The following is a 56,063-nucleotide window of genomic DNA, read 5'->3' as shown; positions in this document are numbered from 1 at the left end:
AGGTTTGACCACCCACGAGTTGTACCCCAACGGGATATCCACTTCCCTGCCGTTCGACGTGCAACTGCAGATCGTGCAATCGATCCGCGGCATGGAAAACGCGCACATCGTTCGCCCGGGATACGCGATCGAATACGACTACTTCGACCCGCGTGACCTGAAATACAGCCTGGAAACCAAAGTGATCGGCGGTTTGTTCTTCGCCGGGCAAATCAACGGCACCACCGGTTACGAAGAAGCCGGCGCCCAAGGTTTGCTGGCCGGAGCCAACGCCGCACTGCGTGCTCAGGGCAAAGATGCCTGGTGCCCGCGTCGCGACGAGGCGTACATCGGCGTTTTGGTCGACGACCTGATTACCCTGGGTACCCAGGAACCGTATCGGATGTTCACGTCCCGCGCCGAATACCGTTTGATCCTGCGCGAAGACAACGCCGACCTGCGCTTGACCGAAAAAGGTCGCGAACTGGGTCTGGTGGATGACGTGCGTTGGGCGGCGTTCTGCAAGAAACGCGAAAGTATCGATCTGGAAGAGCAACGCCTGAAAAGTACCTGGGTTCGCCCGGGCACCGAGCAGGGCGATGCGATTTCCGAGAAGTTCGGTACGCCGCTGACCCACGAATACAATTTGCTCAACCTACTGAGCCGTCCGGAAATCGACTACGCGGGTCTGATCGCCGTGACCGGTGGGGGCGCAGAAGATCCACAGGTCGCCGAGCAGGTCGAAATCAAGACCAAATACGCCGGTTACATCGATCGTCAACAGGATGAAATCGCGCGTCTGCGGGCCAGCGAAGACACCAAACTGCCTGTGGATATCGATTACACCAACATCTCCGGTCTCTCGAAAGAGATCCAGAGCAAGCTCGGCGCGACCCGTCCAGAAACCTTGGGCCAGGCGTCGCGTATTCCGGGCGTGACCCCGGCAGCGATTTCGCTGTTGATGATTCATTTGAAAAAACGCGGCGCGGGCCGTCAGTTGGAGCAAAGCGCTTGAGTTCGTTGGTCACCTCGCAACACGCCGAAGAGTTATCCACAGGTGCTCGTCAGCTCGGTGTCAACCTGACGGAAGCCCAGCATGCACAGCTGCTGGGTTATCTGGCCCTGTTGATAAAATGGAACAAGGCCTACAACCTCACGGCAGTGCGTGATCCGGACGAAATGGTTTCACGGCATTTGCTCGACAGCCTGAGCGTTATGTCCTTCATCGAAAACGGCCGTTGGCTGGATGTGGGCAGTGGCGGCGGCATGCCAGGGATTCCCCTGGCGATCCTGTTTCCCGAGTCGCAAGTGACCTGCCTGGACAGCAACGGCAAGAAAACCCGCTTCCTGACCCAGGTCAAACTCGAACTCAAACTCGATAACCTGCAAGTTATCCACAGTCGCGTCGAAGCCTTTCTGCCGGAACTGCCATTCAACGGGATCATTTCCCGGGCATTCAGCAGCATGGAGAACTTCAGCAACTGGACTCGCCATTTGGGCGACGCCGATACACGTTGGCTGGCAATGAAGGGCGTTCATCCCGCCGATGAGCTGGTAGCATTGCCGGCAGACTTCCACCTCGATAGCGAACACGCCCTGGCCGTACCCGGTTGCCAAGGCCAACGCCATCTGCTGATACTGCGCCGCACGGCATGATTGGGAACACAAGCAAGAATGGCTAAGGTATTCGCGATAGCGAACCAAAAGGGTGGTGTGGGCAAGACCACCACTTGCATCAACCTCGCAGCTTCCCTGGTCGCTACCAAGCGTCGGGTGTTGTTGATCGATCTTGATCCACAGGGCAACGCCACCATGGGTAGCGGTGTGGATAAACACGGCCTGGAAAATTCGGTCTACGACCTTCTGATCGGTGAATGCGATCTGGCCCAGGCCATGCACTATTCCGAACACGGTGGTTACCAGTTGCTGCCAGCCAACCGCGACCTGACCGCGGCCGAAGTTGTTTTGCTGGAAATGCAGATGAAGGAAAGCCGTCTGCGCAGTGCGTTGGCGCCGATCCGTGAAAACTACGATTACATTTTGATCGACTGCCCGCCGTCGCTGTCGATGTTGACGCTCAACGCGCTGGTGGCCGCCGATGGGGTGATTATCCCCATGCAGTGCGAGTACTTCGCGCTAGAAGGGTTGAGCGACCTTGTGGATAACATCAAGCGCATTGCCGAACTGCTGAACCCGAACCTGAAAGTCGAAGGCCTGTTGCGGACCATGTACGACCCGCGTCTGAGCTTGATGAACGACGTCTCGGCGCAGCTCAAGGAACACTTCGGCGATCAACTCTACGACACCGTGATTCCGCGCAACATCCGTCTGGCCGAAGCGCCAAGCTATGGCATGCCGGCACTGGCGTACGACAAATCATCGCGGGGCGCGATTGCCTATCTGGCATTGGCGGGCGAGATGGTTCGCCGTCAGCGCAAAAACTCACGCACCGCCGCTGCTCAGGCAACTTAAGGAATCCCCATGGCCGTCAAGAAACGAGGTCTCGGACGTGGACTGGATGCACTGCTGAGTGGTCCGACTGTCAGCTCGCTAGAAGAGCAAGCGGTGCAGGCCGATCAGCGTGAACTGCAGCACCTGCCTCTGGACCTGATCCAGCGCGGCAAGTACCAGCCCCGTCGGGACATGGATCCTCAAGCGCTGGAAGAGCTGGCGCAGTCGATCAAGGTCCAGGGCGTGATGCAACCGATCGTGGTTCGCCCGATCGGTAGCGGGCGCTTCGAAATCATCGCCGGCGAACGCCGCTGGCGCGCGAGTCAGCAGGCTGGCCAGGAAACCATCCCGGCGATGGTTCGCGATGTGCCGGATGAAACCGCCATCGCCATGGCACTGATCGAGAACATCCAGCGCGAAGACCTCAATCCGATCGAAGAAGCGGTGGCCTTGCAGCGTTTGCAGCAGGAATTCCAGCTGACTCAACAACAAGTGGCCGAGGCTGTGGGTAAGTCCCGCGTTACCGTGGCCAACCTGTTACGCCTGATCGCCTTGCCGGAAGTCATCAAGACCATGTTGTCTCACGGCGACCTGGAAATGGGTCATGCCCGTGCCTTGCTCGGTTTGCCGGAAAACCAACAAGTCGAAGGGGCGCGACATGTTGTCGCACGGGGGCTGACGGTGCGCCAGACTGAAGCACTGGTTCGCCAGTGGTTGAGTGGCAAACCGGAGCCTGTGGAACCTGCAAAACCGGACCCGGATATCGCCCGACTCGAGCAGCGTCTGGCCGAGCGCCTAGGCTCTGCGGTGCAGATCCGCCACGGAAAGAAGGGTAAAGGGCAGCTGGTGATCGGCTACAACTCTCTTGATGAGCTTCAAGGTGTGCTTGCACACATCCGCTGAAACAATTCCTCATGTAGCGTGAAGTCGGAAATCACTACCTGACAGTTGAATAGGGGCAGAACCGCCCCTATACTCTGCGCGCATTTTGTCGGCACAAATTATGCCAAGTTATTGAATTCTGGCAGCCGACCATTGGGGAGCAAAAGAGATGGAAAACCGCACGCCAGACCGCTTGCCGTTCCATCGCCTGGCAGTTTTTCCGGTGTTAATGGCTCAATTTGTCGTTTTGCTGATTGCCGCTTTGACGCTCTGGCAATCGCATGGAGTCGTTGCCGGGTACTCAGGACTCTGCGGAGGCCTGATAGCCTTGCTTCCCAATATTTATTTCGCTCACAGGGCATTTCGGTTTTCCGGCGCTCGAGCAGCTCAAGCCATCGTCCGGTCTTTTTATGCCGGCGAGGCGGGCAAACTGATTTTGACGGCAGTGCTGTTTGCATTGACGTTTGCAGGTGTGAAGCCATTGGCGCCGTTAGCAGTATTCGGCGTCTTCGTGCTGACCCAACTGGTTAGCTGGTTCGCTCCCCTGCTAATGAGAACAAGACTTTCGAGACCTTAGGGCGTTTGAGGCAACCATGGCAGAGACAACCGCTTCGGGCTATATCCAGCACCACTTGCAGAACCTGACCTTCGGTCAGCACCCAACTGGCGGGTGGGGTTTTGCCCACACCGCAGCAGAAGCCAAAGAAATGGGCTTTTGGGCTTTCCACGTCGATACTCTCGGCTGGTCGGTCGCGTTGGGTCTGATTTTCGTTCTTCTTTTCCGCATGGCGGCGAAAAAGGCGACTTCTGGTCAACCAGGCGCCCTGCAGAACTTCGTTGAAGTTCTGATCGAGTTCGTCGACGGCAGCGTGAAAGATACTTTCCACGGTCGTAATCCATTGATCGCGCCGTTGGCCCTGACGATTTTTGTCTGGGTATTCCTGATGAACGCCGTCGACCTGGTCCCGGTTGACTGGATTCCGAAGCTGGCTGCCATCATTTCCGGCGACCCGCATCTGGTTTTCCGTGCTGTTCCTACCACTGACCCGAATGCGACCCTGGGTATGTCCCTGTCGGTATTCGCGTTGATCATTTTCTACAGCATCAAGGTCAAGGGCATCAGCGGCTTCATTGGCGAACTGACCCTGCACCCGTTCGGCAGCAAGAACATCTTCGTTCAAGCCCTGCTGATTCCGGTGAACTTCCTGCTGGAGTTCGTGACGCTGGTGGCCAAGCCGATTTCCCTGGCACTGCGTCTGTTCGGCAACATGTACGCCGGCGAGCTGGTCTTCATTCTGATTGCTGTGATGTTCGGCAGCGGTCTGCTCTGGCTTAGCGGCCTGGGTGTAGTTCTGCAGTGGGCGTGGGCTGTGTTCCACATCCTGATCATCACCCTGCAGGCGTTTATCTTCATGATGCTGACCATCGTCTACCTGTCGATGGCGCACGAAGAGAACCATTAAGACCAGTCTCGACTAGTCTGATGTCCCTCTCGGTCAAACGAGAGGGGGCCCGAACAGGGCTATGAAACGATTTGTTTTACCGCTTTAAAATCTAAAAAACCTAAACCATACGACGTAAAAGTCGGGAGGAAAGATGGAAACTGTAGTTGGTCTAACCGCTATCGCTGTTGCACTGTTGATCGGCCTGGGCGCACTGGGTACCGCAATTGGTTTCGGCCTGTTGGGCGGCAAGTTCCTGGAAGGCGCAGCGCGTCAGCCAGAAATGGTTCCAATGCTGCAAGTCAAAATGTTCATCGTTGCCGGTCTGCTCGACGCCGTAACCATGATCGGTGTTGGTATCGCTTTGTTCTTCACCTTCGCGAACCCATTCGTTGGTCAACTCGCTGGCTAATCACTCGAACCTTCGAGTTGATTGGTGTGATGTGCAACGAACGAGCGAGGTGTTGGCGTGAACATTAATGCAACCCTGATTGGCCAGTCCGTTGCGTTCTTCATTTTTGTACTGTTTTGCATGAAGTTCGTGTGGCCTCCGGTCATCGCGGCTTTGCACGAACGTCAGAAGAAGATCGCGGATGGACTGGACGCTGCCAGCCGAGCAGCTCGCGACCTGGAGTTGGCCCATGAGAAAGTGGGTCAGCAACTGCGCGAAGCGAAAGCTCAGGCAGCTGAAATCATTGAGCAAGCCAAGAAACGCGGTAATCAGATCGTCGAAGAGGCCGTTGAAAAGGCCCGTATCGACGCTGACCGTGTGAAGGTTCAGGCTCAGGCCGAGATCGAGCAGGAACTGAACAGTGTCAAAGACGCGCTGCGTGCCCAACTGGGTGCACTGGCTGTCGGCGGCGCCGAGAAGATCCTGGGTGCCACAATCGATCAAAACGCGCACGCGGAGCTGGTAAACAAACTGGCTGCTGAAATTTAAGCGAGGGCGATCATGGCAGAATTGACCACGTTGGCCCGACCTTACGCTAAGGCAGCCTTCGAGCACGCCCAGGCCCACCAGCAACTGGCCTCTTGGTCAGCCATGCTCGGCCTGGCTGCAGCAGTGTCGCAAGACGACACCATGCAGCGCGTGCTCAAGGCCCCGCGACTGACGAGCGCAAACAAGGCCGCCACGTTTATTGACGTGTGCGGCGACAAGTTTGATGCCAAGGCACAGAACTTCATTAACGTCGTTGCCGAAAACGACCGTCTCCCGCTGTTGCCGGAGATCGCCGCTCTGTTTGACCTGTACAAGGCCGAACAAGAGAAGTCGGTAGACGTTGAAGTCACCAGTGCTTTTGCATTGAACCAAGAACAGCAAGACAAACTCGCCAAGGTTCTCAGTGCACGACTCAACCGGGAAGTGCGCCTGCAAGTTGCGGAGGATGCCGCCCTGATTGGTGGTGTCATCATTCGCGCCGGCGACCTGGTAATCGATGGCTCGATTCGCGGCAAACTCGCGAATCTTGCCGAAGCATTGAAATCTTGAGTTTGAAGGGGCAGCAGAGCAATGCAGCAACTCAATCCTTCCGAAATAAGTGAAATTATCAAGGGCCGCATCGACAAGCTCGATGTGACCTCCCAAGCCCGTAACGAAGGCACTGTCGTCAGCGTATCTGACGGTATCGTGCGGATTCACGGTCTGGCCGACGTCATGTACGGCGAGATGATCGAGTTTCCGGGCGGCGTCTTCGGTATGGCTCTCAACCTCGAGCAAGACTCTGTAGGTGCCGTTGTATTGGGCGCTTACCAGTCTCTGGCTGAAGGCATGAGCGCCAAGTGCACCGGCCGCATCCTCGAAGTTCCGGTGGGTAAGGAACTGCTGGGTCGCGTAGTCGACGCACTGGGTAACCCGGTTGACGGCAAAGGTCCGCTGAACAACACCTTGACCGATGCGGTCGAGAAAGTTGCTCCAGGCGTGATCTGGCGTAAGTCGGTAGACCAGCCTGTACAGACTGGCTACAAGGCTGTCGATGCCATGATTCCTGTCGGCCGTGGCCAGCGTGAGCTGATCATCGGTGACCGTCAGATCGGTAAAACCGCTCTGGCGATCGACGCGATCATCAACCAGAAAAACAGCGGCATTTTCTGCGTCTACGTAGCGATCGGTCAGAAACAATCGACCATCGCCAACGTGGTTCGCAAGCTGGAAGAAAACGGCGCTCTGGCGAACACGATCATCGTGGCTGCCAGTGCTTCGGAATCTCCTGCGCTGCAATTCCTGGCACCGTACTCCGGTTGCACCATGGGTGAATTCTTCCGCGACCGCGGTGAAGACGCGCTGATCGTTTATGACGATCTGTCCAAGCAAGCAGTGGCTTACCGCCAGATTTCCCTGCTGCTGCGCCGTCCACCAGGCCGTGAAGCTTACCCAGGCGACGTGTTCTATCTCCACTCCCGTCTGCTGGAGCGCGCATCCCGCGTTTCGGAAGAATACGTAGAGAAGTTCACCAATGGCGCAGTGACCGGCAAAACCGGTTCCCTGACCGCACTGCCGATCATCGAAACCCAGGCTGGCGACGTTTCCGCGTTCGTTCCGACCAACGTGATTTCCATCACCGACGGTCAGATCTTCCTGGAATCGGCCATGTTCAACTCCGGGATCCGTCCTGCTGTGAACGCCGGTGTTTCGGTATCCCGTGTGGGTGGTGCCGCTCAGACCAAGATCATCAAGAAGCTCTCCGGTGGTATCCGTACCGCTCTGGCTCAGTACCGTGAACTGGCGGCATTCGCCCAGTTCGCTTCTGACCTGGACGAAGCGACCCGTAAGCAACTTGAGCATGGTCAGCGCGTTACCGAGCTGATGAAGCAGAAGCAATACGCACCAATGTCGATCGCTGACATGGCGCTGTCGCTGTATGCCGCTGAGCGTGGGTTCCTGACTGACGTCGAAATCGCCAAGATCGGCAGCTTTGAACAAGCGCTGATTGCTTTCTTCAACCGCGATCACGCCGATTTGATGGCGAAGATCAACGTGAAGGGTGACTTCAATGACGAAATCGACGCTGGCATGAAAGCCGGTATCGAGAAGTTCAAGGCCACCCAAACCTGGTAAGCCGCAGCGGGAGCCGCAAGGCTCCCGCTTGCTAACCTGATAGGTGTTACATGGCAGGCGCAAAAGAGATTCGCAGTAAGATTGCGAGCATCAAAAGCACGCAAAAGATTACCAGCGCCATGGAAAAAGTGGCGGTCAGCAAAATGCGCAAGGCACAAATGCGCATGGCTGCTAGCCGTCCTTACGCGGAGCGCATCCGCCAGGTTATTGGCCATCTGGCCAACGCCAACCCGGAATATCGCCACCCATTCATGATCGACCGTGAAGTAAAGCGCGTCGGTTACGTCGTGGTGAGCAGTGACCGTGGTCTGTGTGGTGGCTTGAACACCAACCTGTTCAAGGCCCTGGTCAAGGACATGGCGGTAAACCGCGAAAACGGCGTCGAGATCGATCTGTGTGTTGTTGGTAGCAAGGGTGCGGCTTTCTTCCGCAACTTCGGCGGTAACGTCGTTGCAGCTATCAGCCACCTGGGTGAAGAGCCGTCGATCAATGACTTGATCGGCAGCGTCAAGGTGATGCTGGATGCCTACCTGGACGGCCGTATTGACCGCCTGTCCGTGGTGTCTAACAAGTTCATCAACACCATGACGCAACAGCCTACCGTGGAGCAGTTGATTCCACTGGTGGCAACCCCGGATCAAGAACTCAAGCACCACTGGGATTATCTGTACGAACCGGACGCCAAAGAGCTGCTTGACGGCTTGATGGTCCGCTACGTGGAGTCGCAGGTCTACCAGGCGGTGGTCGAGAACAACGCGGCTGAACAAGCTGCGCGGATGATCGCGATGAAGAACGCTACCGACAACGCCGGTGATTTGATCAGCGATTTGCAGCTGGTCTACAACAAGGCGCGTCAGGCTGCGATCACCCAAGAGATCTCGGAAATCGTCGGCGGCGCTGCCGCGGTTTAACGGTTCAAATATTCAGAGGATCCAGCTATGAGTAGCGGACGTATCGTTCAAATCATCGGCGCCGTTATCGACGTGGAATTTCCACGCGACAGCGTACCGAGCATCTACAACGCGCTGACAGTTCAGAGCGCGGCCGGGACCACCCTGGAAGTTCAGCAGCAGCTGGGCGACGGCGTGGTTCGTACCATTGCGATGGGTTCCACCGAAGGCTTGAAGCGCGGTCTGGACGTCATCGACTCCGGCGCAGCCATCTCCGTACCCGTCGGTAAAGCGACCCTGGGCCGGATCATGGACGTTCTGGGTAACCCGATCGACGAAGCTGGCCCGATCGACACCGAAGAGCGCTGGGGCATTCACCGTCCTGCACCATCCTTTGCTGAACAAGCAGGCGGCAACGACCTGCTGGAAACCGGCATCAAGGTTATCGACCTGGTTTGCCCGTTCGCCAAGGGCGGTAAAGTCGGTCTGTTCGGTGGTGCCGGTGTAGGCAAAACCGTAAACATGATGGAACTGATCCGTAACATCGCCATCGAGCACAGCGGTTATTCCGTGTTCGCCGGTGTGGGTGAGCGTACTCGTGAGGGTAACGACTTCTACCACGAGATGAAGGATTCCAACGTACTGGACAAAGTGGCACTGGTTTACGGTCAGATGAACGAGCCGCCGGGTAACCGTCTGCGCGTAGCACTGACCGGCCTGACCATGGCCGAGAAGTTCCGTGACGAAGGTAACGACGTTCTGCTGTTCGTCGACAACATCTATCGTTACACCCTGGCCGGTACTGAAGTATCCGCACTGCTGGGCCGTATGCCTTCGGCAGTAGGTTACCAGCCGACCCTGGCTGAAGAGATGGGCGTTCTGCAAGAACGTATCACTTCGACCAAGGAAGGTTCGATCACTTCGATCCAGGCGGTATACGTACCGGCGGATGACTTGACTGACCCGTCGCCAGCGACCACCTTCGCCCACTTGGACGCCACCGTCGTTCTGTCCCGTGACATCGCTTCCCTGGGTATCTACCCGGCTGTCGATCCACTCGACTCGACTTCGCGCCAGCTGGACCCGAACGTAATCGGCCAGGACCACTACGACACCGCTCGCGGCGTACAGTATGTTCTGCAGCGTTACAAAGAACTGAAGGACATCATTGCGATCCTGGGTATGGACGAGCTGTCGGAAGCCGACAAGCAGTTGGTAAACCGTGCTCGTAAGATCCAGCGTTTCTTGTCGCAGCCGTTCTTCGTGGCTGAAGTCTTCACCGGTGCTTCGGGTAAATACGTTTCCCTGAAAGACACCATTGCTGGCTTCAAAGGCATCCTCAACGGTGACTACGACCACCTGCCAGAACAAGCGTTCTACATGGTCGGCGGCATCGAAGAAGCGATCGAGAAAGCCAAGAAACTGTAATCCCGGCGCCCGGCAACGGGCGCTAATTTAGGTTGAGGCAATCAGATGGCTATGACAGTCCATTGCGATATCGTCAGCGCGGAAGGGGAAATCTTTTCCGGTCTGGTCGAGATGGTGATTGCGCACGGTGCACTGGGTGATCTTGGTATCGCTCTGGGTCACGCGCCGTTGATCACTAATCTCAAGCCGGGCCCGATCCGCCTGGTCAAGCAGGGCGGGGAAGAGGAGGTGTATTACATCTCCGGTGGTTTCCTCGAGGTTCAGCCGAACATGGTCAAGGTTCTTGCCGACACCGTGCAACGTGCTGCCGACCTGGACGAAGCCTCCGCTCAGGAAGCCGTAAAGGCTGCCGAGAAGGCACTGCATGAGCGGGGCGCGGAATTCGATTACGGTTCTGCTGCCGCACGTCTGGCCGAGGCTGCAGCTCAGCTGCGCACCGTCCAGCAGATCCGCAAGAAGTTCGGCCACTAATTGGCCATCGACTAATTGTGTGATTGATTAAAAAGGGTAGCCTCGGCTACCCTTTTTTCTTTTCCGACTTTCATCACCCGGTCGCAGTCGCTGACCTCCCAGGATTAGTAGCCTGTCATGTCTCTTGAAATCGTTATCCTCGCTGCCGGCCAAGGCACGCGCATGCGTTCGGCCTTGCCGAAAGTTCTGCACCCTGTTGCCGGTAATTCAATGCTTGGCCATGTTATCCACAGCGCCCGGCAACTTGATCCACAACGCATCCATGTGGTGATCGGTCATGGCGCTGAAGCCGTGCGCGAGCGTCTGGCGGCCGATGACCTGAATTTCGTCCTGCAGGATCAACAGCTGGGTACTGGACATGCGGTGGCCCAGGCTGTGCCGTTCATCGAGTCCGATACCGTGCTGATTCTGTACGGCGATGTACCCTTGATCGAAGTCGAAACCCTGCAACGGTTGCTCAAGCATGTCGTGCCAGGGCAAATGGGCCTGCTGACCGTCGAACTGGACGATGCGACTGGTTATGGCCGCATCGTGCGCGACACTGACGGTAATGTTGCAGCCATCGTTGAACACAAGGATGCCAACGAGGCTCAACGTGCTATCAACGAAGGCAATACTGGCATCCTTGCTGTTCCTGCCGATCGCTTGGCCGACTGGACGAGCCGTCTGTCGAACAACAATGTTCAGGGTGAGTACTACCTGACCGATGTCATCGAAATGGCGGTCAGCGATGGTCTGGTGGTGGCCACCGAGCAACCCCACGACCCTATGGAAGTGCAGGGCGCCAACGATCGCAAGCAACTGGCCGAGCTTGAGCGCCACTATCAGCTGCGCGCTGCCCGTCGTTTGATGGCTCAGGGCGTGACCTTGCGCGACCCGGCACGTTTCGATGTGCGTGGTGAGATCACTGTCGGTCGCGATGTACTGATCGACATCAACGTGATCCTCGAAGGCAAAGTGGTCATCGAGGACGACGTGGTGATCGGCCCGAACTGCGTGATCAAGGACAGTACCCTGCGCAAAGGCGTGGTGATCAAGGCCAACAGCCATATCGAAGGCGCAATACTCGGTGAAGACAGCGATGCTGGTCCGTTCGCTCGTTTGCGTCCGGGCACGGTGCTGGAAGCTCGCGCGCATGTGGGTAACTTCGTAGAGCTGAAGAACGCTCACCTGGGCGAAGGTGCCAAGGCCGGTCACCTGACGTATCTGGGCGACGCCGAAATCGGTGCGCGTACCAACATCGGCGCAGGCACCATCACCTGTAACTATGACGGGGCCAACAAGTGGAAAACCGTGTTGGGTGAAGATGTATTCATCGGTTCCAATAACTCGTTGGTGGCGCCTGTGGATATCTCGGCGGGTGCGACGACGGCGGCCGGTTCGACCATTACCCAGAATGTGGATAAGGCTCAGTTGGCCGTGGGTCGCGCTCGGCAGAAGAACATCGATGGCTGGAAACGGCCGGAGAAGATCAAGAAGAGCTGAGTTATCCACAGTAAGATCAAAAGATCGTCCGATCGCGGCCCGAGCCTTCGGGCGATCTTTTTTATGGGTTATCCACACATCTTTTTTTCTGATGCCGACTTGACGAAGTTTCGCTAATAGGTTTTGATTGCTTACGTTATCTTTCGAAACGAAACTTATCAAACCATGTCAAAGCGCAACACACCCCAACGCCGCCACAACATCCTTGCCTTACTCAATGAGCAGGGCGAAGTTAGTGTGGATGAATTGGCCAAGCGCTTCGAAACCTCGGAAGTTACGATTCGCAAGGACTTGGCGGCACTTGAAAGCAACGGTCTGTTGCTGCGTCGTTATGGCGGAGCGATCACCATGCCTCAGGAGTTGGTCGCCGACCTCGGCCAACCCGTTTCCAAATACAAGCAGGCCATTGCCCGCGCCGCCGTCACACGGATCCGCGAGCATGCGCGAATCATCATCGACAGCGGCAGCACCACCGCCGCGATGATTCCGGAACTCGGCCAACAACCGGGTCTGGTGGTGATGACCAACTCCCTGAATGTCGCCAACGCTTTGAGCGAACTCGAGCATGAGCCAGTGCTGTTGATGACCGGGGGGACCTGGGACCCGCATTCCGAGTCCTTCCAGGGTCAGGTGGCCGAGCAAGTACTACGCTCATATGACTTTGATCAGCTATTTATCGGTGCCGATGGCATCGATCTGGTGCGCGGGACCACCACCTTCAATGAATTGTTGGGCTTGAGCCGTGTCATGGCCGAAGTTGCCCGCGAAGTGATCGTGATGGTCGAGGCCGACAAGATCGGCCGCAAAATTCCCAATCTGGAGCTGCCATGGAGCAGTGTCCATACCCTCATTACCGATGATCGCCTGCCACTTGCGGCACGCGATCAGATTCAGGACCGCGGCATTAATTTGATCTGCGCCGCCGTCAGTCAGGAGAATTAGCATGTGTGGAATTGTCGGTGCAGTCGCAGAACGTAACATTACCGCCATCCTGCTCGAAGGCCTCAAGCGTCTGGAATATCGTGGCTATGACAGCGCCGGTGTGGCGGTGTACACCAACGATGAAAAACTCTTGCGCACGCGTCGTCCGGGCAAGGTCAGCGAACTGGAACAGGCGCTGATCGAAGAGCCTTTGGTCGGCCGTCTGGGCATTGCCCATACCCGCTGGGCGACTCACGGCGCGCCGTGTGAACGCAATGCTCACCCACATTTTTCCGGCGATCTGGCGGTGGTGCACAACGGCATCATCGAGAACCATGAAGCCCTGCGCGAGCAACTCAAGGCTCTGGGCCACGTGTTCACGTCGGACACTGACACTGAAGTGATCGCGCATTTGCTGCACGAAAAACTCAAGCTGCAACCCGACCTGACGGTGGCTCTGAAAGCGACCGTGCAAGAACTGCATGGTGCTTACGGTTTGGCGGTGATCAGCGCGCTTCAACCGGATCGCCTGGTGGCGGCCCGCAGTGGCAGCCCATTGGTGATCGGTCTGGGTATGGGGGAGAACTTCCTGGCTTCCGACCAATTGGCGCTACGTCAGGTGACCGACCGTTTCATGTACCTGGAAGAAGGCGATATCGCCGAAATCCGTCGCGACAGCGTGCAGATCTGGGACATCAATGGCGTGCTCGTCGAGCGTGAAAGCGTTCAATACCGCGACGGTGCCGAAGCGGCTGACAAGGGTGAATTTCGCCATTACATGCTTAAGGAAATTCACGAGCAACCGGCCGTGGTGCAGCGCACCCTTGAAGGTCGCCTGAGTCAGAACCAGGTGCTGGTTCAGGCATTCGGTCCGGAAGCTGCCGAGCTGTTCGCCAAGGTGCGCAATGTACAGATCGTCGCCTGCGGCACCAGCTATCACGCCGGCATGGTTGCCCGTTACTGGCTTGAAGAACTGGCTGGCATCCCGTGTCAGGTCGAAGTCGCCAGCGAATTCCGCTATCGCAAGGTAGTGGTGCAGCCGGACACCCTGTTCGTGAGCATCTCCCAGTCAGGTGAAACCGCCGACACTTTGGCCGCGCTGCGCAATGCCAAGGAGCTCGGTTTCCTCGCCAGCCTGGCCATCTGCAACGTCGGCATCAGCTCCCTGGTGCGTGAATCGGACCTGACCCTGTTGACCCAGGCCGGTCGCGAAATCGGCGTAGCCTCGACCAAAGCCTTCACCACTCAACTGGTTGGCCTGCTGTTGCTGACCCTGTCTCTGGGTCAGGTTCGCGGGACGTTGGCCGAAGGCGTCGAAGCCACACTGGTCGAAGAACTGCGTCGCCTGCCGACCCGTTTGGGCGAAGCGCTGGCCATGGATAGCACCGTGGAGAAAATCGCCGAGCTGTTCGCCGAGAAGAACCACACATTGTTCCTCGGTCGTGGCGCGCAATTCCCGGTGGCGATGGAAGGGGCCCTCAAGCTCAAGGAAATCTCCTACATTCACGCGGAAGCCTACCCGGCGGGCGAACTGAAACATGGCCCGTTGGCGCTTGTGGATAACGACATGCCGGTGGTCACCGTGGCGCCGAACAACGAGTTGCTGGAGAAGCTGAAGTCCAACCTCCAGGAAGTCCGCGCCCGTGGTGGTGAGCTGATCGTCTTCGCCGACGAGCAGGCCGGCATGACCAATGGCGAAGGCACGCATGTCGTCCAGATGCCGCATATCCACGACATCCTGTCGCCGATTCTCTACACCATTCCGTTGCAACTGCTTTCGTACTACGTGGCTGTATTGAAAGGTACTGACGTTGATCAGCCGCGTAACCTGGCGAAGTCGGTGACGGTGGAATAAGTTATCCACAGGTGATCGAAACAATAAAAATCGCAGCCTATGGTTGCGATTTTTTTTATCTGAATAAAGGGCATGCCCGATGGATCGCTTCCAGGAAATGCAAGTCTTCGCCACCGTCGCCCAGGAGCAAGGCTTCTCGGCGGCGGCGCGGCGGTTGGGGATGTCGGCGGCCAGTGTCACCCGCGCGGTGGCGGCGCTGGAGAAACGCATAGGCACCCAATTGCTGACGCGTACCACCCGCAGCGTGCACTTGAGCGAGGCGGGTCAGCGTTATCTGGAGGACTGTCGGAGAATTCTCACCGAGGTGCAGGAAGCCGAGGATTCGGCAGCCGGGAGCCACGCCCAACCCCGTGGGCAACTGACGATCACGGCGCCGGTATTGTTCGGTGAGTTATTCGTCACGCCGGTCATGGTCGGTTACCTGACTCAATTCCCTGAAGTCAGCATCAATGCCGTACTGGTCGACCGGGTGGTGAGCATGGTCGAGGAGGGCATCGATGTGGCCGTGCGCATCGGTGAGTTGCCTGACAGCAATCAGCATGCAATTCGCGTGGGCGAAGTGCGGCGGGTGATCTGCGCTTCCCCTGGATTCCTGAGTGACCATGGCCGGCCTCGGCATCCTGCAGATTTGAGCGCAGCCCCGATCATCGCTACCTCGTCCATTGGGCAGCACAGAAGCTGGCCGTTCCTTGACGGGGGAGAGCCGATCAGCGTTCGTCCGGAACCGCGTCTGGTGGTCACCGCCAATCAGGCGGCTATCACTGCCGCCGCCATGGGATTGGGACTGACCCGGGTGCTGTCGTATCAAGTGGCGAGCAAGGTCGCCGCCGGTGAGCTGGAAATCGTTCTGGCCGACTTCGAACTGCCGCCATTGCCCATTCATGTGGTCTACCAGGGTGGGCGCAAAGCCCCGGTGCGGGTTCGTAGTTTTGTGGACTTCGCGGTGAAGGTACTGCGCGAACACCCTGCCTTGCGTGGTTAAAGGGTTATTGCACTAGCTGAAATAATGGATTGCGTTTGCTGGCTATTCTGTTGTTTTGGTTGCGGATGGAAGATAGCCCCCTATCGGCGCTGATCTTTCTTGAACGGCGCCACCACCCAGCGGAGTCGACCATGCAAGCCATCAAGCTCTACAACTTCCCCCGTTCCGGCCACGCTCACCGTGTGGAGCTGATGCTGTCGCTGTTGCAACTGCCGACCGAGCTGATCTTCGTCGATTTGGCCAAGGGCGCGCACAAGCAACCGGACTTCCTGGCACTCAACCCGTTTGGTCAGGTTCCGGTGATTGATGATCAAGGCGTGGTGCTGGCCGATTCCAACGCGATCCTGGTCTACCTTGCGCTGAAATACGGCAACGGCCACTGGCTGCCAACCGATCCGGTCGGCGCGGCCAAGGTTCAGCGCTGGTTGTCGGTCGCCGCCGGGCCGATTGCCTTTGGCCCTGCCAGGGCAAGGCTGATCACGGTGTTTGGTGCGCCTTACAACGCGCAAGAGGTGATCGCATACGCCCATACCTGGCTCAAAGTGATCGATCAGGAACTGGGCGCAACTCCCTATCTGGCCGGTAGCGAGCCGACCATCGCCGACATCGCCGCGTACAGCTACATCGCCCATGCACCGGAAGGCAATGTGTCGCTGGATGACTACGCCAACATCCGCGCGTGGCTGGCGCGGATTGAAACCTTGCCAGGGTTTGTCGGCATGCCGCGCACCGTCGCCGGTTTGCAAAAAACTTCCTGATGCTCACGGCCCGACTCAGCCGGGCCGTTCTTATTGCGCGATGAGCGCAGGGGAGAAGCCGTTATGGAACGTTCACCTTGGCACGCAGGCGAGAAACAGTTGCAGGCTCACGTGGGTGTTGCCGAGCGAATGGACGCATTAGGTCGTAGGGTGATTCGCAGCGAGATGCCGGATCAGCACCGCGCGTTCTATCAGCAACTGCCGTTCATGCTGTACGGCGCGGTGGATGCCGACGGCAACCCTTGGGCCAGCATTCTTGAAGGAGCGCCGGGTTTTGCCCATTCTCCAGAGCCTACGCTGCTGCAGTTCGGCAGCCTGCCTGGCCGCGACGATCCTGCACAACTGCAAGACGGTGCGGCGATCGGTCTGCTCGGTATTGAGTTGCACACCCGACGTCGCAACCGTCTCAATGGTCGAGTCGGCGCTGTGACGGCGAGCGGCTTCGAGGTGAAGGTGGAGCAGTCTTTCGGCAATTGCCCGCAATACATTCAATTGCGCCAGTTTCGCTCGGTGCCCTTGGCGGATCCGGCGACCCGTATCGCGCAGCACCTCAACGGGCTGGATGACGCGGCCAAAGCCATGATCACCGGCGCCGATACCTTCTTTGTCGCCAGTTATGTGGACGTCGATGACCAACGTTCGGTGGACGTTTCTCACCGGGGTGGCCAGGCCGGTTTCGTCCAGGTGGAGGGCAATCGCCTGACCATCCCGGACTTCGCCGGCAATATGTTCTTCAACACGTTGGGCAACCTGCTGACCAATCCTCGAGCCGGTTTGCTGTTCATCGATTTCGATACGGGCGACCTGCTGCACCTCAGCGGTCGTACGCAAATCATCCTCGAAGGCCCGCAGGTCGAAGCCTTTCAAGGCGCCGAGCGGCTGTGGACATTCGAGGTGGAGCGCGTGGTGCGTCGACCCGCGGCGCTGGCCTTGCGCTGGCGCTTTGACGGCGTGTCACCCAAAAGTTTGCTGACCGGCACCTGGGCGCAGGCGAATTCGCGCCTGCAAGCTCAGGTTTAGAAAAAGATCGTCCGAACGCGGCCCGAGCCTTCGGCAGTTCCTACAGGGTGTAAACAAATCCTGCGTAGGAGCTGCCGAAGACTGCGATCTTTTGATCTTTAGGCAGTCCTACAGACGATGATTTTGGGGGGATGTTTCCGACAAGTTTTGACGGTTGTCGGTCGGAAATGGGGTGGATAGGCTTTGGGGGGCGCTGCAAATTCAGTGATCGGGTTTGGTCGCCCAGGTTTAGAATGGTGCACTTTTATGCTTGCTTCATGGCGAGCTGTGCGTGGGAGGGCTTAGGCCCTGCCGGGTTCCATTCCCTGGTCGACCAACCCGCGTACGGTTCGCCACCCCTCTGCTTGGTCGCAGTGTTGGCGAACTCCAGTCCTCGAATGGAGTTTCATCATGTTCAAAGCAACACCGAATCCCCCGGAAACTGATGACGTTTCCCCCTACGAATCCCTCGATTCAAAAAAACTCCACGAAGCCGCTAACCGCGCGCTCGATCACTACCTCAACCCCTCCGCCCTCAAATCCCCCGAGGCCCGCAAGCCGAGCACCATGTATATGGTTGCGCCGGATATCAAAGACGAAGACCTGTTGGCCCACACCTGTGAATCGTTGGCTCAGGCCAGTGTGATGGCGAGTGATTTTGCGGGGTATCTGGAAGGGCCGCACCGGCACACGGCGATGGCGATTCAACAGATCGTCATGCTGGCAGAACTGGCGGTGAACCGGATGCTGGATAACGTTGCCATACCAAAACCTGCGCCTCTGTAGGAGCGAGGCTTGCGTAGGACAGGGATTTCTCTTCCACCGAAAATTCAGGTGATCATTGCCCGCAAGCCAATGGCTGAGTAGGGTAACGAGCAGAGCGATAAAGGGCCTTGAGAGGCCCTTTTTGTATTTCAGGGATAAGGTTTTTCATGGTTTTTTTCACACGCTTGATCGTTTTGCTGGCAGCGGTGTTGCTCAACGGTTGCGAGCGACCGGACGCGCCACCGCTCGATCAGCAACTCTATGTCTGGCAACGGCAATGGACGTTGGCCCATGACGCCGCGCTGCGCGACAGCCGCGCCGATTTCTCGACCTTGCGCGTGCTGGCTTTGCAGGCGTTTCCTCAGGCTGGTTGGAGCCGGGCGCGGATCGATCCGGTGCTGCTCAAGCGTGATGGCCGACCGCTGATTGCGGTGATTCGTCTGGATGGCCAGCTCAAGGGGCTGGATCAGGACGAGGTCATCGCGCACATCCATCAGGTGCTCAGCGATTGGCAAGGGCAGGGGCTGATCCTCTCTGGCGTGGAAATCGACCACGATGCGGGTAACGCCCGGCTACCGGCCTACCACGAATTCCTCACGCATTTACGTGCTGTTCTGCCGGCGTCCTTGCCTCTGAGCATCACCGCGTTGCCGGCCTGGCTCGACAGCCCTGAATTGCCGGCGTTGCTGGCGACGGTCGACAGCAGCGTATTGCAGGTGCACGCGGTGAGCGATCCACGGCGTGGGCTGTTCGACCCGAATCAGGCACGGCAATGGGCCAGGGCCTGGAGCCGTATCACCTCGAAACCGTTTTATCTGGCGCTGCCGGCTTATGGCGTGGCGTTGTTGCCGGGGGCCAGTGGCGCGCCGATCGTGGAAAGCGAAGTGTCTATCGACCGGGGTGGCGATCGACGGGAGTTGCTGGCGGATCCGCTGCAACTGAGCAAACTCGGTGCCGAGTTACGCGCCGATCCTCCGGCTCATCTGGCCGGATTGATCTGGTTTCGTCTGCCGCTAGTCAATGATCGCAGGGCCTGGAGCCTGACGACGCTAATCGCTGTGGCGCGTGGCGATACGCTCGACAGCCGCGTGGGGCTGAAGCTCTTGGCGCAGGACGGCCTCTACGACATCGGCGTCAGCAACCAAGGCAACCTCGACAGCGCCTGGCCCGAACGCCTGACACTGGCGGTGCAGGGCTGCGATGGCGCCGATGCATTGGCCGGTTATGCATTGCAACAGCGCCCGGATCTGCTTACCTTCACCCGCCTGCGCGAGGGGCGAATCCCCGCCGGCGGGCAGCGCGCCATCGGTTGGGCACGCTGCGCAACTATTGATCAAGGAGGTTCGAATGTTCACCCGTAACTGGCCCCGCCATATGCTTTGCCTGAGCCTCAGCCTGCCGTTGGGTTCGGCGCTGGCCTGCGGGCCGGACTTCCCCATGCGGCTGCTGGACAACCGTGGGCAGTCGCTGACGGAACTGCCGGAAGGCAACTTCAACGTCGAGATCAACCGCCTCGGGCACGCCATCGCGGGACTGAAAAATGTCACCGCAGCCACCAACATTCCGGGGGACGGTTACGGCGATGCGCCTGATTACGCGGGTCAGCGGAACACCGCCGAACAGGCCGGCCTGACGCCTGAGCAGCAAGCGCTGGTGCAACAACTGCGTAGCCTCACAGATGCCCATCAGGTTGAAGAGCAAGGCGCGAGCCTGCCGACCGAGCATAGGTTCTATCTGGCGGGCGCTGTGGCGTTCAACGCCGGTGACCTTGGTTTGGCCGCGGAGTACTTTCAGAAGGTGCTGGCGCTGCCGGCGGATCAACGCGCGTTGCGCAGTACTTGGGCGGCTTACTCGTTGGGGCGGGCACTGTTTGCCATGAGTTCAGAGGCGGGCGCGGGTCCCGACCTGTTGGCTCAATCTCGAAAGGCTTTCGAGCAGACTCGTCAATTGAGCATCGACGGCTTCAGTGATCCGTTGGAGCTGGGAGTTGCCAGCCTCGGCGAAGAAGCGCGAGTGGCCCGCACCGCTGGCGATTGGGATAGCGCCATCGAACTCTACGCCACGCAGAACCTCCACGGTTCGGCGGTGGGCTACAGCTCGTTGAAGTTGTTGATGGCTGATCTGATGGCAGTGCCTGACGATCAACTGGCCGTATTGCTCAAGGGCAAAGCGGTGCAGCAATTGGTGACGGCGTCGTTGATCAGTCGACTGGGCTGGTCATTTGGTGATCAGCCGCCAAGCGAACAGAAACTGATCAAGTTGCTGCAAAACAGCACTCGCGGCAGCCTGGATAACGCGGATCGCCTGGCGGCGATGAATTATCAACAGGGCGATTACGCCAGTGCCAAAGCCTTCCTCGAACAGGCCGGTGACGGCGGTCTCGCTTGGTGGCTGCGGGCGAAACTGGCGTTGCGTGATGGCGACAAAGGCGCTGCCGCCGCGGCGTATGCCAAGGCAGCCCAGGCCTTCCCGCAGAACGAATCCTGGGGCGAACGACGGACCCCGGACTGGGATTACGAAACGGTGCAGCCCAAGTGCCGGGTCGACGGCGAAAGCGCGATCCTGGCCCTGCAACGCGGCGATTATCTGCAAGCCTTCGATCAGCTCTATCGCAGCCAAAACATCTACTGGTACGACGCGGCCACTGTTGCCGAGCGGGTGCTGACCCTCGATGAACTCAAGCAGTACGTCGACACTCAGGTGCCCGCACCGCCGCCGCTCAGCCAGCAGGATCGCGACAATTATGTGCCGTTGTCGGTAGCCGCGAACCTGCGCAATTTGCTCGGGCGGCGCCTGCTGCGTGAAGGGCGTTATGACGAAGCACCGGCTTACTTCGACAACGTCGATCTGCAGAACAAGGCCAAGGCGTACGGGCAGTTGCGTCAGGAGGCGGATGCTGCCTGGTGGCCGACCAAACGTGCCGCGGCGTTGTTCAACGCCGCTTCGACGGCACGCCAATGGGGCATGGAACTTCTCGGCTACGAAATGGCGCCGGATTACGCCACATTCGGTGGTAATTACAGCCTTGAGAGCCGTGAGCTAAAGGTCGGCCCGTTAGTGGCTGAAGATGAAGTCTTGCGTCAGCAAGCCAGCGCCGCTCAACCCGATCAGCGTTATCACTATCGTTATGTCGCAACGGCTTTGGCCAGTCGTGCTGCCGATAGTCTGCCTCATACCAGCCAGGCTTTTGCGGCGGTGTTGTGTGCGGCGGCGGGGTGGAACACCAGCCTTGAAGAAGAAAGTGCCTTCTATCAACGCTATGTGAAAGAAGGGCCGTACGTGGATTGGGCGGTGAACTTCGGTCACCAATGCCCTTATCCCGACTTTCAGAACGCCAGCAAACGTTATGTCACCCAGGCCACCGATGCTACGCGTTCGATGCTGCGGCCCTACAAGAAACCGGTGCAGGTAGGCGCTATTGTGGCGATCACGGCGGCGGCTTTGCTGTTGATCAGTCGCCGCCGTCGTAAAGCGCGGTAAAGCTCAGGCCTGCTGCACAAAGGTCAGCCGAACCGCGAAGCCGATCAGCAGGCTGCCGAACAACCACTGCTGCACCCGCTGGGCCGATGGACTGCGTTGCAGCCAGCGGCCCAGTGCGGCGCCGACCAGCGCGTAGGCGCTGTCGAACAACAACCCGACACCGACCAGCATCACGCCCAGCGTCGCAAATTGCGCGAGCACGGGCCCGGCGTGAGGTTCGATGAACTGCGGCAATAGCACCGAGCAGAACAGCAGCGCCTTGGGGTTGAGCAGGTTAGTCAGCAAACCGCGCTGGATCGCCTCGCGCCAATGCGGTTTCTCGGTGGTTGCGTCTGTCCCGTTCAAGCTCGGCAGCATCGTGGTGCGCAGACATTGAATGCCGATCCACAGCAGGTACGCAGCCCCGATCAGGCGCACCACGTCGAAGGTCCAGGGCGCCGTCTTGAACAGCGCCGCCAAACCCAACGCCGCCAAGGCCACATGACAACCACGCGCCACGCCCAGCCCCAACGCCGTGGCCAGCGCCGCGCCTTTGCCCTGACGTGCGCCGGTCTGCAACAGCAGAATCATGTCCGGGCCCGGCAACAGGTACACCACCGCCAGAGCCATGAAAAGCAGCCAGAGTCCTGCCATGTTGCACCCCATTCGTTGTCGATTTGGTGGGATCAGTCTATGGCTGAAGAGCAGGGCAGGTGGTTGCGTAGTCAGCTTCTAAAGCTTCAATATTTGGCATAACCTGCCACTTTATGATGATCTAACCATCGGGATCTGCCAAACCATGAAACTGGATGCCTACGACCGCAAGATTCTCGCGGCGCTGCAACGGGACGGTCGCCTGAGCAACGTGCAATTGGCTGACGAAATCGGTTTGTCCGCCTCGCCTTGTTTGCGTCGGGTACGGATGCTGGAAGAAGCAGGCGTGATTCGCGGCTATCAGGCCAATCTGGATCGAGATGAAGTGGGCCTTGGGCTGACAGTGTTTGTCGGGGTCAAAGTCGAACGACACAACGATGAACAGGCCGAAGCCTTTCGCCTGGCCGTGACGGCATTGCCTGAGGTGATTTCGGCGTTCCTGGTGTCAGGGGAATCGGATTTTCTGCTGCAAGTGGTGGTGCCGGATTTACGTGCTTACGACCGTTTTCTCACCGGCCGACTGCTGAAATTGCCGGGTGTGAGCGACATCCGCAGCAACTTTGCGATTCACACGGTGAAGACGCCGGGGGCATTGCCGTTGGAGCATTTGCCGCTTTAGACCGAGTTAGGATCGTTCCCATGCTCTGCGTGGGAATGCCTCTACGGACGCTCCGTGTTCGGCTCTTGATGTAACGCGGAGCGTCACGGGCTGCATTCCCACGCAGAGCGTGGGAACGATCAAGCGGTAGACCAGCTGCCGCCAATCTCCGGCCCTACATCTGCGTCGCCATTCCCTCCACATCCATTGCCGCCTGGCGCAAGGCTTCGGAGCGGGTCGGGTGGGGATGACAGGTCAGGGCGATGTCTTCGGCCGAGGCGCTGAACTCCATGGCCACGCAATATTCGCCAATCATTTCACTGACGCTCGGGCCCACAAGATGCACGCCGAGGACTTCGTCGGTGCGCTCATCGGCCAATACTTTGGCGAAGCCTTCGGTTTCGTGATTGATCTTCGCCCGGCTGTTGGCGGTGAAGGGAAATTTACCGACCTTGTAGGCGCGACCTTCGGCCTTCAGCTGTTCTTCGGTCTTGCCGACGCTGGCCAGCTCCGGTTTGGTGTAGATCACGCTGGGGATCAGGTTGTAATTGACCTCACCGGCCTTGCCGACGATCTGCTCGATGCAGGCCATGGCTTCGTCTTCGGCCTTGTGGGCGAGCATCGGCCCCGACGTGACATCACCGATCACCCAGACGCCCGCCGCTTCGGTGCGGTGGCCCTTGTTGGCGAGCATGCCGCGTTTGTCCGTGGCGAGGCCGACGTTTTCCAGTCCCAGGCCTTGGGTGTAAGGGCGTCGACCAATGGCCACCAACACGTAATCGGCTTCAAGTAACTCGGCGATGCCACCCGCGGCCGGTTCGACGCTGAGCTGGACACCGCTCGCCGACGTCGTGGCGCGGGTGACTTTCGAACTCAACTTGAAGCTGATGCCTTGCTTGCTCAATGAGCGCTGAAGAGTCTTGCCCGCTTCGCCATCTACACCGGGGCAGATCCGATCGAGAAATTCGACCACCGTCACCTGAGCACCTAGGCGCCGCCATACCGAGCCCAGCTCCAGGCCGATCACCCCGGCCCCGATCACCACCAGGTGCTTCGGTACTTCGCCCAGCGACAGCGCGCCCGTGGAGTCGAGGATGCGTTTGTTATCGATGTCCACGCCGGGCAGGGGAGTGGGTTCGGAACCGGTGGCGATAACGATGTCCTTGGTGCTCAGCTCGGTCTTGACGCCCTGGCTGTCGGTCACCGTGACTTTGCCCGGCCCGTCGATGTGGCCCCAGCCCTTGATCCAGTCGACTTTGTTTTTGCGAAATAGAAACTCGATGCCTTTGGTCAGCCCGGTAACGCTTTCATCCTTCTGTTTCATCATTTGAGCCAGGTTGAGGACAGGTTTGACCTCAATCCCCAGGTTGGCGAATTCCGCCCCCATGGCCGCGTCGTAGAGTTCGGAGGCATGCAGCAGGGCTTTGGACGGCATGCAGCCGACATTCAGGCAGGTCCCGCCCAAGGTGGCGCGGCCTTCCACGCACGCCGCTTTCAGACCCAGTTGGCCGGCGCGGATCGCTGCGTTATAACCGCCGGGGCCTGCGCCCAGAATCACGACGTCATAGGTGCTCATAGGTGGTACTCCTGGGAAAAAGGGAAGCCTTCGATAAAAATTACGAACGTAATATGTGCGTTTCGAGCCATTTCGGTCAAGGCTTCAGCGTGGCGACAGGTTCAGCGCTTTTAGATAGAGCGATTTACGACGAATATTTCACCACTTTCGTTATATCGTAACGAATTGTGATGTGAGCGATGGCTGGGGTGGTATGCAAGTCGATCTCGATGGCGATGGAGCACAGATAGCAGGGCTGCCGCGCTATCAGCAGGCGGTCGTTCAAGGACGTCGATTGCGACAATTGGCAATCGGTTTGGGTGCCTTGGCTGGCACAGGGTTGGTGCTGGCGTTTTTTGTCGGTCTGTTTGCGCCGCAGTCGCTTTGGCCGGCGTTGCTGGTCAATCAGAGCGCCGGTTTGTTGGTGCTGGTTGCCGGCCTGCAATCGGCCTGGTGGGTAACGCAGTGGCGCGCACGGGCGATGAATCCGGCCGTGTTAGTGCCGGTGGTTGTCGCTGAGGAAGTCGTTGCCGGTGAAGGCTGGTACGAGCGGTTGCTGGACCGGATCAGTCAGCGTTGGTTGCGCTTGCTGGGGCAGATCGGTGCACCGACGCTTTGGCTTGGCGGCTGGGCGTTGTTGACGTTGTACAGCATCGAGCAAGTCTGGAATCTGACCTTGCCGCCCGCTGCGCTGGGGTTGTCGGCCAGTATCGGCGCCGCGCTGTCGTTGCTGCTGGCTTTCGGTTTGCTGGTGCTGGAGCGGCAACTGGCGCAGGAAAACGCCGCCCAGTGGCCCGAAGCAGGGTCGTTGGCGCAGCTGACGCGGGTCGCGATTATTTGCCTGGTGCTCAGCGCCCTGTGTTTGTTGTTCGGCAGCGAATCATCGGTCTGGCCGGTGCGTCTGGCGGTGCTGATCGGCTTGCTGCCGGGGCTGGTCGCCATCGAGTGGCTGCTGCGTGCCGTGTTGTCGCTGTTCAGTCCCCGTCGTGAACAACTTGAACCGGCCTTGCTGGCACGAAGTTTTGTCGCCGACATGCTGCGCTGGCCGCCGCAACCTTTGCTCGCATTGCAGCACGAACTGCACAACCGCTTCGGTATCGATCTGCGGCAAATCTGGGCCTTCACCTACATGCGTCGGGCGTTTTTGCCGGTGCTGGCGGTGGTGGCAATCGTCGGTTGGTCGCTCACCGGCATTCACGAAATTGCGCTGCAAGGGCGCGGTATCTATGAGCGTTTCGGCAAACCGGTGGAAGTTTTCGGTCCCGGTTTGCACGCCGGTTTGCCGTGGCCACTGGGCCGCGTGCTGAGCGTCGAGAACGGCGTGGTCCACGAGTTGGCCACCAGCGTGGGCGAAACGTCGGCACCGCTCGCGGCCGAACCAGCCGAAGGCCCGGCACCGGCGATTGCCAATCGCTTATGGGACGCCAGCCATGTGAACGACAAATCCCAAGTCATCGCCAGCAGCCGCGCCGACAAGCAAAGCTTCCAGATCGTCAATATGGACGTGCGCTTCGTCTATCGCATCGGCCTGAGTGATCAGGCGGCGCTGGCAGCAACGTACAACAGCGCCGATGTGCCAACGCTAATCCGCAGCACCGCCAGCCGGATTCTGGTTCACTATTTCGCCTCGCGAACCCTCGATGGTTTACTCGGCGGGGACCGGGTAGGGCTCGCCGAAGAGATCGGTCGCGCGGTGCAGGCTGACCTGCAAACACTCGACAGCGGCGTGGAAATTCTTGCCACGGTGGTTGAAGCCATCCATCCGCCAGCGGGGGCCGCCAACGCTTATCACGGTGTGCAAGCGGCGCAGATTGGTGCTCAGGCATTGATTTCCCGTGAGCGCGGGGCCGCGGCGGAGGCGACCAACCAGGCACAGTTGCAGGCCAGCATCGCTCACGATCAAGCCACCGCCAGTGCTCATGAAATCAACTCGACCGCTCAGGCCGCCGACCTGAAATTTGCCGCCGAGCGAAAGGCTTACGCCAGCGCCGGCCAGGCTTTTGTGCTGGAGCAATACCTCAGCCAACTGACCCAAGGTTTGGCCAACGCCAAGCTGCTGGTTCTCGATCATCGTCTGGGCGGCAGCGGTAATGCGCCGACCATCGACCTACGTACATTCACGCTGCCGGCTGACCCTGCGCCGCCGCGTAATACCGTTCAGCCAGGAGCCGTCCATTGAGCCAGCCGACGCCTACACACAATCGCGATCACGATGACCACACCGGCCACGATCACGGCCATGGCGGGCATCACGGCCATCACCCTCATCACCACGGCGATCCACACGAAGCTGGCCCTTTCCCGTGGCGGCGAATGGGTTGGGCGGCGTTGCTGGTGGCGTTTGCTATTGCGGCGGCGAGCCTGGTGCAAGTGCGTTCGGGAGAAGCCACGGTCATCACTCGCTTCGGTAATCCATCGCGGGTATTGCTGGAACCGGGTCTTGGCTGGCGCTGGCCGGCACCATTCGAAGCGGCGATCCCGGTGGATCTGCGGCTGCGTACCACCTCCAGTGGTTTGCAGGATGTGGGCACACGCGATGGCCTGCGCATCATTGTGCAAGCCTACGTGGCCTGGCAGGTGCAGGGTGATCCAGACAACGTGCAACGCTTTATGCGCGCCGTACAGAACCAGCCGGATGAAGCCGCGCGGCAGATTCGCACTTTTGTCGGCTCGGCGCTGGAAACCACCGCCAGCAGTTTCGATCTGGCCAACCTGGTGAACACCGATGCCAACCAAGTGCGCATCGCCGATTTTGAAGCGCAGCTGCGTCAGCAGATCGATCAGCAGTTGCTTACCACCTATGGGGTACGAGTGCTGCAAGTCGGCATCGAGCGTTTGACCCTGCCGTCGGTGACGCTCACCGCGACTGTCGATCGTATGCGCGCCGAGCGTGAAACCATCGCCACTGAACGCACGGCCATCGGCAAGCGTGAAGCCGCGCAAATTCGCTCTGCAGCCGAGCGTGATGCGCGAATCGTGCAAGCCGATGCGACAGTGAAAGCTGCGGACATCGAAGCCCAATCCCGCGTCGAAGCCGCGCAGATTTACGGCCGTGCCTACGCCGGTTCATCTCAGCTCTACAACTTGCTGCGCTCTCTCGACACCTTGGGCACCATCGTCACGCCGGGCACTAAATTGATCTTACGTACCGATGCCGCGCCGTTCCGGGTATTGGTTGACGGTCCGCCGACGCTCGATAATAAGTCCGGGTCGCAGCCATGAATTTGGTTCCACGTGGAACACATGAGTTGAGTAGCCCCTGGATTCAGGCCGGACGCTTGGCTTTTTTGGCATTGTACGCCGTGACCGTGCTGGCTGCGCTGACGTGGGCATTTTCCAATGTGCGGCAAATCGACCCGCAAAATCGTGCCATGGTGCTGCACTTCAGCGCACTGGATCGCATTCAAAATGCCGGTTTATTGTTGGCATGGCCGCGCCCGTTCGAGCAGGTAATCTTGTTGCCGGCAGCCGATCGGGTGATCGAGCGTCGGGTGGAAAATCTGCTGCGCACGGATGCGGCATTGCAGGCGGATCGAGTCGCGAGTTTCGCCACGCCCATCAGCGATGCGCTCGCCGGCTCTGGTTATTTGTTGACCGGTGATGCAGGTGTCGTGCAACTGGATGTGCGGGTGTTCTACAAAGTCACCGAGCCCTATGCCTTCGTTCTTCAGGGTGAGCATGTACTGCCGGCGCTGGATCGGCTGGTGACGCGCAGTGCTGTGGCGCTCACCGCCGCACGAGATCTGGACACCATTCTGGTGGCTCGACCGGAACTGATCGGTGCCGACAATCAGGCCGCTGAGCGCCGCGAACGTCTACGCGGCGATCTGGTGCGGGGCATCAATCAGCGCTTGGCCGAACTGACGGCGACCGGGCAGGGGTTGGGCATCGAAGTGGCGCGGGTCGATGTGCAATCGAGTCTACCTGGCCCGGCGGTGAACGCGTTCAACGCAGTATTAACCGCCAGCCAACAGGCCGACAAAGCCGTGGCCAACGCGCGCACTGAAGCCGAGAAGCTGACTCAGTCCGCCAACGAACAAGCCGACCGCACGCTGCAAGTGGCTCACGCCCAAGCCAGCGAACGCCTGGCCAAAGCCTCTGCCGACACCGCCACGGTGCTGAGTTTGGCCAAGGCGGAACAGGAGGGCACCGACCCGCAGATGCTGCTGCGTATTTACCGTGAACGGATGCCGAAGATTCTCGGGCAGGCCGGCTCGGTGACAACGGTTGATCCGAAAGACGATTCCCGCCTGATCATTCAGGGAGCTGCGCAATGACTGCCCAAACCGCCGCCGCGCCGAGCATGTTGTCCTCGGCTGAACAACGTAGCGCCGCGCGCCAGTTGACCCTGGCTATGCTTGCACTGGGGTTGCTTGCGCTAGGCCTGGTCTGGCGCGGGTTGTCACCGGAGCAGACCGGTGTCAGCCAATTGCTGCTGGGTTTCGCTTCCTTGCTGGTGGCCGTGCCGGTCATGCGCTCGGCGTGGTACAGCTTGCGTTATCCGAGTCTGCACGGGATCACCGATCAGTTGATTGCCCTGGCCATGCTCGGCGCTTGGGCCACTGGTGATTTGCTCACTGCGGCACTGTTGCCGATCATCATGATCTTCGGTCACGTGCTGGAAGAGCGCAGCGTAATCGGATCGCAGGAGGCGATTCGTGCCCTCGGCAAACTGACTCGTAGCCATGCGCGCAAGATTCAGGCTGACGGTTGCGTCGTTGAAGTCGACAGCGGCACACTCAAGGCTGGTGACCTCGTGGAGGTGCGTGCCGGTGATCGAGTGCCGGCGGATGGTCGGGTGCTGTCCGGGCAGGCAAGCCTCGACACCGCGTCGATCACCGGTGAGTCGGTACCAATGGAGGTCGATGTGGGCATGTCGGTGTTCGGCGGGGCGATCAATCTTGATGGCCTGCTGCGCATTGAAGTGACCCGCACCGGTAACGAATCGACCTTGGGTAAAGTCATCGCGCTGATGCAAAGCGCCGAACGTTCCAAGCCGCCGATCACCCGTTTGCTCGAACGCTACGCCGGCAGCTACATGGTGTTGGTGTTGCTGCTGGCCGCCGTGACCTGGTTCGTTACCAATGATGCCCAAGCGATGCTCGCAGTGTTGGTAGCGGCTTGCCCTTGCGCACTGGTGTTGTCGGCACCGGCCACGGCCATCGCCGGGGTGGCGGTGGCGGCTCGGCACGGGATTCTGATTCGCAGCTCGGCGTTCCTCGAAGAGTTGGCTGACCTGACGTCGTTGGTGGTCGACAAGACCGGAACCCTGACATTCGGCACCTTGCGCCTGCAATCCATCGACAGCCCGCTGGAGGATCGCAGTCACGTACTGAAACTCGCCGCCAGCCTCGGTTCCGCCAGCAGTCACCCGGTCAGCCGCGCCTTGGCCGGGTTGGTCACTCAGGAACACTTTCTGCTGCTCTCTGACATTCACGAGCGTCAGGGGCTGGGTGTGGTGGCGATGACCGAGCAGGGCGAAGCGGCCCTCGGTCGTCCGGAGCTGTTCGCGCAATTGGGCATCGACACTTCAGCTGTTCCCGAACACGATGGCCCGATTGCCGGGCTGGCGCTCAACGGGGAATTTCTCGCCTGGTTGTTGCTCGCTGACAGTATCAAACCCGAGGCGCGGTTTGCCCTGAGCGAATTGCGTGAACTGGGTTTGGGTCGTCAGCTGTTGCTCACCGGGGATCGGCAAAGCGTTGCGCACACGCTGGCCCGGGATGTGGGCATCAGCGATGTCGAGGCCCAGGCCTTGCCCGAGGACAAACTCAATCGTGTGCTGAAAGAAATCGGCAGCGGATTCCGGCCGATGGTGGTGGGAGACGGCATCAACGATTCCCTGGCGCTCAAGGCCGGTGTGGTCGGCGTGGCCATGGGCGCAGGCGGTGCGGACATCGCGCTGGCCTCGGCCGATATCGTACTGATTGGCAGCGATCTGCGACGGCTCGGGACCTGCGTGCGCTTGAGTCGCCAATGCCGCCAGACCTTGCAGGTCAACGTGATTATCGGGTTGGGTTGGACCCTCGCCATCGTCGCGTTCGCCGCATTCGGCTGGCTCGGCGCAGCAGGGGCGATGATTGCCGCGCTGTTGCACAATTTGAGCACGTTATTGGTGCTCGGTAATGCCTGGCGTTTGCTACGCTTTCAGGAACCCCTACTCAAGCTTAAGGATGAGGTGTGAGCGTCTACAACTTTTCAGAACTGTGTGCCGGGTTTGTAGTCATCTAGGGTAAGGCGGTCATTTTCAACGATCGCCCGTTGGATGGTTTCAGTGTTGCAGGCAACACCGGGAATAGAAAAAGGCTATTAATTCGATAGCCTGCTATTTTTCAAGGATGGTCTACCCTCAGATTTGACGTCTGAAACAAGGGGGACTTTTCATGCTCGCGCAACTTCCACCGGCCTTACAGAATCTGCAATTACCGCTTCGCTTGCGACTCTGGGACGGCCATGAGTTCAATCTGGGGCCGACGCCCAGCGTCACCATTGTGGTCAAGGACCCCCACATGGTTACCCAGTTCACCCATCCCAGCCTGGACGCGTTGGGGGCGGCGTTTGTCGAAGGCAAGCTAGAGCTGGAAGGCTCCATCAGCGATGTGATTCGTGTCTGCGATGAATGGAGTCAGGCGCTGCTCAACGAAGACGCAGATGCGCAACCGGTGCGCACGGTTCATGACAAAGAAACCGATGCCAAAGCCATCTCCTACCACTACGACCTCTCCAACGCGTTTTACCAACTGTGGCTCGACAGCGACATGGCGTATTCCTGCGCCTATTTCGAGACCGGCAGTGAAACCCTCGAGCAAGCCCAACAGGCCAAGTTCCGCCACCTGTGCCGCAAGCTGCGGTTGCAACCAGGTGAATATCTGCTGGATGTCGGTTGCGGTTGGGGCGGGTTGGCGCGGTATGCTGCTCGGGAGTTCGGCGCCAAGGTGTTTGGGATCACGCTCAGTAAGGAGCAATTGGAACTGGCTCGCGAACGGGTGAAAGCCGAAGGTCTGGAGGATCAGATCGAACTGCAACTGCTCGACTACCGCGATTTGCCTCAGGACGGGCGCTTCGACAAGGTGGTCAGCGTCGGCATGTTCGAACACGTCGGCCACGCGAACCTGGCCGAGTACTGCAAAACCTTGTTCGGCGCGGTGAAAGAGGGCGGCCTGGTGATGAACCACGGGATCACTGCCAAACACATCGACGGTCGTCCGGTCGGGCGCGGTGCCGGTGAGTTCATCGAGAAGTACGTGTTTCCCAACGGCGAGTTGCCGCACTTGGCGATGATCTCGGCCGAGATCAGCGAAGCGGGTCTGGAGATCGTCGATGTCGAGAGTCTGCGTCTGCATTACGCGCGAACCCTGGACCACTGGAGCGAACGCCTGGAAGACAATCTGGAGGCTGCCGGCAAACTGGTGCCAGAACAGGCTCTACGCATCTGGCGGTTGTACCTGGCGGGATGCGCCTATGCGTTCGCAAGAGGCTGGATCAACCTGCATCAAATCCTCGCGGTGAAAGCCCATCCCGATGGCAGCCATGAACTGCCCTGGACCCGCGATGACATTTACAACCCTTAAAGAATTGGTGAAATAAGCCGGGCGATCCGCATGCCGATCTGTTGCAGGCGGTGGGTCTCCCGGCTTTCTTCTTTGGCGATTTCGTGAGCCTGGGCGAAGTCATCGTTGAGCATCTGTTCCACTTCGGCAGCAAACGCACTGTCGACCGTCAGCAACATCACTTCGAAATTCAGCCGGAACGAACGGTTGTCCAGGTTGGCGCTGCCAATGGCGCTGATTTCGCTGTCGATCAGCACCACTTTCTGATGCATGAACCCCGGCTGGTAACGGAACAAGCGCACGCCAGCACGTACCGCTTCGAAGGCGTAAAGGCTGGAAGCGGCGTAGACGACCCGGTGATCCGCCCGCGACGGCAACAAAATTCGTACATCCACACCACGCAACACTGCCAATCGCAACGCGGCGAACACCGCTTCGTCGGGGATGAAGTAAGGGGTGGTGATCCACACTCGTTCCGCTGCCGCATGGATGGCTTCGACGAAGAACAGCGAACAGGTTTCGTAGGAATCCGCCGGGCCGGTGGCTAGCAATTGGCAGAGCACGCCGTCATCCGGATAAACCTCCGGCAGGATCAGTGGCGGCAGCGAGCGGGCCGCCCAGAACCAGTCTTCGGCGAAGGATTCCTGCATGCAGGCCACCACCGGCCCGCGCACTTTAACGTGGGTGTCGCGCCAGGGTGCCAGGGGTGGTTTCTCGCCCATGTATTCGTCGCCGACGTTGAGCCCGCCGACAAAACCGACAATCCCGTCGACCACCACGATCTTGCGGTGGTTGCGGAAGTTGACCTGAAAGCGGTTGAGCCAGCCACTGCGGGTGGCGAAGACTTTGACTTCAATGCCGGCATCGCGCAACGGTTGCACATAAGCGTGGGGCAGGGAGTGGCTGCCGATACGGTCGTAGAGCAGGTAAATCGCCACGCCTTCGGCAGCTTTCTTGGTCAGCAAGGTGTGCAAGCGTTGGCCGAGGCGGTCATCGTGGATGATGAAGAACTGGATCAGCACCGCTTGCCGGGCGTTACTGATGGCGTCGAAAATCGCATCGAAGGTGGCTTGGCCATCAATCAATAGGTGTACTTCGTTATTCGCCAGACACGGCATGCGCCCCAGTTTCGGCATGGCCCTCAACGACGCGTAGGCGCTGGAGGCACGAGCAGCCAGCGCCTCTTCTACCCAGGGGCGCCAGTTCAGCTCGGAGATTGCCTTGCGCATTTCCTCGTTGGCCTGCCGCCGGGCCTTGATATAGCCATCGAAGGTGCTGCGGCCGAAGACCAGATAAGGGATAAGCGTGAGGTAGGGAATGAACAGCAGCGACAGCGCCCAGGCGATCGAGCCTTGAGCGGTCCGAACGGTCAATACGGCATGGATGGCGGCTATCGAGCCCAGCGTGTGCAGCAGAGCGATCAGATAACCGAAAACATGCGGTCCAAAATAATCCATGGGGCAGCCTTGCTCCTGAAGAATTCAATGCTTAACAGACCATGTTCCGGGCAGAATGTCGCTATTTAATTGGCCCATGAACCGAAGCCCGTGGCTGACGTCTAACGGCCACTAATGATCAGGAGTTACTCGATGAACGTTCGTCTGCTGGGTTTGGCCATTGCGTTTGGTTTGGCACTTCCTGTGGCTGCTCAGGCGCAGATGTTGCAACCGGGTTTGTGGGAAATGACTTCAAGCAACATGAAGGTCGATGACCAGAACCTGCCCGATCTGCAACTGATCCTCGGCCAGATACAGAGTCAGATGACCCCTGAACAGCGCGCGCAGCTGGAGAAGCAGGGCATCACCATGGGCGGCAAAGGGATTCGGGCGTGCCTGACGCCTGAGCAGGTGAAGACCGACAACATTCCACTGACGGACCCGCAATCGGGCTGCAAGCAGGAAATCACCGAGCGTACCGGCAACCAGTGGAAATTCCGTTTCAGCTGTCCGAAAGCGCAAGGTGCGGGTGTCGCCACATTCCTCAGCGATCGTGAGTTCACCACCAAGGTCAACGGCACCTTCAACGCCACCGGCATTCAGCAGAAGGGTAGCCTCGATACTCGCGCTGTGTGGCTGGGACAGGATTGCGGGACGGTTAAACCAAGAGCTTAAAAGCTTCGCGGGCAAGCCCGCCGTCCTTTTTCCTTTGTCTATGGACGATTGGCGTGCGAGGCAATCTGATCAGAACTCGTTCTGCAGGGCTTTGTAGCCCCGCACCAGATCGACGTTGGTGCGTGCCACGTCTTCGGAAAACTCCGAGGCGCTGACGCTCACCGGTGGGAACTGCGACAGGTCAGTGTTGGGGCCGATGCGTGTGGTGGAGGGCACGTAGAAGTCTTCAGGCAGGTCACGACCGTCGACCACCGAGTTGTGCCGCACCACGCAACCGTCGCCCACTGCACAGTTGAACAGCACGCTGTTGAACCCGATGAACACGCGGTTACCGACAGTGCAGGGGCCATGCACGATGGAGCGGTGGGCAATGGAGCTGAACTCGCCGATGGTCACCGCCGCGCCGGACTTGGAGTGAATCACCACGCCGTCCTGAATGTTCGAATTGGCGCCGATGGTGATTGGCTCCATCTCGCCTGAGTCGTCCACTTCATCGGCGCGAATCACCGCGTACGGACCGACGAACACGTTCTCGCCAATCACCACTTTGCCGCAGATGATGGCGGTTTTATCCACGTACGCGGACTCCGCAATCGACGGCAGATCGCCTGAAGGATTCTTCCGGATCATGGTTTGCTCAACGCGTCGTACAAGGTGTTGAGGTTGTATTCGAACAACCCGGCGAACGTACTGGCCGGGCCGGTCGCCGCGAGGGCATCGGAGTACAGAATGCCGCCGATATGCGCGCCGCTTTCATCGGCAATTTGCTTGAGCAGGCGCGCGTCCTTGATGTTTTCCATGAACACCGCTTTGACCTTGGCCTGACGGATCTGCGTGATCAGCGCAGCGACGTCGGCGGCCGACGGTTCACGCTCGGTGGACAGACCTTGTGGCGCCATGAAGTCGATGCGGTAAGCCTGACCGAGATAGCCGAAGGCGTCATGGGAGGTCACGATTTTACGATTACCTGGCGGCAGAGAACCGAGCTTGGTTTTGGCCTCGGCGAGCAAGGTGTAGATCTTTTTCAGGTAGGCCTGGCTGTTGTGTTCGTAGTCGGCTTTGTTCGCAGGGTCGGCGGCGATCAGCGCTTTGGTGATGTTGCTGATGTACAGCTTGGTGTTCGCCAGGTTGTGCCAGGCGTGTGGGTCGGGAATGGTTTCGCCGTCTTCATCCAGCGAGCGTGGAATGACACCGTGGCTCGCGCTGATGACCGGAGCTTTGGTCTCGGTGCTGGTCACCAGACGGTCCAGCCATGGCTCGAAACCTAGCCCGTTCTTGATGATCAATCTGGCCTTGAGCAATGCCTTGGCATCGTCCGGAGTCGGCTCGTAGGTATGGGCATCGGCGTCCGGGCCGACCATGTTGGTGATCTGGATATGGTCGCCGCCGACCTGATGGGTCATGTCGGCGAGGATGCTGAAGCTGGTGACCACCTCGAGTTTTTCTGCGGCAGACAACGACATCGACAGCATCAAACTGAACAGCACGAGTAAAGCGCGCATCGGGCAACACCTCATTGGGATGTGAGCAACGGCGGGCGGCGCAGCAAACCGTGCACCGGACCGAACACCACGGACAGCAAATACAAAGCGCCAGCCACCAGCACGATCGCCGGGCCGCTGGGCAGTGAGCAGTAAAACGACAGCAACAATCCGAGCCAGACCGAGAGGCCGCCGAGCAGTGCGGCAATGACCATCAGTACCGGCAAGCGCCGGCTCCAGAAGCGAGAAGCCGCGGCTGGCAACATCATCAAACCGACCACCATCAACGCGCCGATGGCCTGGAAACCGATCACCAGGTTTAGCACCACCAGGGTCAGAAATATCCCGTGAGCCAGTGGCCCGAGGCGGCTGACGGTTTGCAAAAAAAGCGGGTCGAGGGTGTCCAGTAACAGGGGTTTGTAGATAAGGAGCATGGCGAGCAGGCTGAAGCCCGAGACCCATAGCATGCCGGTCAAGGTCGGCCCATCGACCGCTAGCGCGGAACCAAACAGCAGGTGCAACAGGTCCAGACGCTTGCCGGCGATGCCGAGGATCAGTACGCCGCTGGCCAGCGATATCGGGTAGATCGCGGCCAGGCTCGCGTCTTCCCGCAGGCCGGTGCGGCGGGTGATCCAGGCCGCCAGTCCAGCCATGCTCAACCCAGCGCCGAGACCGCCGATAGTCAACGCGGGCAAACTCAAACCGGCGAACCAGAAGCCCAATGCGGCGCCCGGTAAGATGCCGTGAGCCACCGCGTCGCCGATCAGGCTCATGCGCCGCAGGATTAGAAACACCCCAAGCGGAGCGGTGCTGCAGGCCAAAACTAGACCACCGAGCAACGCCCGGCGCATGAAGACGAATTCGTGGAACGGTTGCCAAAGCTGAGCGGTAGCGATCATCAAGCCACCTGCGTCTGGGGTTGTTGGCGAATCAGATCGGTACTGGGGCCGAGGATGCAGCCGCTACTTTTGATCAATAGGGCTTGAGGGATGTGTTGGCGCACGGCAGCCAGGTCATGACACACCACGACCAGCGTTCGGCCTTCGGCATGCCAGGCGTGGATGTGTTTCCAGAGCAGCGCCTGGCCGAGTTCGTCGAGCGCGGCGTGGGGTTCGTCGAGCAGCAACAAGGGGGCTTCGGCGAGACTCAGCCGGGCGAGCAGGGCACGCTGCAACTCACCCCCGGAGAGCGCCATCAATGGGCGATGTTCCAGGCCGCTCAGGCACCAGTCTTCCAGCGTGGACTTGAGGCGTTGGCTGCGAATCTCTGGAGTTTGCTTGCTGCCCCAGAAACCAGCAGCCACCAACTCTTGCAGGCTGATGGGGAATTGCCGGTCCAGGTGTTGTTGCTGAGGCAGGAACGAAAGGCCGCCTTTGCGTGGAACATCAATGATGACTTTTCCCGTCAGCGGCTTTTGCAGACCGGCGATGACTTTCAGCAGGCTGCTTTTACCCGAACCGTTGGCACCGATGACGGCGGTCAGACTTCCTTTGGGTAACTGGAAGTCCACCGACGGAGTGAGCGGTTGACCGGGAGCGCCCCAGCACAAGGCTTGGCATCGGATCATGCGGCCTCCCAATTCCAGCGACTTTCAGCGACAGCATCGTGGGCATGAAGACTTTCGGCGTGAACGACTCGCACATGAAAGGCGTTAATGCCCGGGGAGCGTTTCAGGGCCAGATTCAAGCGTCGAGCGGCGTCTTCACAGAACATCAGGTTCTGACCATTGGCGAGGGCGAAGGCTTGTTCATCGGCCCGTTTCACGGCGGTTTGCACTGCGGTGCCGAGGGCTGCTTCCGCATCGTTGATCGCGGCGATCAGCGGCAGGTCATCCAGATAGTCGTCCAGGCGCAACTGCAATTGCGCATTGCTGCGTTGGCTATGCGGCGTGGCGACGATGCCTTTCGTGGAACCTAACCAAGCCAGAATGTCGGCGTGTTGCAGTGACTTGTTGGCAAAGTCATCCACGAATTGCTGCTGAATCAGCTGCCGCGAAAGTGCCGCTGAGCATGGGCAGGTGGAGGAATAAGGAATGTCGACTTTTAGTTCCACGTGGAACATCGTGTTTTTCAAACTCGCTTCGACGCTCACCGGATAAGTTTTCCAACCGGCTAGCGGACTGATGAGCGCCGGTCTTTTGAGCAGTAGATCGGTATGAATTTTTAGATAAGCGTTGTGGGAAAGTCCCTCATGGCTCTGGAGAAAACTCTGCAGGACTCGCCGCAACAACGCGGATGAAAGGTGTTCCTGCTCAAGCATTTCCAGCGCCAGATACAGCCTCGACATATGGATGCCGCGCGCCTCTCCAGCGTCGAGGCTAACGCCAGCGTCGACCTTTGCGCTCAGTCGCTGGCCATCGAATAAAACAGGAAGAGCAATGCCGCACATGCCCACCCAATCGAGTGGCAGGGCTTGGCGTGAGGCCTGCGCGGCGATATCCGGCAGAGTCAGCGCATTCATGAGCAGGTCCATCGTGGGAGTTGATTTGGCATGTTATATTATAACAATCAAATCGACGATGCCTTTTTCGTGAGCGGGCTTTCACCATGCACAGACGTCACTTGCTCAACCTGATTCTGGCCAGCGTGGCCTTCGCATTTCCCTTTAGTGCGTCGGCCACGCAAATTCGCAATGCACGACTATGGCGCTCCGATGACAAGCTACGACTGGTCTTCGATCTGAGCGGGCCGGTGCAATACAAGACGTTTTCTCTGAGCGCTCCGGAACGGCTGATCATCGATCTGAGTGGCGCCAATCTCAGTGGCGACTTCAGTCAGTTGGCACTCAACAATACGGTGATTCGCGCAATTCGCTCCGGACATTTCGGTCAGGCCGATACGCGAGTCGTCCTTGACCTCAGCGGCCCGGTGCAGCTCAACAGTTTTCTGCTGCCGCCACAGGACGGGCAGGGGCACCGATTGGTACTCGATCTGAAGACCGATGCGCCGCCACAGATCGCAGCGGCGCCGATGGAAAAACCTGAACCCGTCACCGACAAGGCTCACCCCAAGCGCGACATCATCGTGGTGGTCGACCCTGGTCACGGCGGCAAAGATCCGGGCGCGGTCGGTGCCAAAGGTGAGCGGGAAAAAGATGTGGTGCTGTCGATCGCCCAGCTGCTGGCCAAACGGCTGAAACGTGAGAAGGGCTTCGACGTGAAACTGGTGCGCAATGACGACTTCTTCGTCCCGCTGCGCAAGCGCGTGGAGATTGCCCGCAAGCACAAGGCCGACATGTTCATCTCAGTCCATGCGGACGCGGCACCGCGTCTCACCGCTTCAGGTGCGTCGGTGTACTGTTTGTCCGAAGGCGGCGCGACCTCGGCCACGGCGCGCTTCATGGCGCAACGGGAGAACGGTGCAGACCTGCTAGGCGCCACCAGCCTGCTCAATCTCAAGGACAAGGATCCGATGCTCGCCGGGGTGATTCTCGACATGTCGATGAACGCCACCATCGCCGCCAGTTTGCAGTTGGGCAGTACGGTGCTCGGCAGCCTCGCGGGCATCACCACGCTGCATCAGAAGCGCGTGGAACAAGCGGGATTCGCCGTGTTGAAGTCGCCGGATGTGCCGTCGATTCTGGTGGAAACCGGCTTCATCTCCAACGCCCGCGACAGTCAGCGACTGGTGACTGCCCGCCATCAGCAAGCCGTGGCCGATGGTTTGTTCGAAGGGTTGCAGCGCTATTTTCAGAAGAACCCACCGATGAACAGCTACATCGCCTGGCAACAGGAACAGAAAAAGATGCAGGCCTAGCAGCCGGTCATCCGGCTACACGTGAACTTGCCGCTGCTGCCGCCGGAACTGGAAAACCGATTGATGGTTGTCCAGCCAACCCGGCGGTTGTAGCCGACCCAGGCTTCGCCATCGGACGCGATGCCCGTGAAGAACGTCAATTGCCCGTAGCGGCTATTGGTTTGCGCCCATTGGCGTTTGCCGGCCACTTCGAAGCCGCGCAAATAGATCGTGTTGCCGACGGTGTTAACGCTGTAGGCATTGCCGTCGGCATCCACGCAGGCCAGCAGATTGGCGCTGCGAGTGCAGTTGGCCAGGCTTGGGACTTGTCCCCTGGCATCGACCGCGATCAGCAACGAAAGGCTCAACAGCGAGAATCTCAGGGCGTTTCCCATGGCATTTCTCAAAGGGGCGGACGGGTTAAAGCATCGTGCCCTTTGTCGCAGCGAGCAAGAGGGGAGTGGCTTATTTGTATTGTTATGCTATAACATAAAAATACACCCGCTCTGATGATCCACCGCCATGACTGAACAAGAACTGCTCGCTCAACCCGCCGCCGATTACATGAACGATGCCCAGCAAGGCTTCTTTCGCGACCTGCTACTGGCTCAGCGCAGCGAGCTGCAGGAGCGCATTGCCGGCGAGTTCGACGTGTTGCGCGAGCAGGAACCCCACAGCGATCCCGCCGATATCGGCAGTGCCGAAGAACAGCGCCAGTGGCAACTGCGCCTGCTGGAGCGGGAAAAGAAGCTGCTGGACAAGATCGACGAAGCCCTCGAACACCTGGCTCGTGGCGAATACGGCTGGTGTCGCGAAACCGGTGAGCCGATCGGCCTCAAGCGCCTGCTGCTGCGACCCACCGCCACTCTGTGTATTGAAGCCAAAGAACGTGAAGAGCTGCGCGAACGCCATCAACGTGCGATTTGACCGGCCACATCCTGATGAGGAATACCTGATGCCCAATCGTCTCCCCGTGACCGTCCTGTCGGGCTTTCTCGGCGCCGGAAAAAGTACACTTCTTAATTACGTACTACGTAATCGCGATAATTTGCGGGTCGCGGTAATCGTCAATGACATGAGTGAGATCAACATTGATGGCAGTGAAGTTCAACGCGATGTGAGCTTGAACCGTGCCGAAGAAAAACTCGTGGAAATGAGTAACGGCTGCATCTGCTGCACCTTGCGCGAAGACCTGCTCGAAGAAGTCAGCAAACTCGCCAAGGACGGTCGTTTCGATTACCTGCTGATCGAGTCCACAGGGATTTCCGAGCCGCTACCCGTGGCGGAAACCTTCACGTTTCGCGATGAAGAAGGGCAGAGTCTGGCCGACATTGCACGGCTCGACACCATGGTCACCGTGGTCGACGGCATGAACTTCCTGCTCGACTATCAGGCCGCCGAATGCCTCGCTACCCGTGGCGAAACCCTGGGAGAGGAGGATGAACGCTCGATCACCGACCTGTTGATCGAGCAGATCGAATTCGCCGACGTGATCCTGATCAGCAAGATCGATTTGATCAGCAGTAGTGAGCGCCAGGAGTTGATCGCGATCCTCGAGCGGCTAAATTCCCAGGCCGAAATCATTCCGATGGTCATGGGCGAAGTGCCGCTCAAGAAAATCCTCAACACCGGGCGCTTCGACTTCGAAAAAGCCGCTCAGGCGCCGGGATGGTTGCAGGAATTGCGCGGTGAACACGTGCCGGAAACCGAGGAATATGGTATCGCCTCCACGGCTTATCGGGCGCGGCGACCGTTTCATCCACAGCGCTTCTTCAGCTTCATCGACCGTCCGTGGGTGAATGGCAAATTGCTGCGTTCCAAAGGCTTTTTCTGGTTGGCCAGCAAACACAGGGATGCTGGTAGCTGGTCCCAGGCTGGCGGCTTGATGCGTCACGGTTTTGCCGGACGCTGGTGGCGTTTCGTGCCGAAAAACCAGTGGCCGCAAGATGAAGAAAGCACTGCCGGGATCATGGAAAACTGGACGGCCGCCACCGGTGATTGCCGTCAGGAGCTGGTGTTTATCGGCCAGAACATCGATTTCGCGCAACTCACCGTCGAACTCGATAGCTGCCTGCTTACGGATGCTGAGATGGCCTTGGGTGTCGAGGGCTGGCAGTTACTGCCTGATCCGTTTGGTCCTTGGCACGAAGAGGCGGCTGCATGATGTTGGCGCCCAGTCTGAAGCTGCGACCGGCCATTCGCCAGGTTCAAGGTGATACGCCAAAAGCGCTGACCGGAATTCTGGACGACGGCGTGAACCTGGCCCTCTGGCAGCGCCAACTCCCAGCGCACATTGCCGATTTCGGTCGTTTGTTGTTGTCCCTGAACGAGCCGTTGGCCGAGGCGCTGTCCCTGGAAATGCCCGGCGATGACGCCGAACCCAATCTCCACGGTTTAGCCTCAGGCTTCAGCGACCTTGAAGGCTACGAAGGCTTTATCGCCGATGTTTCCTGGCTGGTCAGCGCCTTCGCCTGCCTGTTGGGCGCCCAGCGTATCGGCCTGCGTCTGCGGGTTCTGGACAAAGCCATGTGCCCGCGTTTCCACGTCGATCATGTGCCGGTGCGGTTGATCACCACCTACGCAGGTATTGGCAGCCAATGGCTGAAAGAAGGGGCGATGGATCGCCGGCAATTAGGCAAACCTGAGGCGGAACCACAGGACGGTTCGCTGATTCAACAAATCACCAGCGGCGAAGTGGCGTTGCTTAAAGGGGAGAAGTGGCACGGCAACGAAGGCTTCGGTTTGATCCACCGCTCGCCGCAGCCGGCGCCGGGCGAGCGTCGTTTGATTCTGACCCTGGACTGGCTGAGTTAGCGGCTCAAGGCTTGAGCCAGGTTCCCTGGCTCTGGGCTTCGCAAAATGGCTTCAAATACACCGCATCGGTGGCCACGCCGTAATAGTGAATATCCTGCCGGTAAGGCATATTGGCGACTTGAGCATTGCTGCACACCCCGAACGCGCCGGTAGGGCATTGGTCGACGTACTGCACCTCGACTTTCTGCCCGGGCAGATTCGGCTGGCAGAATCCGTCGGCGAACAGTTTTTCCGGGATACTGCGGTTTTGCTGGCAGACCTTCACGTCGAGCCGCTCAGCCGTGCTGTGCACCACGCAGGCCTGAGCCAGCGCTTCGCCCGATGTGAGCGCCAGTAGCAACGACCATCCCATCAACCGCATTCTTTACCTCCTCAGAAAACCTCGACCATGTTGCAGAACATTCCCACCCACGTCATTGCCGGCCCGCTGGGTGCCGGCAAGACCAGCCTGATCAAGCACCTGCTGGCGCAACGGCCCGTGGGTGAGCGCTGGGCGGTGTTGATCAACGAGTTCGGCCAGATCGGTCTGGATGCCGCTCTGTTGACCCAGGATGCCGATGGTATCGCACTGGGGGAAGTGGCCGGGGGCTGTTTGTGTTGCGTCAATGGTGCACCGTTTCAGATCGGCCTCGGGCGGTTGCTGCGCAAGGCACGACCGGATCGACTGTTCATCGAACCCTCCGGGCTGGGACATCCGGCGCAGTTGCTCAGGCAATTGAGTGAGGCGCCGTGGCAAGGCGTCCTGGCGGTGCAGCCGTGTGTGCTGGTGCTGGATGCTCAGGCGCTCGCGGCCGGAAAACCGCTGCCTGAGGCGCAACAGCAAGCCTTAAGCAGTGCCGGGTTGCTGTTGCTGAACAAGGCAGAAGGCCTCGACGACAGTGATCGCCAGCGAATCGCCACACAGTTGCCGATGCGTCCTTTGTACTGGACGCAGCAAGCCGTCTTGCCGTTGAGCGAGTTACCGGGGCTCGGGGCTCAGGCTGTCGCGGGTGTGGATAACTTTGTCGTGCCCAAGGGATTGGCGCAGATGCCGGCCATCTGGACTGACCCCACGTTGCCGATTTGCTTGAGTCAGGCACAGGAGGGTGGCTGGAGCGTTGGATGGCGGTGGCATCCGAGTCAGATATTCGATGCCGTATTGATCGGGAAGTGGCTTGAGCGCCTTGAATGGCGGCGGGCGAAGTTGGTTATCCACAGTGTCGAGGGTTGGGTGTCGGCGAATGCGCTGGATAACTCGTTACTGGATTGGCAGCCCAGCGAATGGCGTCGGGATTCGCGTATCGAGCTGATTTTCAGTGAGGCGCAGGTTGTTGAAGTGCTGCAGGAAGGTCTGGCGGGATGCAGGGTTCAAGCGAACTAGCTGATTTTTTTGCACAGTCTGTGAAGGCCTCTTCGCGAGCAAGCCCGCTCTCACAGGGGGGCTGTGGTGTGCATACAAGTTGTGCAGCACAACAGATCAAATGTGGGAGCGGGCTTGCTCGCGAATGGATTTAACCGACAACAACTACCTTCAAGGACGCCACTTCGTGTGTTCTTGCCGCCACTGACTCAGTTCAATCACCTCAGCTCTGGGCTTCGTGATGTCGACCACCGGCGGTGTGTCATCGAACGGCATCGGGTAAGGCGCGAGCTCGATCTGCGCGCTATGGGCGCCGAATTGGGTGATGGTGCCGGTGTGGCGGGTTTCGCCGGTCACGGTGAATTCGAAGTTATACACACGGGCCAGGCGCCGACGGCCATTGGCGTCTTTAATGAAAGCGATCTTCTTCAAGGCTACGTTGCCGTCCAGCAGCTCGATCCGCAGCTTGGCGCAATGCTGTATGACCCGCTCCAGCGCGCGTTCGCGCAAGCCGTGGTTGTGCCACAGCCACGCGCCACCGGTGGCGAGCAGCATCAGCACTAAGATATTTCCGAGGGTCAGCATCAACAGGGTGCTCCAACAAGATAGTGCCAGCTTAACTGCGTCGCCGGTCTGTCGTACAGGCTGCGTTTAGTCGCATACTGCGCGGCTCGAATTTCAATCGTTTGACGGAAAACTCACCGCATGAAACGTACGCCCCATGTGCTCGCCATCCAGTCCCACGTGGTGTTCGGCCACGCAGGCAACAGCGCCGCGGTTTTCCCGATGCAGCGGATCGGTGTGAACGTGTGGCCGCTCAATACCGTGCAGTTCTCCAATCACACGCAATATGGCCAGTGGGCCGGTGAAGTACTGGCCCCGCATCAGATTCCGGAACTGGTGGAAGGCATCGCGGCGATCGGCGAGCTGGGCAATTGCGATGCTGTGTTGTCCGGCTACCTCGGTAGCGCGGCCCAGGGCCGGGCGATTCTCGCGGGCGTGGAACGAATCAAATCGATCAATCCCAAAGCGCTATACCTCTGCGACCCGGTGATGGGCCATCCGGAGAAGGGCTGTACCGTTCCAGCCGAGGTCAGCGATTTTCTGCTGGAAGAGGCGGCGGCAATGGCCGACTTCATGTGCCCGAACCAGTTGGAGCTGAACAGCTTCTCGGGGCGCAAGGCGCAGTCATTGTTCGATTGCCTGGCCATGGCGCGGGCGCTGTTGGCGCGCGGTCCGAAGGCGGTGCTGGTCAAGCACCTGGACTATCCCGGCAAACCGGCGGAGGGCTTCGAGATGTTGCTGGTGACCGCTGAAGGCAGCTGGCACCTGCGTCGGCCGCTGTTGGCGTTTCCGCGTCAGCCGGTGGGCGTTGGCGATCTGACCGCCGGGATGTTCCTGGCGCGTGTGCTGCAGGGTGACAATCTGGTGAGCGCCTTCGAATTCACCGCGGCGGCAGTGCATGAAGTGATGCTGGAAACCCAGGCCTGCGCCAGCTATGAGCTGGAACTGGTGCGGGCGCAGGACCGGATCGCTCATCCGCGGGTGCGGTTCGAGGCGACAGCGATCAGCCTGTAATCGGGTGGTTGTCCCAATCGCGAGCAGGCTCGCTCCCACAAGGTTATCGCTGTACCTGTGGGAGCGAGCCTGCTCGCGATAGCGATCTGAAGAGCGCTGGATAACTGTCTGCTCAGGCGTCGCCCTTGATGTCCTGATAACGTTTTTCCAGTTCCTGACGAATCTGCCGACGCTGCTGGGCCTGCATGTACCGACGCTTGTCTTCACTGTTCTGCGGCTGCAGCGGCGGGACTGCGGCCGGTTTGCGCTGGTCATCCACCGCGACCATGGTGAAGAAGCAGCTGTTGGTGTGGCGCACCGAGCGCTCGCGGATGTTCTCGGTCACGACCTTGATGCCCACCTCCATCGAGGTGTTGCCGGTGTAGTTGACCGAGGCCAGAAAGGTCACCAGTTCACCGACGTGAATCGGCTCGCGGAAGATCACCTGATCCACCGACAGGGTTACCACATAGCGGCCGGCATAGCGGCTGGCGCAGGCGTAGGCCACTTCATCGAGGTATTTGAGCAGGGTGCCGCCGTGGACATTGCCAGAGAAATTGGCCATGTCGGGGGTCATCAATACCGTCATCGACAGCTGGGCGTTTCCGGGTTCCATAACGTACTCACGGGTTCAAGGCAGGATTCGGGGTTACACCTCTGCGGGCGCTTGGTTTTTCAAACCAACAGTTATCGGGACGCCGGGCGGGGGGCCGCCGTCACGCCGAATCTATCTGTTTCCATATATTGCACCCTCTTTCCGCCGGAAGTCGCGATGTTACCCTTCAAAAGCCCACCCCAAGGAGCCACACGCCATGCATGCCATCAGCTTCATTCAGGATTTGGCAGTGATCATGTTGATCGCGGGTGTGGTGACCGTGCTCTTTCATCGTCTCAAACAACCGGTGGTACTCGGTTATATCGTCGCCGGCTTCATTATCGGCCCGCATACGCCGCCGTTCAGCCTGATCCACGACGAAGCAACCATCAAAACCCTCGCCGAACTCGGGGTGATTTTCCTGATGTTCTGCCTGGGCCTGGAATTCAGCCTGCGCAAGCTGTTCAAGGTTGGCGCCACGGCGTTCATCGCAGCGTTCCTGGAAATCGTCCTGATGATCTGGATCGGCTATGAAATCGGTCGCTGGTTCGACTGGAACACCATGGACTCGCTGTTCCTCGGCGCGATCCTGGCGATTTCCTCGACCACCATCATCGTCAAGGCGCTCAACGACCTGAAGATGAAGAACGAGCGTTTTGCCCAACTGATCTTCGGCGTACTGATCGTCGAAGACATCCTCGGCATCGGCATCATCGCCTTGCTGTCGAGCATCGCGGTCAGCGGCACCGTCAGTTCCGGCGAAGTGTTTTCCACGGTCGGCAAGCTTTCACTGTTCATGATTGTCGCACTGGTTATAGGCATTCTGCTGGTGCCCCGACTGCTGGCCTACGTGGCGAAATTCGACAGCAACGAGATGCTGCTGATCACCGTGCTGGGCCTGTGTTTCGGCTTCTGCCTGTTGGTGGTCAAACTGGAATACAGCATGGTCCTCGGCGCGTTCCTGATTGGCGCGATCATGGCCGAATCGCGACAACTGCTGAAGATCGAGCAGTTGATCGAGCCGGTTCGCGACCTGTTCAGTGCGATTTTCTTCGTCGCCATCGGCCTGATGCTCGACCCGATGATCCTGCTGCAATACGCCTGGCCGATCGCGGTGATCACCGTGGCTGTGGTGCTGGGTAAGATGTTGTCCTGCGGTCTCGGTGCCTTTATCGCCGGCAATGACGGGCGCACCTCACTGCGCGTGGGGATGGGGCTTTCACAGATTGGCGAATTCTCTTTCATCATCGCGGCATTGGGCATGACGCTGCAGGTCACCAGCAACTTTCTCTATCCGGTGGCGGTGGCCGTCTCGGTGATCACCACGCTGTTGACGCCGTATCTGATTCGCGCGGCTGATCCGCTGTCGATCAAGCTTGCTGCAGTGATGCCGCAGCGTCTGGGCCGTGTGCTGGGGATGTATGGTGAATGGCTGCGCAGCATTCAGCCTCAGGGTGAGGGCGCACTGTTGGCGTCGATGATCCGGCGGATTCTGTTGCAGGTGGGGGTCAATCTGGCGCTGGTGATTGCGATCTTTTTATCGGGTGCCTTCTTCGCCGAGCGTATGTCCGTTTACCTGCAAGACTGGATCAGCGACCCGAGCTGGCAGAAAGCGTTGATCTGGGGCGGGGCGTTGCTGTTGTCACTGCCGTTCCTGATCGCCGCCTATCGCAAGCTCAAGGCACTGTCGATGCTGCTGGCAGAGATGGGTGTGAAGCCGGAAATGGCCGGCCGCCACACGCAGCGAGTGCGTCGGGTAATCGCCGAAGTGATCCCGATACTCTCGCTGTTAGTGATTTTCCTGCTGCTGGCAGCCTTGTCGGCCAGTATTCTGCCGACCAACAAGTTGCTGGTGCTGATCGTCATAGTCGCGGCCGCGGTGGCGGCGCTGCTCTGGCGCTGGTTCATTCGCGTGCATACGCGGATGCAGGTGGCCTTGCTGGAAACGCTGGACAACCACAACGAATCGTCCGGGCATTGACCACGCGATGCATCAGGGCGGATCAGCTTTCCAGCCAGACGTCCCGCGCCCAGTGCCATACCGATTCCCAGGTTTCTTCGGCGATCAGCTCTTCTTCGGCCAGCCACAGCACCACGGTGCCGTCTTCTTCGACTAGGTAGTAATTGTCACCGTCCTGGCAGATCGGAATCATGCTGCGATCGACGCCAGCGTCCCAAGCGTTGGCTGCAACGTCTGGCAGGTAGGTGTGGGACTGCGGATCGGTGACGGTCACCGGCTCCAGGCTGCCGTAGACCACGTCGCTGACGGTCAGCAAAAATTCTCTGAATACGAATGGAATATCGATGAACAATTGCTCTTCGATTTCCACAATCTGATCTTCGTCAGGCAACTCCAAGGGGACCGGTACCGGTTCGTTGGCTTCACGCAGTTGTTCGATGATTTCTTCCACGTCCGGGATCCTCTTGCTTGATGGCGCGGTTTAGTTGGGGCGGTTTATACAGTAGCTCGCTATAGATGCAACCGCGAAATAGAAAACCCCGGCCGAGGCCGGGGTTTTATTACAACAGGTGAACCGCTGGAAGTGATCAGCCGTTCTGGCGGATACCGGCCACCAGCCAAGGCTGGTTTTCGCCCTGTGGACGTTCCATGTTCCAGCTTTCGCTGAACACTTCGCCCTGGTCGAAACGCGAGGACTTCGACACGCCGCTGAAGGTCAGGGTGGCGATAGTCTTGTCCGCACGGTCGTCAACGCCATCCAGTTGTACCTGGAGGTTATCGATGTAGGTCGACTGGAAGCCGTCGCCCAGGTCGGCACGTTCGCGCTTGAGGAACTCCAGCAGTTGCGGAGTCACGAACTCGGCGATCTTGTCCATTTCGTTGGCGTCCCAGTGTTGCTGCAGGGACTGGAAGTGGTTGCGGGCCGCTTCAATGAAGTTGTGTTCATTGAACCAGGCTGGCGCGTTGATCACCGGACGAGCGGCAACCGGAGCTGCCGAGCCGCCGAAGATCGAACCCATGGCTGTTGGTTTCTGTTCGAACACTTCACGTTGCATCGGCGCGCCGGCTGGAGCCATGTGCTCCTGCTGCTTGCGACGACGGGCGGCGATGAAGCGGAAGACCAGGAAGGCGATGACCGCCATGATCAGGATGTCGAAGATCTGCATGCCCTGGAAGCCGCCACCCATGAACATGGAGGCCAGCAGGCCACCGGCAGCGATACCGGCCAGAGGGCCGAGCCAGCGCGAAGCACCGCCGGCCTTGGCGGCAGCGCCAGCGGCACCGGCCGCGCCCGCAGTAGCAGCAGCGCCGCCTGCAGGAGAAGAAGGCGCCATTTGGCTGGTCTGGTGAGTCGGCGCAGCGCCGGAGCTCTTGCCGCCACCAAAGCGCTTGGCGGCATTGGCGTCGAGGCTCATCGTCAGGCCAATGCACAACGCCATGGCGATGCTAAGAAAACGTTTCATAAAGGGAATTCCCATTTGTGGAAGGCACGCGCGCCATGTTGCACAGCTGAAGTGTTACTGGCTAGCGGCAGAGTGTTTCGGGCTTTTGCCTGACAGGTTGTGTTCAGCTTCAGTCAGCGCAATAAGGCCTGCTAGCTTTGGTCTGTAGGACGAGTGGATGGGGTCTGTAGGAAAGCGACCAGTGCCACTGCGAGATCAAACTGTGGGAGCGAGCCTGCTCGCGATAGCTGCACCGCGGAATAGCAGAAACACCGCGTCATCGTTCATCGCGAGCAGGCTCGCTCCCACAGAAACGCTCCCTGGCATCGCCTTTAGATGGCTTCCAGCTTGGCGTAACCCAGCATCAACCACTTGCTGCCTTCGCTGAAATTCACCTGCACCCGCGCCTGAGCACCCGCGCCTTCGAAGTTCAGGATCACCCCGTCGCCAAACACCGAATGCCGCACAGTCTGACCGAGGCTGAACCCGGTGTCCGGGATCTCGCTGCCGCCGAACAGGTTGCTGGAGCTCTGCTGCTGGCCGCCGCCGAACGGACGGCTGACGCTGTTGGACAGCCGCACTTCCTGGATCAGGCCTTTCGGCACTTCCCGTACGAAACGCGACACCTTGTTGTAGGTCTCGCTGCCGTACAGGCGTCGGGTTTCAGCATAAGTCAGCACCAGATTTTGCATCGCCCGGGTAATACCGACGTAGGCCAGACGGCGTTCCTCTTCAAGACGGCCGGGTTCTTCCAGGCTCATCTTGTGCGGAAACAGGCCTTCTTCCATGCCTACCAGGAACACGTAAGGGAATTCCAGACCCTTGGCGCTGTGCAGGGTCATCAACTGAATGCTGTCTTCGTGCTCGTCGGCCTGGGTGTCTCCGGCCTCTAGCGAGGCGTGACCGAGGAACGCCGCCAATGGCGTCTGCTCTTCATCCTCTTCCGGATTTTCGAAGTTACGCGCGGCGCTGACCAGTTCCTCAAGGTTTTCTACCCGGGCCTGGCCTTTCTCGCCTTTTTCCGCCTGGTGGTAGGCGATTAACCCCGACTGCTCGATCACGGTTTGGGTCATCAAGTGCAGCGGCATTTCCAGGCACTTGGCGGCGAGGTTCTCGATCAGCTCGATAAATGCGCCAAGAGCACCGGCAGCGCGACCGGTCAGGCCTTTGTTGGCCACCAGCTGACGCATGGCTTCCCACATTGACACATGGCTGTGGCGTGCATGATCGCGGATGGCTTCGACGGTTTTTTCGCCAATGCCACGGGCCGGAACGTTGATCACCCGCTCCAGGGCCGCATCGTTGCCACGGCCTTCCAGCAAACGCATGTACGCCATGGCGTTCTTGATTTCTGCCCGTTCGAAGAAGCGCTGACCGCCATAAATGCGGTACGGAATGCGTTCACGCAGCAAGGCTTCTTCCAAAACGCGCGATTGAGCGTTAGAGCGGTACAAAATCGCGATATCGCTACGAGCCAAGCCGGTTTTCAGCGCACTTTCAATGGTTTCAACCACGTAGCGTGCTTCGTCATGCTCGTTGAAGGCGGCGTACAGATTGATTGCTTCGCCTTCGCCGCCATCGGTCCACAACTCTTTGCCCATGCGCCCGGTGTTGTTGGCGATCAGGGCGTTGGCGGCCTTGAGGATCCCGGCTGTGGAGCGGTAGTTTTGCTCCAGACGAATGATCTGGGCATCCGGGAAGTCGTCGGAATACTGATAAATGTTCTCGATTTTCGCGCCACGCCAGCCATAGATCGACTGATCGTCGTCGCCGACCACCATCAGGCTGTCGCCACCCTTGGCCAGCAGACGCAACCAGGCGTACTGCACGGCGTTGGTGTCCTGGAACTCGTCCACCAGAATGTGCCGGAAGCGCTTCTGATAATGGGCGAGCAAGCCAGGATTATCGCGCCACAGATCGAGGGCGCGCAGCAGCAGTTCCGAGAAGTCGATGACGCCGGCGCGCAGGCAAGCTGCCTCATAGGCTTCATAAATGCTGCGCATGGTCGCCAGGAACAGATCGCCGCTGGCTTGAATATGTTGCGGACGCAGACCTTCGTCTTTCTGCCCGTTGATGAACCACTGGGCCTGCCGGACCGGCCAGCGTTGCTCATCCAGCCCCAACTCGCGGATTACCCGCTTGACCAGCCGTTGCTGGTCGTCACTGTCGAGAATCTGGAAGGTCTGGCTCAGGCCGGCTTCCTGCCAGTGCGCCCGCAGCAAGCGGTGCGCCAGGCCGTGGAAGGTGCCGACCCACATGCCGGCCGGGTTGATACCCATCAGCTGCTCGATGCGATGACGCATCTCGGCAGCGGCCTTGTTGGTGAAGGTCACCGAAAGAATGGAGTGGGGCGAGGCGTTTTCGACCTGGATCAACCAGGCGATACGGTGCACCAGCACTCGGGTTTTACCGGAGCCAGCACCGGCCAGGACCAACTGACGACCCACGGAGGCAGCTACGGCCTGACGTTGGGCATCGTTGAGGGAGTTCAGCAGAAGGGAGAGATCATCGCGCATCGGGGCATTCTAGGGTGCGCGGTCACACCGGGCAAACCGAGCTTTGCATTAGCCGATGAAAGAAGTACCGATGACGACCGGTCGGTCATCGGCTGTAAGCATTGGCAGAGCTTGTCTGGCGGCTTTTTTACCAAGATGGGCGGTTCAAACTTTCGTCTATTTTATGACCTTGGGCTGTTTGGTCCGGGCATTTGCTTGTGTATGCTCCGTTCACAAATTCGGGCTCCCATGCTCTCTATAAGAACAAGAACATTGCTTATGACCCTCAGCTCCGACCTGTCGGGCCCCTCCGTGGAGCCCCGGGTTATCCGCAAACAGTACGCCATGGAAATGGCGGTTGAACGCACGCGTCTGCTATACCAGGGTTCGCTGTTGCCTACGCTGTTCATGCTGATCAACGGTCTGGTGTGCGCCGGCTTGCTCTGGAGCCCGCAGCGTTACTTCATGGTCAGCGTCTGGCTGATCTGGTTATTGTCGCTGGTGGCGTTGCGGGTGATTCAGGTGGCGGCCTTCGATTCGGCGATTCCACACCGTCAGGCCCATCCGGTCTGGCGTCGTATGTTCTTCCTCGGCTCGGCGATGACAGGCCTGACCCTGGCTGGAGCCGGTATTGCGTTAGTGCCCGCTGACAACTTCATGCAACAAGCTTGGGTGTTCGGCCTGATCGGCGCCGCGGCACTCTCGGCCAGCGTTGCTTATGCCGTCAGCCTGCCGGCTTTTCTATCCTTTACCTTGCCCTGTCTGTTGCCGGCCATCGGCTATCTGTTCTGGGGCGGGGATGAGCAGGAACAGGGCTGGGGCTGGTTTGGCCTGATTTTGCTGGGTTCGTTGAGCGTGGTCGCCTGGCAGGTCAATCGGCTGATTGACCAAGGGCTGCTGCGACGCTTTCAAAATCAGGCCTTGATCGAGCATTTGCAGCAGGCGCAAAGTCGCAGCGATCAGCTCAACCACGAACTGGCCAAGGAAATCGAGCAGCGTCGCCGCGCCGAAGACGAATTACGTGAAACCCAGGTCGACCTCGAAAATCGAGTCGCACAACGCAGTCTGGAGCTGGACGCCGCCAACCAGGCCTTGAGCAAGAGCGAAGCTCGGTTGGCGCTGGCATTGAAGGCGAGCGAGCTCGGGTTGTGGGACTGGAACCTGCAGACAGACGAAGTCCATCACACCCAGCTTCAAGAGTTGTTCGGCCTGGAACCGGAATTCGTGACAGCGATGCTCCGCCACCTCAAGCCCAGGTTGCACCCCGACGATCTGCCATCGCTGAAGCGGGCGCTGGTCGAGCATTTGAAGGGGCGAAGCGAGGATTATCAGATCGAATATCGGGTGCGGCATGGCGATGGCCATTGGGTCTGGATCGAGGATCGTGGTCGAGCGGTTGAGCGCAGTGAAAACGGCCGGGTGATCCGCATGGTAGGCACCCGTCGCGACATCAGTGCCAGCAAGGGCCTGGAACAACAGCGACAACTGGCGGCGACGGTGTTTGAAGCCGCCAGCGAAGGCATTGTAATTCTGGACCCGAATTACGCGTTGATTGCCGTCAATCAGGCCTTCAGTCGGGTTACCGGCTATGACATCGACGACATGCTCGGATGTAACGTGGTTGAGTTGCCCTGTAGCCGCGACGCCCGTCGACATTACGCAGCGATTCGTCAGGCGCTGGAGCAGGACGGTAGCTGGCAGGGAGAGCTGGTCGAAACCCGCAAGAATGGTGAGTTGTATCCGCAATGGCTGCAACTGAATGCCGTGCGCGATACGCGGGGAAATGTGAGCCATATTGTCGGCTTTTTCGCCGATCTGTCCGCTCGGCGTGAATCCGAGGAGCGTATGCGTTACCTCGCGCATTACGATGAGCTCACAGGATTGGCCAATCGTTCATTGTTCCACGAACGGCTGCGTGTGGCCCATCAGCGGGTGCGTCAGGGCGGCCGGCGCAGCTTGGCGTTACTGCACATCAATCTGGATCGCTTCAAGCTGCTCAATGACAGTCTCGGTCACGAAATCGCTGATCAACTGTTACAGAAAATGGCCCGGCGCCTGGTCAATGCATTGCCAGAAGCGGACACCATCGCTCGATTGTCCGGCGATGAATTTGCGGTGTTATTCGACGCTTATGGCAACTTGTCGAGCCTGGCGCGGGTGGCGACCCGATTGTCCACCAAGCTGCGGTTGCCAATCACCGTCGAGGGTCATGAATTGGTGGTAAGCGTGTCGATGGGCATCAGCCTGTTGCCGGATACTGCGCGCGATATTTCCGCGCTGGTTAGCCAGTCGAACATGGCCATGCAGCATGCCAAACACTTGGGCGGCAACAACTTCCAGTTCTATACAGACAGCCTGCAAGCCAGCACGCTCGAGCGTTTGCAGCTCGAGAACCAGTTGCGCAAAGCCATCGAAGAAAAGCAGTTGAACGTGTTTTATCAACCGAAACTCTGCCTCGCCACCGGTCGGCTGAATGCCGCCGAGGCGTTGGTACGCTGGAGCCACCCGACCCTGGGCCAGGTACCGCCGGGGGACTTCATCGGTCTGGCCGAGGAAACCGGGCTGATCGGCGCTATCGGCGAGTTCGTTTTGCGTCAGGCCTGTTGGCAAGCGTGTGAGTGGCAGCGTCAGGGACTGGAGCCGATTCGCTTGTCGGTCAACCTGTCGGTGCATCAACTGCGTCAGGGAAAACTGGTTAGCCTGGTACGCCAGGTGCTGGAGGAAACCGGCCTGGCGCCGCATTACCTGGAACTGGAGCTCACCGAGAGCCAGCTGTTGGATAGCGTCGAGCACATCATTGCGACCTTCCAGCAGTTGCGTGATCTTGGGGTGAAGCTGGCGATCGATGATTTTGGTACCGGTTATTCGTCTCTGAGTTATCTCAAGCGCATCCCTGTGGACTACGTGAAGATCGATCAGGCATTTATCCGCAGTCTGGGGGAGAGCAGTGAGGATGCGGCGATCACCCGGGCGATTATTGCCATGGCGCACGGGTTGGCGCTGAAAGTGGTGGCTGAAGGGGTGGAGCGGCCGGAGCAGTTGGAGTTTCTGAAAGCCGAGCGCTGCGATGAAGTGCAGGGGTATTTGATCAGTCGTCCGGTCGATGCTGATGGCTTGGGTGGTCTGCTGCGAGAGCAATACTCTGAGTAAAGTCTCCCGCTAAGCCACCACGCAGTGTGGCGACCCGGCGAGAAGACTACCGCGTGTTAGTGGTAATCAAAGTACCGCCAACGATGTCACTGATCGTCTTTGTCTGGAAGATAGGTGAAAAAACCTTCTGTCCAATGATCTTTACCTAGCTGATAACCTTCAATAAAAAAGCCATCTTTGGCCTCAGAAAATCCAGCTTTAAGGCTTGCTCTTTTTACAGCGGCTTCAGCAGACTCCTGAGAGTCATAAATGCCTATAAATTTTATATCGTCGTGCCCGTCTGGCAACTCATGCCCGTGTGTGACTATGTAAACGACATTCATACTACTACCTCCGTCGTTTTGAGTTCTCGACTAAGCGATTACTCACCTTAAAGCGGTGCCATCAGGGTTTATAGCATCCTCATCTCTTCGATTTGGGTAATAGGCCTTCTTTTCATCGAACTCATAGAAAATAGTTCCATGAATACCTTGGGCTTGCGACTTCTGGAATGGACGACGCCATATATTACTAAATATCTTGTCTAGCTCGGTTTCATTCTCTCTTAAATAAACTTCATCAATAAAGGCAATATTTGTATCGCTAGGGAATATAATTTTAAACTCTTCTTCGGTAGCGGAAAATATGTCGTAGGCGCAGTTCATTGCGCTATCTATCACTTGGATATTTTTCATTATCATTGCCTATTACTGTTGTCGAGGTCGTACATTTTTATTTTTGCCACTTGGTGTTTTCACATCCGCTTGGGTGCATTGTGGTCATATGCATTCTCTGGTGGTTTTGCAAATACGCTGTTGGCTGATGAAGCCAACAGCACTGTCTGTTGCAGCTGTAGATCGATCCAGTGATCCAGTTTGGTCATATCTCCCTTGCTCTCCTGCTAACAGGATCCGCGCCGTAACTGCCCGGCAAGGTTGGTGGAGGGACGGCGGGAGATCGTCGAGGAGTCGCGCCGCAGAATTGTGGACGAGACGCTACAGCTTGAGGGCAAGTAGGCCGTAGCGCTCTATGTATTATATTTTGTGTGCTGGTGAGTCACCACCAAGATGGTGCATGTAGTGATGCATTGAAACCAAGGGCTTTTAACTTATTAAGTAGAGCAGTATCTTTAACCAAGATCATTCCTTCGTGACCTATTGTGCATGCTTGCCATTCAGGACTTTTAGGGCTGTAGATGCATAGACTGTCGCAGTTTTGCGATATGAA

Annotated in this window: 55 protein-coding genes and 1 pseudogene (2 of these 56 only partly in view); 37 read left to right on the top strand and 19 right to left on the bottom strand. The window is 58.8% G+C overall.

The window, feature by feature from the left end; genetic code table 11:
• From mnmG to LOY56_RS26700, 22 genes and pseudogenes are all read left to right on the top strand, one after another.
• Positions 1 to 994: the 3' portion of a tRNA uridine-5-carboxymethylaminomethyl(34) synthesis enzyme MnmG gene (gene mnmG / locus LOY56_RS26805; protein ID WP_258618475.1), read on the top strand. The gene continues 899 nt to the left of window position 1, outside the view; the window shows 994 of its 1,893 coding nt (coding positions 900-1,893); its start codon lies beyond the left edge, outside the window; the stop codon is at positions 992 to 994.
• Entirely contained in the window at positions 991 to 1,635 is a 645-nt protein-coding gene (gene rsmG / locus LOY56_RS26800; RefSeq protein WP_258618474.1) for a 16S rRNA (guanine(527)-N(7))-methyltransferase RsmG, read from the top strand. Before mnmG ends, rsmG begins: the two co-directional genes overlap by 4 nt.
• Before the next feature lie 18 nt (positions 1,636 to 1,653).
• On the top strand, positions 1,654 to 2,451 hold the full coding sequence (locus LOY56_RS26795; protein ID WP_007934331.1) for a ParA family protein: 798 nt from the start codon (positions 1,654 to 1,656) through the stop codon (positions 2,449 to 2,451).
• 9 nt (positions 2,452 to 2,460) lie between these two features.
• Complete coding sequence (locus LOY56_RS26790) at positions 2,461 to 3,333, top strand: ParB/RepB/Spo0J family partition protein (protein ID WP_258618473.1); 873 nt, start codon at positions 2,461 to 2,463, stop codon at positions 3,331 to 3,333.
• Between the two features lie 148 nt (positions 3,334 to 3,481).
• Positions 3,482 to 3,889 carry a F0F1 ATP synthase subunit I gene (locus tag LOY56_RS26785; protein ID WP_258618471.1) on the top strand — a complete coding sequence of 136 codons (408 nt, stop codon included), beginning with the start codon at positions 3,482 to 3,484 and terminating at the stop codon, positions 3,887 to 3,889.
• A 16-nt stretch (positions 3,890 to 3,905) separates the two neighbouring features.
• On the top strand, positions 3,906 to 4,775 hold the full coding sequence (gene atpB, locus LOY56_RS26780) for a F0F1 ATP synthase subunit A (RefSeq protein ID WP_258618470.1): 870 nt from the start codon (positions 3,906 to 3,908) through the stop codon (positions 4,773 to 4,775).
• Between the two features lie 133 nt (positions 4,776 to 4,908).
• On the top strand, positions 4,909 to 5,166 hold the full coding sequence (atpE, locus tag LOY56_RS26775) for a F0F1 ATP synthase subunit C (RefSeq protein ID WP_002555987.1): 258 nt from the start codon (positions 4,909 to 4,911) through the stop codon (positions 5,164 to 5,166).
• Between the two features lie 57 nt (positions 5,167 to 5,223).
• Positions 5,224 to 5,694 carry a F0F1 ATP synthase subunit B gene (locus LOY56_RS26770; protein WP_258618469.1) on the top strand — a complete coding sequence of 157 codons (471 nt, stop codon included), beginning with the start codon at positions 5,224 to 5,226 and terminating at the stop codon, positions 5,692 to 5,694.
• Positions 5,695 to 5,706: 12 nt separating this feature from the next.
• On the top strand, positions 5,707 to 6,243 hold the full coding sequence (locus LOY56_RS26765) for a F0F1 ATP synthase subunit delta (RefSeq protein WP_027926211.1): 537 nt from the start codon (positions 5,707 to 5,709) through the stop codon (positions 6,241 to 6,243).
• A gap of 21 nt (positions 6,244 to 6,264) precedes the next feature.
• Positions 6,265 to 7,809, top strand: coding sequence for a F0F1 ATP synthase subunit alpha (gene atpA, locus LOY56_RS26760; protein ID WP_258618467.1), 1,545 nt, complete (start codon positions 6,265 to 6,267; stop codon positions 7,807 to 7,809).
• 50 nt (positions 7,810 to 7,859) lie between these two features.
• A complete protein-coding gene (gene atpG, locus LOY56_RS26755) occupies positions 7,860 to 8,720 on the top strand; it encodes a F0F1 ATP synthase subunit gamma (RefSeq protein WP_007934344.1) in 861 nt (286 codons plus the stop codon).
• A 27-nt stretch (positions 8,721 to 8,747) separates the two neighbouring features.
• Complete coding sequence (gene atpD / locus LOY56_RS26750) at positions 8,748 to 10,127, top strand: F0F1 ATP synthase subunit beta (protein ID WP_038980433.1); 1,380 nt, start codon at positions 8,748 to 8,750, stop codon at positions 10,125 to 10,127.
• Between the two features lie 45 nt (positions 10,128 to 10,172).
• Positions 10,173 to 10,598, top strand: coding sequence for a F0F1 ATP synthase subunit epsilon (locus LOY56_RS26745; protein WP_007969909.1), 426 nt, complete (start codon positions 10,173 to 10,175; stop codon positions 10,596 to 10,598).
• 117 nt (positions 10,599 to 10,715) lie between these two features.
• On the top strand, positions 10,716 to 12,083 hold the full coding sequence (gene glmU / locus LOY56_RS26740) for a bifunctional UDP-N-acetylglucosamine diphosphorylase/glucosamine-1-phosphate N-acetyltransferase GlmU (protein ID WP_258618461.1): 1,368 nt from the start codon (positions 10,716 to 10,718) through the stop codon (positions 12,081 to 12,083).
• 165 nt (positions 12,084 to 12,248) lie between these two features.
• On the top strand, positions 12,249 to 13,025 hold the full coding sequence (locus tag LOY56_RS26735) for a DeoR/GlpR family DNA-binding transcription regulator (RefSeq protein WP_258618456.1): 777 nt from the start codon (positions 12,249 to 12,251) through the stop codon (positions 13,023 to 13,025).
• 1 nt (position 13,026) lies between these two features.
• Positions 13,027 to 14,859, top strand: a complete 1,833-nt coding sequence (gene glmS, locus LOY56_RS26730; protein WP_258618455.1) for a glutamine--fructose-6-phosphate transaminase (isomerizing) — start codon at positions 13,027 to 13,029, stop codon at positions 14,857 to 14,859.
• Between the two features lie 79 nt (positions 14,860 to 14,938).
• Positions 14,939 to 15,841 (top strand): LysR family transcriptional regulator, encoded by a 903-nt coding sequence (locus LOY56_RS26725; protein WP_258618451.1) that lies wholly within the window; start codon positions 14,939 to 14,941, stop codon positions 15,839 to 15,841.
• Between the two features lie 131 nt (positions 15,842 to 15,972).
• Positions 15,973 to 16,599, top strand: a complete 627-nt coding sequence (locus LOY56_RS26720) for a glutathione S-transferase family protein (protein ID WP_258618450.1) — start codon at positions 15,973 to 15,975, stop codon at positions 16,597 to 16,599.
• 63 nt (positions 16,600 to 16,662) lie between these two features.
• Positions 16,663 to 17,613, top strand: a pseudogene (locus tag LOY56_RS26715) (pyridoxamine 5'-phosphate oxidase family protein); the annotation flags it as partial.
• 396 nt (positions 17,614 to 18,009) lie between these two features.
• Positions 18,010 to 18,384 carry a DUF6124 family protein gene (locus LOY56_RS26710; protein WP_258618449.1) on the top strand — a complete coding sequence of 125 codons (375 nt, stop codon included), beginning with the start codon at positions 18,010 to 18,012 and terminating at the stop codon, positions 18,382 to 18,384.
• Positions 18,385 to 18,530: 146 nt separating this feature from the next.
• Entirely contained in the window at positions 18,531 to 19,724 is a 1,194-nt protein-coding gene (locus LOY56_RS26705; protein ID WP_258618447.1) for a DUF3142 domain-containing protein, read from the top strand.
• Positions 19,711 to 21,843, top strand: a complete 2,133-nt coding sequence (locus tag LOY56_RS26700; protein WP_258618446.1) for a hypothetical protein — start codon at positions 19,711 to 19,713, stop codon at positions 21,841 to 21,843. Before LOY56_RS26705 ends, LOY56_RS26700 begins: the two co-directional genes overlap by 14 nt.
• Positions 21,844 to 21,846: 3 nt before the next feature.
• Here LOY56_RS26700 and LOY56_RS26695 read toward each other — a convergent pair whose 3' ends face one another.
• The gene (locus LOY56_RS26695) at positions 21,847 to 22,476 is read right to left on the bottom strand and encodes a LysE family translocator (protein ID WP_258618444.1); all 630 of its coding nucleotides are present in this window, start codon (positions 22,474 to 22,476) and stop codon (positions 21,847 to 21,849) included.
• Between the two features lie 145 nt (positions 22,477 to 22,621).
• On the opposite strand from LOY56_RS26695, the gene LOY56_RS26690 reads away from it, so the two are divergent.
• Entirely contained in the window at positions 22,622 to 23,095 is a 474-nt protein-coding gene (locus tag LOY56_RS26690; protein WP_038980472.1) for an Lrp/AsnC family transcriptional regulator, read from the top strand.
• A gap of 154 nt (positions 23,096 to 23,249) precedes the next feature.
• Here LOY56_RS26690 and lpdA read toward each other — a convergent pair whose 3' ends face one another.
• Positions 23,250 to 24,650, bottom strand: coding sequence for a dihydrolipoyl dehydrogenase (gene lpdA / locus LOY56_RS26685; RefSeq protein WP_258618441.1), 1,401 nt, complete (start codon positions 24,648 to 24,650; stop codon positions 23,250 to 23,252).
• Between the two features lie 193 nt (positions 24,651 to 24,843).
• Between lpdA and hflK (LOY56_RS26680) the strand changes: the two genes are divergently transcribed.
• The 5 genes from hflK (LOY56_RS26680) to cfaB all read left to right on the top strand — a co-directional run bounded on the left by hflK (LOY56_RS26680) (position 24,844) and on the right by cfaB (position 32,200).
• Complete coding sequence (gene hflK, locus LOY56_RS26680) at positions 24,844 to 26,808, top strand: protease modulator HflK (protein ID WP_258622909.1); 1,965 nt, start codon at positions 24,844 to 24,846, stop codon at positions 26,806 to 26,808.
• Positions 26,805 to 27,851: a protease modulator HflC gene (hflC, locus tag LOY56_RS26675; protein ID WP_258618438.1), complete on the top strand. Its 1,047-nt coding sequence runs from the start codon at positions 26,805 to 26,807 to the stop codon at positions 27,849 to 27,851. Before hflK (LOY56_RS26680) ends, hflC begins: the two co-directional genes overlap by 4 nt.
• Positions 27,848 to 28,906, top strand: coding sequence for a protease modulator HflK (gene hflK, locus LOY56_RS26670; RefSeq protein ID WP_258618435.1), 1,059 nt, complete (start codon positions 27,848 to 27,850; stop codon positions 28,904 to 28,906). The genes hflC and hflK (LOY56_RS26670) overlap by 4 nt, the downstream gene beginning before the upstream one ends.
• Complete coding sequence (locus tag LOY56_RS26665; protein ID WP_258618433.1) at positions 28,903 to 30,813, top strand: heavy metal translocating P-type ATPase; 1,911 nt, start codon at positions 28,903 to 28,905, stop codon at positions 30,811 to 30,813. The genes hflK (LOY56_RS26670) and LOY56_RS26665 overlap by 4 nt, the downstream gene beginning before the upstream one ends.
• A 199-nt stretch (positions 30,814 to 31,012) precedes the next feature.
• On the top strand, positions 31,013 to 32,200 hold the full coding sequence (gene cfaB, locus LOY56_RS26660; protein ID WP_258618431.1) for a C17 cyclopropane fatty acid synthase CfaB: 1,188 nt from the start codon (positions 31,013 to 31,015) through the stop codon (positions 32,198 to 32,200).
• On the opposite strand, the gene cls is transcribed toward cfaB, so the two are convergent.
• Entirely contained in the window at positions 32,197 to 33,636 is a 1,440-nt protein-coding gene (cls, locus tag LOY56_RS26655; RefSeq protein ID WP_258618429.1) for a cardiolipin synthase, read from the bottom strand. The two genes, cfaB and cls, sit on opposite strands and share 4 nt — an antisense overlap.
• Before the next feature lie 132 nt (positions 33,637 to 33,768).
• Here cls and LOY56_RS26650 point away from each other — a divergent pair, with 132 nt between their 5' ends.
• The gene (locus LOY56_RS26650; protein WP_030132514.1) at positions 33,769 to 34,290 is read left to right on the top strand and encodes a DUF3617 domain-containing protein; all 522 of its coding nucleotides are present in this window, start codon (positions 33,769 to 33,771) and stop codon (positions 34,288 to 34,290) included.
• Positions 34,291 to 34,359: 69 nt separating this feature from the next.
• Here LOY56_RS26650 and LOY56_RS26645 read toward each other — a convergent pair whose 3' ends face one another.
• The 5 genes from LOY56_RS26645 to folE2 are packed head-to-tail and all read right to left on the bottom strand — an operon-like array spanning position 34,360 to position 38,231.
• Positions 34,360 to 34,920, bottom strand: a complete 561-nt coding sequence (locus LOY56_RS26645; RefSeq protein WP_030132513.1) for a DapH/DapD/GlmU-related protein — start codon at positions 34,918 to 34,920, stop codon at positions 34,360 to 34,362.
• Positions 34,917 to 35,792: a metal ABC transporter substrate-binding protein gene (locus LOY56_RS26640; protein WP_258618427.1), complete on the bottom strand. Its 876-nt coding sequence runs from the start codon at positions 35,790 to 35,792 to the stop codon at positions 34,917 to 34,919. The genes LOY56_RS26645 and LOY56_RS26640 overlap by 4 nt, the downstream gene beginning before the upstream one ends.
• An 11-nt stretch (positions 35,793 to 35,803) precedes the next feature.
• A complete protein-coding gene (locus LOY56_RS26635) occupies positions 35,804 to 36,670 on the bottom strand; it encodes a metal ABC transporter permease (RefSeq protein WP_258618425.1) in 867 nt (288 codons plus the stop codon).
• Complete coding sequence (locus LOY56_RS26630) at positions 36,670 to 37,338, bottom strand: metal ABC transporter ATP-binding protein (RefSeq protein ID WP_258618423.1); 669 nt, start codon at positions 37,336 to 37,338, stop codon at positions 36,670 to 36,672. The genes LOY56_RS26635 and LOY56_RS26630 overlap by 1 nt, the downstream gene beginning before the upstream one ends.
• Complete coding sequence (gene folE2, locus LOY56_RS26625) at positions 37,335 to 38,231, bottom strand: GTP cyclohydrolase FolE2 (RefSeq protein WP_258618414.1); 897 nt, start codon at positions 38,229 to 38,231, stop codon at positions 37,335 to 37,337. The genes LOY56_RS26630 and folE2 overlap by 4 nt, the downstream gene beginning before the upstream one ends.
• A gap of 86 nt (positions 38,232 to 38,317) precedes the next feature.
• Here folE2 and LOY56_RS26620 point away from each other — a divergent pair, with 86 nt between their 5' ends.
• Positions 38,318 to 39,526 (top strand): N-acetylmuramoyl-L-alanine amidase, encoded by a 1,209-nt coding sequence (locus LOY56_RS26620; RefSeq protein WP_258618405.1) that lies wholly within the window; start codon positions 38,318 to 38,320, stop codon positions 39,524 to 39,526.
• Here LOY56_RS26620 and LOY56_RS26615 read toward each other — a convergent pair.
• Positions 39,523 to 39,900 (bottom strand): glutamine synthetase, encoded by a 378-nt coding sequence (locus LOY56_RS26615; protein WP_217856961.1) that lies wholly within the window; start codon positions 39,898 to 39,900, stop codon positions 39,523 to 39,525. The two genes, LOY56_RS26620 and LOY56_RS26615, sit on opposite strands and share 4 nt — an antisense overlap.
• 127 nt (positions 39,901 to 40,027) lie before the next feature.
• Here LOY56_RS26615 and dksA point away from each other — a divergent pair, with 127 nt between their 5' ends.
• From dksA to LOY56_RS26600, 3 genes are read left to right on the top strand one after another with little or no spacing between them, the layout of a single operon-like run.
• On the top strand, positions 40,028 to 40,432 hold the full coding sequence (gene dksA, locus LOY56_RS26610; RefSeq protein WP_217856960.1) for an RNA polymerase-binding protein DksA: 405 nt from the start codon (positions 40,028 to 40,030) through the stop codon (positions 40,430 to 40,432).
• Between the two features lie 28 nt (positions 40,433 to 40,460).
• Positions 40,461 to 41,669 (top strand): zinc metallochaperone GTPase ZigA, encoded by a 1,209-nt coding sequence (zigA, locus tag LOY56_RS26605; protein ID WP_258618398.1) that lies wholly within the window; start codon positions 40,461 to 40,463, stop codon positions 41,667 to 41,669.
• On the top strand, positions 41,669 to 42,319 hold the full coding sequence (locus LOY56_RS26600; RefSeq protein ID WP_258622907.1) for a DUF1826 domain-containing protein: 651 nt from the start codon (positions 41,669 to 41,671) through the stop codon (positions 42,317 to 42,319). Before zigA ends, LOY56_RS26600 begins: the two co-directional genes overlap by 1 nt.
• 4 nt (positions 42,320 to 42,323) lie before the next feature.
• Here LOY56_RS26600 and LOY56_RS26595 read toward each other — a convergent pair whose 3' ends face one another.
• Positions 42,324 to 42,680: an NADH:ubiquinone oxidoreductase gene (locus LOY56_RS26595; protein WP_217856958.1), complete on the bottom strand. Its 357-nt coding sequence runs from the start codon at positions 42,678 to 42,680 to the stop codon at positions 42,324 to 42,326.
• A gap of 27 nt (positions 42,681 to 42,707) precedes the next feature.
• Between LOY56_RS26595 and LOY56_RS26590 the strand changes: the two genes are divergently transcribed.
• Positions 42,708 to 43,679: a GTP-binding protein gene (locus LOY56_RS26590; RefSeq protein ID WP_217856957.1), complete on the top strand. Its 972-nt coding sequence runs from the start codon at positions 42,708 to 42,710 to the stop codon at positions 43,677 to 43,679.
• Positions 43,680 to 43,829: 150 nt separating this feature from the next.
• Here the strand turns inward: LOY56_RS26590 and LOY56_RS26585 are convergent, their stop codons facing one another.
• Complete coding sequence (locus LOY56_RS26585) at positions 43,830 to 44,243, bottom strand: DUF3301 domain-containing protein (protein WP_258622906.1); 414 nt, start codon at positions 44,241 to 44,243, stop codon at positions 43,830 to 43,832.
• A gap of 120 nt (positions 44,244 to 44,363) precedes the next feature.
• Here LOY56_RS26585 and pdxY point away from each other — a divergent pair, with 120 nt between their 5' ends.
• Positions 44,364 to 45,236 carry a pyridoxal kinase PdxY gene (gene pdxY, locus LOY56_RS26580; protein WP_258618388.1) on the top strand — a complete coding sequence of 291 codons (873 nt, stop codon included), beginning with the start codon at positions 44,364 to 44,366 and terminating at the stop codon, positions 45,234 to 45,236.
• A gap of 112 nt (positions 45,237 to 45,348) precedes the next feature.
• Here pdxY and LOY56_RS26575 read toward each other — a convergent pair whose 3' ends face one another.
• Complete coding sequence (locus LOY56_RS26575) at positions 45,349 to 45,831, bottom strand: acyl-CoA thioesterase (protein ID WP_007896533.1); 483 nt, start codon at positions 45,829 to 45,831, stop codon at positions 45,349 to 45,351.
• Positions 45,832 to 46,027: 196 nt separating this feature from the next.
• On the opposite strand from LOY56_RS26575, the gene LOY56_RS26570 reads away from it, so the two are divergent.
• A complete protein-coding gene (locus LOY56_RS26570; RefSeq protein ID WP_258618387.1) occupies positions 46,028 to 47,791 on the top strand; it encodes a cation:proton antiporter in 1,764 nt (587 codons plus the stop codon).
• A 22-nt stretch (positions 47,792 to 47,813) separates the two neighbouring features.
• On the opposite strand, the gene LOY56_RS26565 is transcribed toward LOY56_RS26570, so the two are convergent.
• The 3 genes from LOY56_RS26565 to uvrD all read right to left on the bottom strand — a co-directional run bounded on the left by LOY56_RS26565 (position 47,814) and on the right by uvrD (position 51,728).
• The gene (locus LOY56_RS26565) at positions 47,814 to 48,221 is read right to left on the bottom strand and encodes an SMI1/KNR4 family protein (protein ID WP_008007803.1); all 408 of its coding nucleotides are present in this window, start codon (positions 48,219 to 48,221) and stop codon (positions 47,814 to 47,816) included.
• Between the two features lie 136 nt (positions 48,222 to 48,357).
• The gene (locus LOY56_RS26560; RefSeq protein WP_258618385.1) at positions 48,358 to 49,233 is read right to left on the bottom strand and encodes a Tim44 domain-containing protein; all 876 of its coding nucleotides are present in this window, start codon (positions 49,231 to 49,233) and stop codon (positions 48,358 to 48,360) included.
• Positions 49,234 to 49,544: 311 nt separating this feature from the next.
• Positions 49,545 to 51,728 carry a DNA helicase II gene (gene uvrD, locus LOY56_RS26555; RefSeq protein WP_258618384.1) on the bottom strand — a complete coding sequence of 728 codons (2,184 nt, stop codon included), beginning with the start codon at positions 51,726 to 51,728 and terminating at the stop codon, positions 49,545 to 49,547.
• 258 nt (positions 51,729 to 51,986) lie between these two features.
• Between uvrD and LOY56_RS26550 the strand changes: the two genes are divergently transcribed.
• Positions 51,987 to 54,857, top strand: a complete 2,871-nt coding sequence (locus LOY56_RS26550; protein WP_258618382.1) for an EAL domain-containing protein — start codon at positions 51,987 to 51,989, stop codon at positions 54,855 to 54,857.
• An 86-nt stretch (positions 54,858 to 54,943) separates the two neighbouring features.
• Here the strand turns inward: LOY56_RS26550 and LOY56_RS26545 are convergent, their stop codons facing one another.
• The 4 genes from LOY56_RS26545 to LOY56_RS26530 all read right to left on the bottom strand — a co-directional run.
• Positions 54,944 to 55,180: a hypothetical protein gene (locus LOY56_RS26545; protein WP_258618380.1), complete on the bottom strand. Its 237-nt coding sequence runs from the start codon at positions 55,178 to 55,180 to the stop codon at positions 54,944 to 54,946.
• 42 nt (positions 55,181 to 55,222) lie between these two features.
• Positions 55,223 to 55,531: a hypothetical protein gene (locus tag LOY56_RS26540; protein WP_258618379.1), complete on the bottom strand. Its 309-nt coding sequence runs from the start codon at positions 55,529 to 55,531 to the stop codon at positions 55,223 to 55,225.
• A gap of 59 nt (positions 55,532 to 55,590) precedes the next feature.
• Complete coding sequence (locus LOY56_RS26535) at positions 55,591 to 55,719, bottom strand: hypothetical protein (RefSeq protein ID WP_258618377.1); 129 nt, start codon at positions 55,717 to 55,719, stop codon at positions 55,591 to 55,593.
• 173 nt (positions 55,720 to 55,892) lie between these two features.
• Positions 55,893 to 56,063 carry the end of a hypothetical protein gene (locus LOY56_RS26530; protein WP_258618376.1) on the bottom strand. It continues 258 nt past the right edge of the window, so only the last 171 of its 429 coding nucleotides appear in the window; its start codon lies off the right edge, out of view — the gene reads right to left on this strand; its stop codon occupies positions 55,893 to 55,895.

Source organism: Pseudomonas sp. B21-048 (assembly GCF_024748615.1).
Lineage (GTDB): Bacteria > Pseudomonadota > Gammaproteobacteria > Pseudomonadales > Pseudomonadaceae > Aquipseudomonas.
The sequence above is the reverse complement of the archived record's forward strand: the minus strand, read 5'-3'. Positions and strand labels throughout refer to the sequence as shown.

Coding starts and splice junctions, on each gene's coding strand:
- LOY56_RS26795 (WP_007934331.1), top strand. CDS start 1,654: ATGGCTAAGGTATTCGCGATAGCGAACCAAAAGGGTGGTGTGGGCAAG.
- LOY56_RS26790 (WP_258618473.1), top strand. CDS start 2,461: ATGGCCGTCAAGAAACGAGGTCTCGGACGTGGACTGGATGCACTGCTG.
- LOY56_RS26785 (WP_258618471.1), top strand. CDS start 3,482: ATGGAAAACCGCACGCCAGACCGCTTGCCGTTCCATCGCCTGGCAGTT.
- atpB (WP_258618470.1), top strand. CDS start 3,906: ATGGCAGAGACAACCGCTTCGGGCTATATCCAGCACCACTTGCAGAAC.
- atpE (WP_002555987.1), top strand. CDS start 4,909: ATGGAAACTGTAGTTGGTCTAACCGCTATCGCTGTTGCACTGTTGATC.
- LOY56_RS26765 (WP_027926211.1), top strand. CDS start 5,707: ATGGCAGAATTGACCACGTTGGCCCGACCTTACGCTAAGGCAGCCTTC.
- atpA (WP_258618467.1), top strand. CDS start 6,265: ATGCAGCAACTCAATCCTTCCGAAATAAGTGAAATTATCAAGGGCCGC.
- atpG (WP_007934344.1), top strand. CDS start 7,860: ATGGCAGGCGCAAAAGAGATTCGCAGTAAGATTGCGAGCATCAAAAGC.
- atpD (WP_038980433.1), top strand. CDS start 8,748: ATGAGTAGCGGACGTATCGTTCAAATCATCGGCGCCGTTATCGACGTG.
- LOY56_RS26745 (WP_007969909.1), top strand. CDS start 10,173: ATGGCTATGACAGTCCATTGCGATATCGTCAGCGCGGAAGGGGAAATC.
- glmU (WP_258618461.1), top strand. CDS start 10,716: ATGTCTCTTGAAATCGTTATCCTCGCTGCCGGCCAAGGCACGCGCATG.
- LOY56_RS26735 (WP_258618456.1), top strand. CDS start 12,249: ATGTCAAAGCGCAACACACCCCAACGCCGCCACAACATCCTTGCCTTA.
- glmS (WP_258618455.1), top strand. CDS start 13,027: ATGTGTGGAATTGTCGGTGCAGTCGCAGAACGTAACATTACCGCCATC.
- LOY56_RS26725 (WP_258618451.1), top strand. CDS start 14,939: ATGGATCGCTTCCAGGAAATGCAAGTCTTCGCCACCGTCGCCCAGGAG.
- LOY56_RS26720 (WP_258618450.1), top strand. CDS start 15,973: ATGCAAGCCATCAAGCTCTACAACTTCCCCCGTTCCGGCCACGCTCAC.
- LOY56_RS26710 (WP_258618449.1), top strand. CDS start 18,010: ATGTTCAAAGCAACACCGAATCCCCCGGAAACTGATGACGTTTCCCCC.
- LOY56_RS26705 (WP_258618447.1), top strand. CDS start 18,531: ATGGTTTTTTTCACACGCTTGATCGTTTTGCTGGCAGCGGTGTTGCTC.
- LOY56_RS26700 (WP_258618446.1), top strand. CDS start 19,711: ATGTTCACCCGTAACTGGCCCCGCCATATGCTTTGCCTGAGCCTCAGC.
- LOY56_RS26695 (WP_258618444.1), bottom strand. CDS start 22,476: ATGGCAGGACTCTGGCTGCTTTTCATGGCTCTGGCGGTGGTGTACCTG.
- LOY56_RS26690 (WP_038980472.1), top strand. CDS start 22,622: ATGAAACTGGATGCCTACGACCGCAAGATTCTCGCGGCGCTGCAACGG.
- lpdA (WP_258618441.1), bottom strand. CDS start 24,650: ATGAGCACCTATGACGTCGTGATTCTGGGCGCAGGCCCCGGCGGTTAT.
- hflK (WP_258622909.1), top strand. CDS start 24,844: ATGCAAGTCGATCTCGATGGCGATGGAGCACAGATAGCAGGGCTGCCG.
- hflK (WP_258618435.1), top strand. CDS start 27,848: ATGAATTTGGTTCCACGTGGAACACATGAGTTGAGTAGCCCCTGGATT.
- LOY56_RS26665 (WP_258618433.1), top strand. CDS start 28,903: ATGACTGCCCAAACCGCCGCCGCGCCGAGCATGTTGTCCTCGGCTGAA.
- cfaB (WP_258618431.1), top strand. CDS start 31,013: ATGCTCGCGCAACTTCCACCGGCCTTACAGAATCTGCAATTACCGCTT.
- cls (WP_258618429.1), bottom strand. CDS start 33,636: ATGGATTATTTTGGACCGCATGTTTTCGGTTATCTGATCGCTCTGCTG.
- LOY56_RS26650 (WP_030132514.1), top strand. CDS start 33,769: ATGAACGTTCGTCTGCTGGGTTTGGCCATTGCGTTTGGTTTGGCACTT.
- LOY56_RS26645 (WP_030132513.1), bottom strand. CDS start 34,920: ATGATCCGGAAGAATCCTTCAGGCGATCTGCCGTCGATTGCGGAGTCC.
- LOY56_RS26640 (WP_258618427.1), bottom strand. CDS start 35,792: ATGCGCGCTTTACTCGTGCTGTTCAGTTTGATGCTGTCGATGTCGTTG.
- LOY56_RS26635 (WP_258618425.1), bottom strand. CDS start 36,670: ATGATCGCTACCGCTCAGCTTTGGCAACCGTTCCACGAATTCGTCTTC.
- LOY56_RS26630 (WP_258618423.1), bottom strand. CDS start 37,338: ATGATCCGATGCCAAGCCTTGTGCTGGGGCGCTCCCGGTCAACCGCTC.
- folE2 (WP_258618414.1), bottom strand. CDS start 38,231: ATGAATGCGCTGACTCTGCCGGATATCGCCGCGCAGGCCTCACGCCAA.
- LOY56_RS26620 (WP_258618405.1), top strand. CDS start 38,318: ATGCACAGACGTCACTTGCTCAACCTGATTCTGGCCAGCGTGGCCTTC.
- LOY56_RS26615 (WP_217856961.1), bottom strand. CDS start 39,900: ATGGGAAACGCCCTGAGATTCTCGCTGTTGAGCCTTTCGTTGCTGATC.
- dksA (WP_217856960.1), top strand. CDS start 40,028: ATGACTGAACAAGAACTGCTCGCTCAACCCGCCGCCGATTACATGAAC.
- zigA (WP_258618398.1), top strand. CDS start 40,461: ATGCCCAATCGTCTCCCCGTGACCGTCCTGTCGGGCTTTCTCGGCGCC.
- LOY56_RS26600 (WP_258622907.1), top strand. CDS start 41,669: ATGTTGGCGCCCAGTCTGAAGCTGCGACCGGCCATTCGCCAGGTTCAA.
- LOY56_RS26595 (WP_217856958.1), bottom strand. CDS start 42,680: ATGCGGTTGATGGGATGGTCGTTGCTACTGGCGCTCACATCGGGCGAA.
- LOY56_RS26590 (WP_217856957.1), top strand. CDS start 42,708: ATGTTGCAGAACATTCCCACCCACGTCATTGCCGGCCCGCTGGGTGCC.
- LOY56_RS26585 (WP_258622906.1), bottom strand. CDS start 44,243: ATGCTGACCCTCGGAAATATCTTAGTGCTGATGCTGCTCGCCACCGGT.
- pdxY (WP_258618388.1), top strand. CDS start 44,364: ATGAAACGTACGCCCCATGTGCTCGCCATCCAGTCCCACGTGGTGTTC.
- LOY56_RS26575 (WP_007896533.1), bottom strand. CDS start 45,831: ATGGAACCCGGAAACGCCCAGCTGTCGATGACGGTATTGATGACCCCC.
- LOY56_RS26570 (WP_258618387.1), top strand. CDS start 46,028: ATGCATGCCATCAGCTTCATTCAGGATTTGGCAGTGATCATGTTGATC.
- LOY56_RS26560 (WP_258618385.1), bottom strand. CDS start 49,233: ATGAAACGTTTTCTTAGCATCGCCATGGCGTTGTGCATTGGCCTGACG.
- uvrD (WP_258618384.1), bottom strand. CDS start 51,728: ATGCGCGATGATCTCTCCCTTCTGCTGAACTCCCTCAACGATGCCCAA.
- LOY56_RS26550 (WP_258618382.1), top strand. CDS start 51,987: ATGACCCTCAGCTCCGACCTGTCGGGCCCCTCCGTGGAGCCCCGGGTT.
- LOY56_RS26545 (WP_258618380.1), bottom strand. CDS start 55,180: ATGAATGTCGTTTACATAGTCACACACGGGCATGAGTTGCCAGACGGG.
- LOY56_RS26540 (WP_258618379.1), bottom strand. CDS start 55,531: ATGAAAAATATCCAAGTGATAGATAGCGCAATGAACTGCGCCTACGAC.
- LOY56_RS26535 (WP_258618377.1), bottom strand. CDS start 55,719: ATGACCAAACTGGATCACTGGATCGATCTACAGCTGCAACAGACAGTG.